The organism is Paenibacillus sp. JJ-100, from assembly GCF_948329825.1.
Lineage (GTDB): Bacteria > Bacillota > Bacilli > Paenibacillales > Paenibacillaceae > Paenibacillus.
The window spans coordinates 1,282,462-1,340,132 of record NZ_CAOJCM010000002.1 but is presented as its reverse complement, the minus strand read 5'-3'; the positions used below and the strand labels follow the sequence as shown (position 1 = coordinate 1,340,132).

Below are 57,671 nucleotides of genomic sequence, written 5' to 3'. Positions count from 1 at the left end.
TGAGCTCGAGGCGATCAAAGAGCGTACTTTACAAGAGCTTGGTGAGAAAAAAGCAGAGATTTTTGCATCCCACTTGCTTATTCTGGATGACCCGGAACTGATTGATCCGGTGAAAGCCAAAATTGCTGATGAAATGGTGAACGCAGAATATGCACTCAATGATACTGCATCGCAATTCATTTCCATGTTTGAAAACATGAAAAGTGAATATTTGCAGGAACGTGCGGCAGACATGCGTGATGTCACTAAGCGTGTGCTAAATCACTTGCTTGGCATCGACTTCATGAGTCCAGCTGAGATCAGTGAAGAAGTCATCGTGCTTGCGGAGGATCTGACGCCTTCTGACACAGCTCAATTGAACCGCAATTTTGTTAAAGGTTTTGCAACGAACATTGGTGGACGTACTTCTCACTCTGCAATTATGGCTCGTTCCCTTGAGATTCCGGCTGTGGTTGGAACGAAGGATATCTTGGCTCAAGCGAAACAAGGTGACTTGATTATCGTTGACGGTCTGGATGGACATGTTCTCGTTAATCCTACGGACGATGTTGTTGCTGAATACCGTGCCAAACAGGAACAGTATGATGCACAACGTGCGGAGTGGAGAAAATTGCGTGACGAACCAACGGTTACGTTGGATAACGTTCACGTGGAACTGGCTGCAAACATCGGTACACCGAATGATGTAACAGGTGTATTGGAGAACGGCGGCGAGGCTGTAGGCCTTTACCGTACCGAGTTCCTGTACATGGGTAGAGACAAGCTTCCTTCCGAAGAAATTCAGTACAATGCTTACAAAGCGGTACTTGAAAAAATGGAAGGCAAACCGGTAGTAGTGCGTACACTCGATATCGGTGGGGACAAAGAGCTTCCTTACCTGGATCTGCCAAAAGAAATGAATCCATTCCTCGGCTTCCGCGCAGTTCGACTGTGTCTGGACCGTCTGGATATCTTCCGTACACAATTGCGTGCATTGCTGCGTGCAAGTGTACATGGAAACTTGCGTGTCATGTTCCCGATGATCGCAACGCTGGGTGAATTCCGTGAAGCAAAAGCTGTCCTGCTCGAAGAGAAGGAAAAGCTGGTCGCTGAAGGTATTGCTGTTTCCGATAGTATTCAACTGGGGATCATGGTCGAAATTCCTTCAACAGCTGTAATGGCGGATCAATTCGCTAAAGAAGTCGACTTCTTCAGTATCGGTACGAACGATCTGATTCAGTACACGATGGCTGCTGACCGGATGAACGAGCGTGTATCTTATTTGTATCAGCCATACAACCCTGCCATTTTGCGTTTGATTAAAATGGTAATCGATGCAGCGCATCGTGAAGGTAAGTGGGTTGGTATGTGCGGTGAGATGGCAGGAGACGAAACAGCAATTCCATTGTTGCTTGGTCTTGGATTGGATGAGTTCAGCATGAGCGCAACTTCTATTCTGCCAGCACGTAGCCAAATTACTAAGCTGTCCCGTGCGGACATGCAGGAACTGGCTGCCAAAGCTCTGGAGATGCAAACCGCTGAACAAGTGGTTGAACTCGTACAAAGCATTTAAGCTTAATTTACCGGAGTTTCCTCCGGATCTAAGGTCTTTCTTTTTCTTTTTCCGATTAAAGGCTGCTTAGGTGCAGCAATATTGCCGGTGTCCACGATACAGTGGATATCGGCTCTTTTTGTTTGTTTAGGAGAGAAACGTGACGGACCACTATATGAAACATAAAAACCCCTTGTAGTATGAGAACAACCTCATCAATACACAAGGGGAGTATTTAAGGGAATCAACCCTATTCACGGTTTTTAAATGAGGAAAGGAATCTTAGCTGCAAGCACAGTTCAATACCGGTTTACGTGCTGCAGTCGTTTCATCCAAACGAGTAACTGGTGTGCCGTAAGGGGCATTCAGCACCAATTCAGGAGTTTCTTCTGCTTCCTTGGCGATCCGAATCATCGTATCTATGAACCCATCCAGCGTTTCTTTGCTCTCAGTTTCCGTTGGCTCGATCATAATGCACTCCTCGACATTCAGCGGGAAGTAGATCGTTGGCGGGTGATATCCAAAGTCCAGTAAGCGTTTGGCTACATCGAGTGTGCGCACACCGTACTGTTTCAGACCGCGGCCTGACATAACAAATTCATGTTTGCACACGCCAGGATATGGAATCTCGTAATGAGGTGCCAGACGAGCCATCATATAGTTGGCGTTCAGGACCGCACATTCAGATACACGGCGTAGACCTTCTGGTCCATAGGTGCGAATGTAGGCATAGGCACGTACCAAGATGCCAAAGTTACCATAATAGGCTTTTACCCGGCCGATGGATTGGTCTCCTTCGTAATCCAGCGCGTACACGCCCTGGTCATTTTGAACAACCATTGGTTTAGGCAGGAATGGAATCAGGCGACTCTTCACACCAACCGGACCTGCACCAGGGCCACCACCACCATGAGGCGTGCTCATCGTTTTGTGCAAGTTCAGATGCACGACATCAAAGCCCATATCACCCGGACGTGTAATACCCATAATAGCGTTGGAGTTTGCTCCGTCATAATACAGCAGCCCTCCAGCTTCGTGTACAATATTGGCAATCTCCTGAATATCCTTCTCGAATAAACCGAGGGTGTTCGGATTAGTCAGCATGAGTGCTGCCGTATCTGAACCTACCGCTGCCCGTAGAGCATCCAGATCGACCAATCCATCCGTACGAGAGGGGATCGTGACCGTTTCGAATCCGGCAACCGTTGCGCTGGCCGGGTTCGTGCCATGGGAGGAATCGGGTACGATAACCTTGGTGCGCAGCTCACCACGACTTTCATGATAAGCCCGAATCATCATTAACCCCGTCCATTCACCATGGGCACCGGCAGCAGGCTGTAGTGTTACTGCATCCATACCTGTCAGCCCTGCCAGATCATTCTGTAAGATATGGAGCAGTTCAAGAGCACCTTGAAGACTGGATTCATGCTGATACGGATGGATTTTGGCGAAACCGTTATAACGTGCAACATCCTCGTTAATCTTAGGGTTATATTTCATCGTACAGGAGCCAAGTGGATAAAACCCGTTATCAACCCCGAAGTTCCGGCGAGATAGTGCTGTATAGTGTCGGATGACATCTACTTCAAACACTTCAGGTAAGGCTGCCGCTTCGGAGCGCAGCATTTCCTGGGGAATCAACGTGCCCGCGTCTTGGCGAGGAACATCACATTCCGGGAGGGAATAGGCCACACGTCCAGGACTGCTTAGTTCGAAAATCAATGTTTGTTCAGGAGCGACGGATGACGCTGCTTGTGGACTAAACGTGGTTACTTGTGCATCGACCCCAGATTGCTGATTCAATGCCTGGTTTGTTTCAGATGTTTCTGATGAAGTACCAGCAACTGTTGCTTTTGTAGTCGTCTCATGAGTCACAACGATCCCTCCAATACACGTGCGAATTCGTCGATCTCTTCTTTGCTGCGTCGTTCAGTAACGGCGATGAGCATATGTCCGGCAAGCTCCGGATAATCACGACCAAGTTCATAACCGCCGATGAAGCCTGCATCGAGCAGTTTCAACTGCAGTGCGTCCACATCGGTTCCTTCAGGAAGCTGAATGACGAACTCGTTAAACGTAGGGGCAATGAATGTAAGATTTACACCGGGAATAGTTTTCAACGTATTTAGTGCATAGCGACTCTTCTGTAGATTTAGATCAGAGACATCGATCATACCTTGTCTTCCCATGGTAGACATATAAACAGAAGCGCTAAGTGCCAGCAATGCCTGATTGGAGCAGATGTTGGACGTCGCTTTTTCGCGGCGGATGTGCTGCTCGCGAGCTTGCAGCGTCAGGACGAAGCCACGTTTGCCGTTGCGGTCTGTCGTCTGACCAACGATCCGACCAGGAATCCGGCGCATATGAGCCTGGGACACGGCGAAGTATCCGCACGTCGGTCCGCCGAGCGAAGCGGCGATTCCGAGGGGCTGCGCATCGCCTACCACGATGTCGGCACCCAGCTTGCCTGGGGCTTCCAGCAAACCGAGCGACAGCGGGTTAGCGCTGACGACGAGCAGGCCTTTGTGCGCGTGCACAAGGTCGGCAGCCTGTTTTACATTTTCCACGGCACCAAAGAAGTTCGGGCTTTGAATCATAACCGCTGCAGTATCGTCCGAGATGGCTGCCTGCAAGGCTTCCCAATCCGTAACGCCGTCTTTGTAGCCTACCTCTACAATCTCGAGACTTAGCCCATGCGCATAGGCTTGCAAAACTTGACGAGCTTCAGGATGAACCGTGCGGGATACAATAAGCTGTTTGCGGCGTGTGGCTGCGGCGGCTAGATTACCAGCTTCTGCAAAAGCAGTTGCACCATCATACATACTGGCATTAGCTACTGCCATACCCGTCAGCTCACAGATATAAGATTGAAATTCGAAGATGGCCTGGAGCTCCCCTTGACTGATTTCAGGCTGATAAGGGGTATAGGCGGTATAGAACTCTGAACGGGAAATGACATGATTGATTACAGATGGGATGTGATGATCATAGATGCCTGCACCGAGAAAGCTGGCGTGTGTCTCAAAATTGGCATTAGCGCCAGCCTGTTTCGACATGTGGCGTGTTAGTGCGTATTCATCCAGCTTAGAGGAGACAGGTAGCTCGCCTTGATAACGGATTTCTTGCGGAATATCTTGGAACAGATCCTCAATCGTATCCACACCAATCGTGGCGAGCATTGCGCTCTGGTCTTGTTCAGTCATCGGAATGTAACGGTGCTTGCTCATGCTTGCTCAGCTCCTTGAGTAGGGGTCTTTGACGCGCGTGTCCGTTTATGAAAAGGGGTCTTAACGACCTGGGCTTTGAGCTTTTTGCCACGTATCTCAATCTCCAGTGGTGTGTCCAGTGCTGTATATTTGGTGTCAATCAGGGCGAGGCCCAGATTACGCTTCAAGGTTGGCGACTGTGTTCCGGTTGTCACTTCACCAATCTGCACGCCATCAGCATAGATCGGATAATGCGGACGCGGGATACCGCGCTCCAGCACTTCAATACCTACGAGCTTGCGGGCAGGACCGTCATTTTTTTGCTGTAACAAAGCTTCGTATCCAATAAAAGGCCCGGCATTTAACTTCACAAACATGCCCAGTCCAGCCTCAAGTGGAGAGATTGTTGGTGACAGCTCTTGACCGTACAAAGGCAGCTTTGCTTCAAATCGCAGTGTATCGCGTGCACCAAGACCTGCTGGAACCAAACCGAGGTCAGCACCCGCCTCCATCAGTTCGTTCCACACGTGAGCAGCCTGATCTGCTGCGACATACAGCTCGAAGCCATCTTCTCCGGTATATCCGGTTCGTGAGAGCAGCAGCTCTACTCCGCATACCTCGGCATTCTGTACGAAGCGGAATGTTTCGATAGAGTCTGCGTCCACTCCTGTACCCGTAACCTTAGCAAGAATCTCGACCGACAGAGGGCCCTGAAGCGCAAGCAACGCTGTTTGCTTGGAGACGTTGGTCATGTTCACGCCTGGTACCATGTGCTCCTGCAACCATGCCCAATCCTTATCGATATTAGAGGCGTTGACGACCAGCATATAGTGTTGCTCCGCCAGCTTGTAGATCAATAAATCATCCACCACACCGCCATCGGGGTAACACATGAACGTGTATTGTGCCTGACCTGGCATGATTGCCGTGACATCATTGGTAGTCATATTTTGTAAAAAAGATTCAGCCTGTTCACCCGTTACGATGAATTCGCCCATGTGAGACACATCAAATAAACCAGCGCGCTCTCGCACCGCTTCATGTTCTTTTTGAATACCACTAAACTGCACAGGTAACTCCCAGCCACCAAAATCGATGCAACGTACACCTTCATATTGTGTATATAGGGGAAATAGGGGGGTTCTTAACAAAGCGGACATCCAATCACCTCGTTATGGTCCATAATCGGGCCAAGTTATAGAAACGTGATTCTGTGAAGCTTTAATTAAACGTAATAAGTGTCATCAGATCGGAGAAGCGGACTGCAAAGCATATCATTCCAGACCCTGCCATTCATTTTTGGGGAAAATGGAAAAGGACAGGCCAAAGAACCGGCATGCCAAGTAGCACGCTGTATTCTTAGGCTCTGTCCCTTGTACCTGAGAGTTACCCCGCCGTTGATTAAGACAGGTTTCCCCTTGGGTGATCAAAAACGTCCAATAACGGACGAATAGATTCTCTCCAGAGTTGCGTCCTGTAAAAGTCCTTTTGCCTGAGAGATTCACCTCCGCTTGTCGGCAGGTTTACTCCTTCGGCGTCGCCTCATGCACAACCCAAACCGGGTTGTACGGGCAATCTCTCCCTTTACATTCATCCGCGGTTCTTACGTAGTTCAATGAACTCATGTTGCTTCTCTCATTAAAACGTGAATCCACTGCTGATGTCAAGATAGATATCCTTCAATTTACGACAAAATACGAATGTTTTATTGAAAGTTAATTGTAATGTTCGTTATTTTAACGAATAAATGATGAGCTATCTTGACATTTGAATCCGATTTATCATACGCTGTTGTCTGGGGAAAAGGGAAAGGTCAGAGAACGCATGCACTCATTAATGAAAAGCGAGGCGGATATCGATGAGCGAATTAAGAAATGATTTCTTGTACAGTGAAGAGCACGAGTGGGTGCAGACCGTTGGGGAGGATACCGTACGAATCGGTATCACCGAGTTCGCGCAACATCAGCTGGGTGACATTGTGTTTGTAGAATTGCCTGATCTCGAAGCAAGTGTAAAAGCAGAAGAAGGTATCGGAACAATTGAATCTGTGAAGACAGTGTCAGATCTGTTCTCGCCAGTCAACGGGACCATTGTTGCCATTAATGAAGCATTGCAGGACTCTCCGGAACTTGTAAACAGTTCTCCTTATGAGGAAGGCTGGATGATCGAAATTCGTATTGATGGGGATGTAACCGCTGCTTTATCTTCATTGCTAAAGGCAGAAGAATATCGTAAGCATATCGAGTAATCCCATAATCTGAGTCATTTGGTTTATTTGTACTTATTAACATATTATGTATTCATATAAATTAGAGCGTTTTATATCCAGACCTGCGTAAGCAAATGAGCTTATGCAGGTTTTTTTTGCTTTTTTTCATCCACATATGGACAAGATCAGAACGAAGATTCTATAGATTCAGGTATAAAAACAGTTGAAATAAACCAAGCTATGCTAGTCTTACAGCGCTGTGTATAAAAAATCATAGACACGGAAAAACCTTGTTGTATCAAGGGTTTACACCTTTTATTTTGATATAAAGCGATTACATAATCCAATGTTGTCATCATTGTTCATGACGAAAGTACGCTTTCATTTGATTGAACAAGATAGGTTTCTCGCTTAGGATAACAGCAGGGGATAAATGATACCCCTTTCATTACGAATAACGATTTGATTCAAGGAGGATAAATCAATGAGTAATTTGGATCAAATGTCCAATTCTAAGGGTGGGTTACGTGTTGGTGTACAGCGTTTTGGACGTTTCCTGAGCGGAATGGTCATGCCTAATATGGGCGCGTTTATTGCTTGGGGACTGATCACGGCAATGTTTATTAAAACAGGCTGGTTCCCGAATGAAACGCTAGCACAGCTTGTTGATCCCATGATTAAATATTTGCTGCCGCTGCTGATCGGTTATACCGGCGGTACGATGGTACATGGAACGCGCGGGGGTGTCGTTGGTGCGATCATGACCATCGGTGTAATTGTAGGCAGTGATATTCCGATGTTCCTCGGGGCTATGATTGCAGGGCCATTGGCTGCATGGGTGATTAAGAAATTTGACAAATCTATTGAAGGTAAGGTCAAAGCTGGTTTTGAAATGTTGGTCAACAACTTTTCGGCTGGAATCATCGGCGGTATATTGGGCATCATTGCTTTGTTAGGGATCGGGCCTGCGGTTGAAGCGCTTAGCAAAGTATTGTCTGCAGGCGTACAAGGGTTGATGAATCTTGGTGTGCTTCCACTGGTCAACCTGATCATTGAACCGGCTAAAGTGTTGTTCCTGAACAATGCTATAAACCACGGGATTTTAACACCAATTGCTACAGATCAAGCCAGAGAATTAGGACAATCTGTACTGTATATGCTTGAATCCAACCCAGGACCTGGACTGGGCATCTTGTTGGCATACTGCTTTTTCGGACGGGGGATGGCGAGATCATCCGCACCTGGTGCAGGCGTCATTCATTTCTTCGGGGGAATTCATGAGATCTACTTCCCTTACATCTTGATGAGACCAATTCTGATTCTGGCAGCCATTGCTGGTGGTGTGGCAGGTACATTAACGTTCATGCTGACAGGGGCAGGATTAGTTTCGGCACCGTCACCAGGAAGTATTATCGCTTATTTCCTGCTGACACCAAAAGGTGGATACATCCCTATGCTTGCAGGGGTTATCGTAGCAACCATTGTTTCCTTCCTAATCGCTTCTCTGCTGCTCAAAACAGGTAAGCAGAAGGAAGAAGATTTAGAGGCTGCTTCCAGCCAGATGAAAGATATGAAGAGCCAAGGTAATACCGCAAATGCAGCGATTACAGCGGATAATCGTGAAGCAGACAGAGCAGCAGATATCGCAACTTCTGCAGCTTCCAAGGCAAAATCGGATGTGAAAAAGATTGTTTTCTCATGCGATGCAGGTATGGGTTCGAGTGCGATGGGAGCTTCGATTCTGCGCAAAAAGATGAAATCTGAAGGGATCGATGTTGCTGTAACCAACACAGCGATTAGTGAAATTCCGCAAGATGCTGACGTTGTGATTACGCAAAAAACATTAACGGATCGAGCGCGTACAGTTGCACCAAATGCGGAGCATATATCCATCGACAACTTCCTAAAAAGCCCGGAATACGATGCGCTTGTTGAACGTTTGAAGTAAGTGATAAACCGTTGCGAATGAGTTTCATGAGCTTTAAATCTACGTAGAGCAGCTGTTTCCAAGAGCCGGAGGCGGAGATATGAGTATTACCAAAAGACAACGTGAAATTGTGGAATTCCTGCTGGAACATCCCCATGAAGTCACGGCTGGCGAAATCGCCTTAGAAGTGAAAGTAAGTACCCGGACTGTTCATCGCGAATTGCTGATGATTGAACAATGGCTTGAACCGCTCGGTATGCGGTTGGAAAAAAAATCGGGGACCGGCATTCGTATTGATTCCGATTCAGATGATCTTAGTGCATTACGCCAGAAGCTGGAAGGTAATGAACATGTAGAGTTTACGCCGGAAGAGCGTAAGCTCTTCATGCTTTGCATCCTGCTGGGAGAGGCTGAACCGATCAAGATGCGTGCTCTTGCCTCTGACATGAAGGTGACGGTCTCGACGGTCACCAACGATCTGGATGATCTGGAGTCACGCATTCGGCAATCCGGTTTAAAACTCGTTCGAAGGCGGGGATATGGCGTCAAAATAACGGGTAGCGAGGCAATCCTTCGCAGAGCTATTGCGGCGCTCGCCATGGAAATGCTGGATGAGTCGGATCTCTTTGGCAGACAGCCGGAGCAAGGGAGCTCCGTCGTTAATCAAAAGTTACTCAGCATGATCGGTCATAGTGATGTGGTTACTATTGAAAATGCATTATGGCAACCGGATATTGAATGGCTGGAGAAGATACCTGAACGACAGTATATGAAGCTGCTTATTCAGTTATCTGCAGCTATTGTTCGAATACGCAAAGGATTTGATATAGGGCGTGTGCCGTCAGGCACAAAAAATATGACTTCTGTTAGAGTATCAGAGTTACATGAACCACAAGTGCCCGAGTATATGGCCTCTCGGCTGTGCAATATATTATCCTCCCAGCTGGGAGTGGCTTTTTCAGAAGCGGAGCAAATGTATTTTCATCAATTGCTGACGGAAACGGAACAGCAGCTTCATACTTCACGTCTGCTCCCGATTGACAATCTGATTCTAATGGATAGAGTCCATTCACTTACGGATCAGATGCAAGATAGAACGGGTTATAGCTTTCATGAAGATCGCTTGCTTCGAGAAGGATTAATAGATCATATGGTGCCTGTAATGGAACGGCTTGAAGGGCATCAAATGATTCGAAATCCACTATTGCAGCAGATTCGCAGAGATTATGACGTTCTATTTGAACAAGTCAAAAGATCCGTGCTGCATGCATGGCCAGGGGTAGAGGTTCCAGATGAAGAGATAGGATTTCTTGTCATGCATTTTGGTGCATCTATTGAGCGGTTACGAGCGTTGAAGCAGGAGATCCGGGCGATCGTTGTGTGTAACAGTGGAATTGGATCCTCGCGCATGTTGTCCAGTCGGCTGTCTAAGGAATTTCCTGAAATTCAGATCATCGATAGCGTGTCATGGTACGAAGCTGCCCGAATGCCAGCAGAAGAGTATGATCTGGTCTTATCAACTGTCGATCTGCCCATGGAGGAAGATCAGTATTACAAAGTCAGCCCGCTGTTGACAGCAGAAGAGAGCGAGAATCTGCGCCATTTTATCAAAACGACAACGCTACAGCGACGACATCACAAACCTCGTGACATAAGGCAGGAGACACCCAACCGAACTTCTGATCCTGAAGGAATGGAAGCGACGCTGCTTGAAATCGTACGGATTATTGGCAAATTTCAAGTGCACACCTTAAATAATGTACAACTTGATTTATCTCAGAGTTTGCTTGCGATGAGTACCGTTGCACATCAATCAGGTGTATTAAAGGATCCTGAAGATGTTGCGAAGCTGCTTGAAAAGCGTGAATCGATGGGAAGTCAGAAAATTCCCGGTACTACGCTAGCTCTTTTCCATACACGGAGCGAAAGTATCTACAGTCCGTCTATCCGTCTGTTCCAGCTGAACGAACCGATGCTTCGGACAAAGGATGATCCGGAAGGAGTCAGCCATGTACTGCTCATGCTCGGTCCAAAGGAATTGTCCAAAGAAAGCTTGGAGGTTCTAAGCGAGATTAGTGCACTGCTTCTTCAAGAAGAGATGGTTATGTTACTCACACAAGGGAATAGGGATGAGATTGTTCATTATCTGTCTCAGGAACTAGTTGGATTTTATCGGAGTAAAACTGAAATTGGAGGTCAATAACATGAGTATGTTAACAACAGACAAAGTCATCATGAACGCGACGGCTCAAGACAAATACGAGGCTATTCGTATGGCAGGACAGATTCTGAAGGATGCTGGCCATATCACTGCAGAGTATATTGACAAGATGATCGAGCGTGAAGAAATTGTATCTACCTATGTGGGCAATGGACTTGCTATTCCGCATGGTACGAAAGAGTCTAAAGCGTTCATTCTCTCAACGGGGATTTCGGTGATTCAATTTCCGCAGGGGGTTGATTTTGGGGAAGAAAAGGCTTATATGGTTATTGGCATTGCAGCTCAAGGCGGAGAACATATGGAGATTTTAACAAGTATTGCGGTAATCTGTGCCGAGGAAGAAAATATGGATGCCCTGCGTCAGGCGAAAACAGCAGAGGAAGTTATTACGATTCTAGAAAGTGAAATGGAACTATGAAGGCCCTTCACTTTGGCGCAGGTAACATTGGACGTGGATTTATCGGTTTGATTCTGTCTCGTGCTGGATACGAGGTGACGTTCTCGGATGTGAATCAAGAACTTGTACATGCTCTTCGAGAGCGCGGTGAGTATACCGTGGAGCTTGCCAATGAGAGTAAAGATCAGGAGACGGTAAGTGGAGTAACCGCTATTGATGGACGGGAGTTACAAACGGTTGCTGATACTGTGGCGGAAGCTGATCTGATTACAACTGCAGTGGGTGTCGCTGTATTGAAACATATTGCGCCCGGTATTGCAGAAGGACTGGAGCGAAGAAGGCGTGCGGGTTCTGTGCAAAATCCGCTGCATATCATTGCTTGTGAGAATGCGATCGGTGGAAGCGCACAGCTGAAAGAGCATGTATATGCATTGCTGGATGAGCAGGCTCGTGCGTTCGCTGATCAATATGTGTACTTTCCAAATTCGGCAGTTGACCGGATTGTACCGATCCAGAATCATGAAGATCCCCTGCATGTTCAGGTAGAGCCCTTTTATGAGTGGGTGGTGGATCGCTCGCAGATGGCACCTGCATTCAAATCAATCGATGGTGTGGTCTATGTGGATGATCTTGAACCCTACATTGAGCGCAAATTGTTTACGGTAAATACAGGACATTGTGTTGCAGCATATATTGGCTATGTACACGGGTATGATACGATTCAGAAGGCCATTGCTGATGAAAAAGTAAAGTCCATTGTATACGGTGCATTGCAGGAGACAGGTCAGGTGTTGGTGAAACGTTTTGGCTTCGACCCGGGAGAGCATGAGCAGTATATTGTCAAAATTTTGGAGCGGTTCATTAATCCTTATCTCACCGATGAGGTAACCCGCGTAGGTCGCTCCCCGCTGCGCAAGCTCTCCCCGAACGATCGTCTTGTTCGCCCGGCGCTTCTGGCGCACGCGAACGATATGTCGGTGACCCATCTGGCTATGGGCATGGCTGCGGCCTGCAAGTTTGATGTGTCCGATGATCCCGAGGCGGTGGAACTGCAAAGCATGATCCGCGATAAAGGCATCGCGGCTGCACTGCAGCACTATACCACCATGGATATTGACCATCCCGTGTTGGTGGAGGCAGTGAAGCAGTATCATCAGATGTGATCAGCCCACGAATCCCCGGTTATAACAGCTTAATATAGTGAAAAATCTAGGGAGAATCGAGCTGAAAACAGGCGATAGCTAGAGTTGCTGAATCTGCTTTTACAGAATTATAGATATCATTAAATATTGAGCTTCTAAGAAGATTAGATCGCAAAGAAACCATTCCCCTTCCAAAGGATGATGCAGTTCCATTGGGAGAGGGAATGGTTTTTTGGTGTTCCAGGCGGACCTTTGGCACGGACACAGTAATGGATACAAGATAACCCGTTCCTGTTATTGCCGTACCTCACTTACCAGACATTGTTGACAGATGCATGATTTGCGACGATGTTCTGCGGGAATACGTTCAAACACTTCCTCAGGGAATACAGCATTATTACACCAGCATTCAGAATGAGGTTTACCTGCAGCATAGACACAATCGTTATTTTCCCCGCAGAGTGGACATCGTAGCTCATGGATTGTATTACTTTGCTTGCTGTTTTGTTTCTCCGGCTTCGGCTGTTTCTCAAGCATGTTGTACCTCTTTTCTTCATTCGTTATTCCTATGCAGACATTCGTAATCTATGGCTTCTATTATATCAAAACGAGCCCTCCAGCTAAGAAGTTTTAGTTAGTCCCTCTTGAGCACAATGGGATAGGGAATATTGTTGGCATTACATTTGTGCAGTCGCTCTGAGCTGCTTTCACTCTTCGGGAGGCAACTCGATTTGCAGTCCCTCCACATGTTTGCGCTTCATCAGATTGCGTTTCTTGCGATTTTCCTTACTCTCTAACACAATGTCCAGATCATAATTCCCCGGATATAACTCATCAGCAGAGATATGCAGGCGCAGACGTTTCTTGTGAATTTTCAGTTTACGTCCCCGAATCATGACTCCAATCTGTCCCCGATGATCCTCTTCGTCACTGACAATCCCTGCCTGATCCAAATAAGCTGCATAAACGCGGTCTCCTTTACGAAAAGCACGAACAGGTGCTTTATTGGACATAGAGTCGGAGTCGGAGTCGGAGTTGGAGCCTGGAGATACATCATTTAGATCATTTAGATTCGATTCTTTATTATTAGCATCCTCTGTAGGAGCATTATTCTCAAGAAAATTAGTATCTTCTATATGAGAACAATGCTCTAATGATTGAGCTTGCTCTACATAATCAGGCGCAGAAGTGTGTCTATCATGATGGATCTTTTGCTGTAACTCATTATGAATGATTTGATTCGCATTTCTATTCAAGGGTTCATCAGCTATGGACTTCGAACGCTCAATAATATGCTCCGGCATGCCCAGTTTAAGCGCAATAGAATAAGCATAACTTTCGCCAGCTTCCCCGATTCGCAGTCGATATAAGGGCTGGAGAGAGGCGGTGTCGAACTCCATTCGTGCATTTTCAAATCCGGATGTAGCTGCGGCAAAATATTTGATTTCCCCGAAATGCGTCGTAGCAACAACGGTTGCCCCGCATTTATGCAATTCTTCGAGCATCGCTATAGAGAGCCCAACACCTTCTCCTGGATCTGTACCTGACGCCATTTCGTCGATCAGTACGAGCGTGGAAGGATTCGCTTGTTTCAGAATCGTGATCATATTGCGAATATGTGCTGAGAATGTGCTAAGCGCCTGTTCAAGGCTTTGACCATCGCCAATATCGACAGCGATCTGCTCATATACAGCCATTTCTCCTCCCTCAGCCACGGGAACAAGTAGTCCGGATTGCATCATCAGTGTTAGCAGCCCGAGTGTCTTGAGTGCAACGGTTTTGCCGCCTGTGTTCGGGCCTGTAATGATAAGGGATGAGTAAGTGTATCCGATGGAAAAATCAAGCGGAACCATAGACGACCCCATTAGAGGGTGTCTCGCTCGACGCAGACTAATCTTACCGTGGCTGTTAACACGCACGGACCGCCCATCCATAGCCACTGCATATTTTGCTTTGGCAAACAAAAAATCCAGAATGCCCACGGTCTCTGTATTCAGTGCAATTTCCCGGCTGTAAGATTCAGCCAGAGAGGTCAGGTCGCCAAGAATCTTCATCTCTTCCCGGGATTCCTCAGCTTGCAGTAGAGTAAGTTCCATCTGCAGACCTGTCAGTTCTGCAGGCTCAATATATACGGTTTGCCCGCTACCAGATTCATCAAGTACACTGCCTTTGACGTGCTTGCGAAATTCTTTTTTAATAGGCAATACAGTTCTCCCATTCCGCTGGCTGACAACCTGTTCCTGCATAATCGAGCGGTGTCTGCCAACCAGTGAATCCAGTTTGCGTTTCATACGTTCTTCATTCACACTCATTTTTTTGCGAATTCGAATGAGTTCCTTGCTCGCTTGATCCTCAATACGCCCATTATGAATACAACGTTCTATCTCGCTTCGCAAGCTATCCATAAGCATCATAGAAGATGCATAACGACTAACGGTCGGAGCAATGCCGGATTTACCCTCCATATACTTCATAAGTTGCGCACAGCTGCGAAGGAACTGAGCGAGATGGCTGAAGTCGCGTTCGCTGAATAGATATCCGGTGCCGAGCAGGGCAATGATCGTTTCCAATCCCTCTAACGAAGGAATGGGTACACTTGCCCCGAAACGGACAAGAGCTGCTGCTTCCTCAGTCTCGTCCAGACGCATTTGAATGAGATGTGCATCGGTCATCGGTTGGAGTTCTCTGGCATAACGTTTGCCCAGATAGGAAAGGGCATAGTCTGCAATGTTTTTCTGAATATGGTGGAAGCCGAGACTGGTTAGCGTTTGTTCGTTTACATTCTTCATATTTGTATTCATGGCATTATTCGTATTGATATTGTTCACGTGGAATCTCTCCTTCAATTTGAAATGTATTAATGTGTACTTTATTGAAAAATATCCCTGTAGAAATGCGCAAAAAGGGCGCAGAATGAACAAACGTCATTCTCCGCCCTGTGCGTATGGGAAAGCAGAGTCCATATAGGGTCTATACGAAAAAATCCGCGCTGAACACAGCGCGGAAATAGACCCGGACATAGGCAATCCCGGAGGCGATGTTTGATTTCCGCTGTTCTTAACTAAGTACAGGGATCTGGCGCATCATGAAATACACGTATGCCATAACGGCAAAAGTGTCATGAAAAGCCAAAATTCCTGAATATGAAACTTGATTAGTTAAGAACGCTCACCGACATCAAAATCTCTCCTTCGACCTGAGGAATATATAAAGTAATATAAACTGCGAATGACTCAAAGTCAACGTTTCTAAATAAAGATGTGGACTTGATTAAGAATGGGTTTTAAAATAACAATAGTTATTTAATCCAATGTAAGCGATTTTATAAAAGGGAGATGCTTTGATTGCCTAAATATTTATTGCGTCTGCTCTGTTTTACGATGATTCTTGGAGCATTGCCGGTCATTGTGATTGGTTCTGTCTCGTATACGATTGCTTCACGTGATATCGAACAAAAAGTGCGCGAAAGTAATCTTCAAATACTACACCAGACCCAGATGCGAGTGGAGCAAGTATTGCGAAGTTTACAGTTGTCCTCCATTCAATATGTCAATTCACCTCTGGTGCTACGGGCCATGAAGAAGCCACTCGATAGCAGTGACTTTCAAGAAATTCGTGATTTGACTTCAGGATTCAACAATCTGCAGGCTGTGACGAGTATTCATCAGGCTTACCTTATTAATCTTGACGAGGACTGGGTCGTTACCATGCGTTCATTTGGCAAACTGGACGACTTCAGCATTCGAGATCGAATTGGAACTTATCTTACATATACCAACAGTCTGTTCTGGGTAACTCAGAATAAAAGTTCAACCAAAGAGAACGCCCCGGGATCGCCAATCATGGGTGAGGCAGTAATGGAACAGGCGCCTACCATGATCACTTCTGATAACGTGGTGAGTATGGTTTTCAAAATTCCTATGGTTCCAACAAACGTGAAACCAAAGGGATTTCTTGTCATCGATATTGCGGATGCTGAATTAAGCAGTTTTCTGAGCCGAAATCCAAATTCGGGCGATTTGTATGTTTTGGACAAGGAACAGAGGTACTTTCTGAATGATACCAATTATGGAACCAAATATGATCTGCTCAACCAAGATATTCAGAAAAGGGTCCAAACGACAGGGGAATCCCAAGGTTTTTTTAGTACTGAAGTGGAAGATAAACCCGTAGCCGTAAGCTACAGACAGTCTCCGCTCAACGGCTGGTTATACGTATCCGTCGTTTCGCTTGGACAGATTACAGCCCAGTCGCAGAAGATCGCATTAGTGACGGGGATTGCTACCTTAGTAATGTTATGTGTCACAGGTCTTGTGGCCATATACGGCAGTCGGCGAATGTATTCGCCGATCTCAAGACTGTTACAGTTTACGAAAGGTCTGGATTCACCGCTTCCGCCAGCAGGACGTCGTCAGGATGAATTCAGCTACATTGAAGAACGTTTATCGACCCTGTTCAGTTCTGAGAAAACGATGCGTGAGCAGATGAAAGGGCAGCATGTACACCTTCAGGAGTTTTTTATGACCAAGTTGCTGACAGGGAAAATATCAGAAGAGGATTTCAGATATCAAGGCGATTTGTATGACTTTCCGACGGGGTGGTCTCATCTCGGCGTGCTTATGCTTCAAATCGATACGCTTGAAGGCACGAGGTATGAAGAACAGGATCGAGATTTGCTGCTGTTTGCAGTCAATAATATGGTTGGTGAACTGCTGCCTTCTGACATTCGATTTACACCTGTCATGCTCGATGATTCGCAGGTGACCGTGCTAGCTTCTGATCTGAGCGATGAAGTGCAGTTGAAGGAGTGGATGCATACACAGGCCGATTGCATTCGTGAACGGGTTGCAACCTACTTGAATCTTCCGGTAAGTATAGGGATTAGCCGAGCATATTCAAGCATCGGGGCTACGCCAAGAGCATACCAGGAGAGTAAAGAAGCTTTACAGGGCAGAGTGAGTTTAGGAAGCCGTATTATTCTACACTATGAGGATATTCAACCAAGAGGGCAGATGGAGGCAGCGCTGTATACGCAATTGCGGATGATTGAAGATCAACTGGCTTCTGCACTCAAGCAGGGGGACGAAGAGAAGACAAATGTGTATTTCACACAATATTTAGCACTACTGGCGGACAAAAAACTTCATTTCAGTGAGTATCCGATCATAATGGTGCAACTATTATCCAGAGTGTATCAACTTGTGCAGGAGCAAGGTGGAGATGTGGCGGAAGTACTTGGAGAGAAGGCGTCCATGACCTATTTGCTCAAGCTGTCTACATTGGACGAGATGACGAATTGGTTCCGAAAGCGATTATTTCAGCCTGTGATTCGTTTCTGGAAGGAACAGGAGGAGTCCCAGTATATGAATATTGCCCACCGGATGATTCGACTGATCGAAGAACGATATGATCGTGACTTATCGCTCGAGGCCTGTTCCGAGGAATTGAACTTCCATCCCGTCTACTTAAGCCGGGTATTCAAGAAGGAAGCAGGTGTTAATTTTACCGAATATCTCGCGGAATACCGCATGGAAAAAGCCAAAATGTGGCTGCAGACAACAGATTTGAAAATATCAGAAATCGCTGAAAAATTAAATTACACCAACCCCACTGCATTTATCCGTACATTTCGTAAAATAACAGGAACAACTCCCGGTAAGTATCGGGAGCAGCATCGATAGAAAACAAGGCCTGCTCTGCCCGCTATGGCAGGCAGGCTTTTCACATTCACTTATGATGGTTCAGGGTGAACTACAGCTTCTACGCCAAAGTTAAACCAGGAATATCCAAGTTGAAAGCAGTTTATTTTGCAGTTGACCAGTAATCTCCAAAAGTTTGAAACCCTTGATACATAAGGGAAAACAAGAAGCTAAATCAGGATGATAGCCAGTCATGTAATCATCGGCCACAATGGAGACATGAATTCAGGAAGTGATGTTTTGTAATCGTTTCCAAAGTGGGGAGGAAGACACTATGAAAGCCGAAACGGCGGCTCGGACACGGCCCGCTACCCGCAGTGACAGACATCTATTGTGGAGGGACATCATTAAAAACCGGTGGCTGTATATCATGCTGATTCCGGGAGTGCTTTACTTTGTAATATTCAAATACATACCGATGTATGGCATTACGATGGCTTTTCAGGATTACACACCTTACAAAGGCATTCTGGGGAGTAATTGGGTAGGATTCAAGCACTTCCAGCGTTTCTTTGGAGAACCACAGTTCTGGACGTTATTCCGAAACACATTTTTACTAGCGATTTATAATCTGGTTTTCTTTTTTCCGCTGCCCATTGTCCTTGCACTCATGTTAAATGAGGTTCGGCGAGAGCGGTTCAAACGCTTCGTACAGACATTAGTTTATGTTCCTCACTTTGTTTCCTGGGTGGTTGTGGTTGGTGTGTTCTACATGCTCTTCACGACAGAAGGCGGTGCAATCAACGAACTGCTCTATAATTTGACGGGACAGAAGATTGCATTCTTGCTTGAACCAGGGTGGTTCCGTTCGATGATTGTAGGGCAGTCCATATGGAAAGAGGTCGGATGGGGAACTATTATTTTCCTGGCTGCACTCTCCGGTGTAGATACGCAACTCTATGAAGCTGCGCGAATTGACGGTGCAAACCGCTGGCGTCAAACCTGGCATATTACGTTGCCGGCGATCCGTAGTACAATCATCATTTTGCTTATTTTGCGTCTGGGTCATTTCCTAGATACAGGCTTTGAACAGATATTCCTGATGCTGACACCTACCAACCGTGATGTGGGCGAGGTATTCGATACCTACGTATACACCAAAGGGCTTACCCAGGCACAGTACAGTTATAGTGCTGCTGTCGGATTGTTCAAGTCGGTTGTCGGACTGGCGCTGGTGCTTGGTGCCAACACGTTAGCCAAAAAATTCGGGGAGGAAGGCGTCTATTGATGCAACGGGAGTTAGGCGCTCTTCACTAGACAGGAGTGAACATTTAGATGCAACAGGACAAAACATGGGGCAATCGAATCTTTGATTTTGTGAATCATGGTTTGCTGTTACTGATTGGAATCGTGACTGTAATTCCGTTCATTTATATTCTGGCTGTTTCCTTTACCAGCCCGCATGAAGTAGCCAAGGGAGGATTCATTCTTTTTCCTAAAGAGTTCTCCTTAGCAGCTTATCGTTACATTTTCTCCACGGATACGTTAATTCGAAGTCTCGGCGTGTCTGTCTACATTACTGTTGTAGGGACGCTGATTAACTTGTTGTTTACATCGCTGATGGCTTATCCGCTATCCAGAAAATACTTACGCGGACGTCAGCCGATCCTGCTTGGAGTATTGTTCACGATGCTGTTTAGTGGCGGTATGATACCAACGTATTTTGTCGTTAAATCCCTGCATCTTACCGATACACTCTGGTCTTTGATGTTGCCAACAGCAATCAGTGCATTCAACCTGATCGTACTCAAAAATTTCTTTCAAGCCATCCCGGATGAGCTGGAGGATGCTGCCAAAATTGATGGTTGTAATGACGTAAGCGTATTGTTCCGTATTGTGTTGCCTCTGTCGATGCCGGCAATGGCTACCTTCTCACTCTTTTACGCCGTGGCTCACTGGAACAGTTTCTTTAATGCCGTCATTTACATCAATGATAGTGAAAAGTGGCCTGTACAAGTGTGGCTACGTGAAATTGTCATTTTGGCACAGAGCCGAATCGGAGATACGAGTATTGAAGAGACCGAGATTCAGCCGCTTACCATTCGCATGGCCGTTATTGTGTTCTCTACCATTCCGATTATGTTAGTGTATCCATTCCTGCAAAAGCATTTTGCCAAGGGAGTGATGCTTGGTTCTGTAAAAGGGTAATGGGGGAGTTTCGATCGCATTCGTTTAAAACAATAGACCGATATGGAGTATCAAAGGGAGGTTTTCATGAATGAAGGGAACAAAAAAGAAAGCCGTAGCTGTTCTGAGTACACTGGCGTTGGTGACCAGTTTGCTGGCAGGATGTGGTTCAGATGAAAGTCAGGCTGGCGAAGGTGGCGTGCAGAACGTATCCATCGCTATTGCACAGGTGGGTGATGTACCAAGCAAGGGCAATGAAGTACAGAAAAAAATTGAAGAGTACACCAACACAAAGCTTGATATCCAGTGGATCCCGGCGTCCGCATACAACGACAAAATTAATGTCATGATCGCCTCAAGTGACATGCCGAAAATCGTAAAAGTGCAATATAATCCGACAGTGACCAATGCAATGCGAAATGATGTGTTCTGGGAAGTCGGACCTTTGTTGAAGGATTATAAAAACCTTGCTGCCCAAAATGAACGTTTCTTTAACAACATCAAGGTTGAGGGCAAAATTTATGGTGTACCGGTGTTCTCCGATATTGCACGGGCAACGGTGATCTACCGCAAGGATTGGTTTGATAAGTTGAATCTGAAAGTACCAACAACCCCGGATGAGTGGTATGAAACGATCAAGACGCTGTCTACTTCCGATCCGGATGGCGACGGGCAGGCAAATACCCATGGATTAATGCTGTTTAAAAAGTATAACGAGGATCAGTATTCATTTACGACACGTCTTGGTGTCAGTTTTGGCGCACCGAACAAGTGGAAGGTTGAAGATGATGGCAGCTTCACACCAGAATTCATGACACCGGAATATATGCAGGTGCTGGATCTACTGAAACGTTTGTATGAAGAGAAATTGTTGAATCAGGATTTTGCCGTGTTTGATTCAACCGAAGCGGAGAAAAAGTATGATTCCGGCGTTGTCGGCATGCGTGTTGGTGTGGCACAGAACGGTAAGAGCCAGCAAGAGCGTTTGTCCAAAAGTAACCCAGACGGCGTTGTGGATATTGCCGGCCTGCTTGGTCCAAATGGTGATCGTGTCGCTGGACAGACAGGAAACTCAGGCATTCTGGCTTTCCCGAAAGCCACAGTGAAATCAGAAGAAGAGTTGAAAAGTCTGCTTTCCTTCGTTGATAAACTGATGGACCCAGAGATGGCAACGCTGCTGATGCGTGGTGTGGAAGGTAAACATTACGCTAAAGTAGGAGACAATGAAGTGGAAATGAGTGACTTCGACGCTTTCCAACGTGAAGTAAAGCCTTATCGTGATAATTTCCCTTATATTGAAGGGTACAATGTTCCTAAACTGAAAGACACCGAGCTTGGAGAAAAAGGAACAGCACTAGCGAAGGAACTGGCAGAATATGCTGTGCCAAATCCTGCTCTGACGCTGTACTCTCCAACATACGGTGACCGCGGAGCGGATCTGGATCAGATGATTGCCGACGCACAAACCAAATATATTATGGGCAAGATTGATCAAAGCGGTTGGGAAAAGGAAATCGAGAATTGGGCTAATGCAGGTGGAACCAAAATCCGTGAAGAATACGCTGAAGATTACAAAAAACAGGCTCAATAAGGAGCGGAAACCGGAGGTTTGATCATGAAGGAAACGTTACAACATACACCTATGCGCATGGCTGACCAGTTTATGGAGAGTTATCGCAATCATGAGCTGTACGCGACCTGGCATTATGAGAACGGGTGTCTGCTAAAAGCGTTGGAAGAACTGTATGCTCGTACAGGTGAACAGAGATATTTTGACTATATTCAGGAACTAATGGATCATTTCATTCAGGAAGATGGATCAATTCGTTCCTATACGGTTGAAGAGTATAATCTAGATCAGATTAATCAGGGTAAATCACTGTTTTTCCTGCTGGAGAAAACGGGTCAGGAAAAGTACCGCAAAGCTGCTGAGCTGCTGATGACACAGTTGAAAGGGCAGCCGCGTACAAGTGAGGGCGGATTCTGGCATAAGAAGATTTACCCATTCCAGATGTGGCTGGATGGATTGTATATGGCGACCCCATATCTGACTCAATACGGAGCTGTAACTGGGGAGGTAAAATGGTTCGACAAGGCCGCTCTGCAGTTGCTGCTGGTGGAAGCGCGAACTCGTGATCCACGAAGTGGCTTGCTCTACCATGCTTGGGATGAGACTAAGGAACAGCGCTGGAGCTCTGGAGAGACGGGATGTTCTCCTCATGTCTGGAGCCGAGCTGTGGGCTGGTACGTGATGGCCGTTGTCGATACGCTGGACTATCTTCCAGTTGATCATGAGCAACGCGGACAGATTATCGGTATATTTGAGCGACTCGCGAATGCGCTTGTCCATGTACAGGATCAACAGACCGGGCTATGGCCGCATCTGCTCGATCAGCCGGGGCGTGAGCGGAATTATCTGGAGGCTTCAGGCAGCTCAATGTTTGTGTATGCGCTTGCGAAAGGGGTGCGCAAAGGATACTTGAGCGGGAAGTTCAAAGCAATTGCAGAAAAAGGGTACCAAGGCCTGCTGAATCATCTGCTGCAGACTGATCAGGAAGGTGTGTTATCCCTGACACAGTGCAACGGGGGAGCAGGTCTCGGGGGAACTCCGTATCGTGACGGATCTTACGAGTACTATGTGACTGAATCTATTCGCATTAATGATCCGAAATCGGTTGCTCCGTTTATTTTGGCAGGGGTTGAGATGGAACTGGCGTAACGCTGGTTCTTTTCTCCAGAACATTATGATAGCGCATACATTGTGAGATTGAACGCATCTATGATCAAGGAATGAGGGCAAGTTCGCTGAACAATAGGTTTATCCAAAAGGAGAGATGGTTCATGAGTCCGAAAAGTCCAAGAGGTTCCAAGAGTCCTATGTTTCGTGTAGGAAGTTTCGTTATTGTTGGTGCGATGTCTGCCGGTCTGCTAGCTGGATGTGGGGGAGAAAAAGCTCCAGCTGCCGGGGAAGGTAAACTGCCCATTTCCATTTCATTGATGCAGGTGGGGGATGTGCCCGCCAAGGAAAACGCAATTGAGAAGAAGATTGAGGAATACACCAATACTGACGTAAACGTGCAGTGGATTCCGCAGTCAGCGTTCGATGACAAGGTGAATGTCATGGTTGCATCAGGAGAGATGCCAACGATTATGCGTGTGAATTACGTGCCTACCACATTTAATGCTGCCAAGACAGGGCTGTTTTGGGAACTCGGGCCTTATTTGAAGGATTATAAAAACTTGTCTGCTCAGTCGGAGGCCCATTTTAATAACATCAAAATTGAAGGAAAAATCTATGGCATTCCAAATTTTCGAGATATCGGCCGGACGGCGATCGTATATCGGAAAGATTGGTTTGACAAGCTGAAGTTGGATATTCCAAAATCACTCGATGAGTGGTATGAAGTCATGCGTTCCATTCGCAAAGACGACCCGGACGGCAATGGCAAGGAAGATACGTACGGTGCGCTGCTATTTAAAAAGTATAACGAGGGTGTATCTTCACCGCTGACGCGGATTGCTGTAAGTATTGGCGGGGTCAACAAATGGGGAGTGGATGACGCTGGCAAATTAACACCTGAGTTCTTGACCCCTGAATATGTGGATACGATGAAACTATTCAAGCGCCTGTTCCAGGAAGGGCTCATTAATAGTGATTTCCCTGCACTCGACCCTTCAGATGCAGACAAAAAAATGGATTCAGGGCTTGTTGCCATGAAACTGAACGGTGTCGCCCAGAACGGGAAATCATCCCAGCAAAGGCTTACACCGAACGTACCGGATGGTGTCATTGATGTGGAACCTTTCCAGGGACCAGACGGTATTCGTATTGCGGGTGAACCCGGAAACTACGGTATGCTTGTCATTCCAAAAGCATCTGTAACAGATGAAGAGCAGCTCAAAAAGGTACTCACCTTTTTGGATCAATTGATGGACGAGGAACTTAGCACGCTGCAGCTACGTGGGTTGCTCGATGTGCATTATTCTAAGACCGCAGACGGTAAAACGGAGCTGAAAGACTTTGATGGTTATCAGCGTGAGGTCAAACCATATCGTGATAATCTGCTGAGTGTGGAAGGATACAACGTGCCTGAACTGGTCGATGTTCCAATTGGAATGAAAGGCACCAAAATGGCTCGCGAAAATGAGCAGTATGCCGTTGCTAATCCGGCTCTTACATTATCTTCAGAAATTTATACGGAGCGTGGTCAGGAACTGGATCAGATGATCTGGGATGCACAGACGAAGTACATTATGGGCAAGATTGATGATGCAGGCTGGGAACAGGAAATTGCCAATTGGAGGAAAGCAGGCGGTGATCAGCTGATCACGGAACTGGAGGCATCATATAAAGAGCTGAACGGGAAATAAGCAAGACTGCAAAAAAAAGGTTGATTTTGTAAAAAGAATGGGTTTATTATATAACTTAATAATTGAATTAACTTTATACACGAGACCACTCCTTAAAGCATAAGGCTATGAATCTACGGATTCATGGCCTTTTTTATGTTTTTCTGGAACAAGAGGGTCTTTAGAAGGGGGGTGCCAGCCTTGAAGTACTGGGGAGATAAGAAAATGAATACCAACAGCCTAGATTTACATGGTAGAATATTGATTATTATGTCAAATTTAGGTTTTGGTCAAAAGAAGGCGAAACTAGCAAGTAAAAAGCATCCCCATACTAAGGTACATAGGAGAGTGAACAGATTGAAGTTTAAGAAAAAAGAAAAAGTATTAGGAAGAAAAATCAGTAGAAACGTTTGCTTCATTGGATTATTGACCGTTGCTGTGTTGGCAGGAACACTTATACCTGTTGGGTCTACACCTTGGGTTACAAACGTAAAAGCCGCTTCAGTTACGGTGGATAGTGCATTAAGCAAGTTCAAGGACGTTAAAGGGCATTGGGCTCAAGAGACGATTGCCAAAGCACTGAAGAAAAATCTGATCTCCGGTTACCAGGATGGGACGTTTCGCCCCAATGGCAAAATCACTCGCGGGGAATATGCCGCTATACTTGCTCGAGCAACTGGATTAGAGAAGGCGCAAGGACAGGCTCAAAATGTTTTTTCTGATCTTACAGGGCACTGGTCCGAGTCGGCAGTTCATCAACTGGTGGCACAAGGTTTCATTGATGTTAATGATTATGTAAATGGCTTTAAGCCTAATACGGAGCTTACACGTTATGAAATGATGAAGTGGATTGCAAGCGGATTGGTCAAATCAGAGAGCAGCTTCGGAGATGCTTTTAACGATACGAAAAATACGTTACTACCTACACCCGAAGTGAATCGCGGAACAATTCGTCCTGAACAGATTCCATATCTTGCTCTTGTGCGTGGGACAGGTGTTGTTGGTGGATTTGAGGATGGCACACTAAAACCGGCTGATCCAACGACTCGTGCTGAAGTTGCCGCTATCTTACTGCGGTATATGGAGGTAGAGGGAACGGACGCCTCTAAGTACAGCGATCTGAATGAGTTGCGAGAGGTAGGCACGACAGGTACGAATTTAACGACAATTAGTAATTATTTTTATACTAAAAATTCGGTCAAAGTGAGTGACATATCTGATGAGGATATTTACTTGTCAAACAACTCAGGAGTGTTAAATCTTCATAGATTTATAGTGGTAAAGGTTCAAGGTGGGAAGCCTGAAGGGGTTTACAATAAACTTTTCGTTGAGCCGAATGTACCGCTTGGAAACTATTATTTAACATTTGCGGATATGTCTTTCACTTCAAAAACAGATAAGACAGATTTAATTACTTACAGTGGTGGATTAGATAGTGGATTATTAAAATTTAGACGATTAGAATTAGAGTTTTCTAAAAAAAATGGATTTACTACAATACCTGATAATCCTAAAGACCTTATCACAAAAGGGAAAAAGGTTAGGTTTTGGACTAGATCAACGTTAGATTTTAAAAATGGAAGTTATCATATTAAAACTGAAAAGTTAGGAGAATTGAAAATACAAAATATGTACTACTAGTAAGGTGGTTTTGTATTTATGAGGGAAAGAATACGATTTCCTGTATTCAAGTATCCAAAAATAATATTAATATTATTTTTTATTTATGTTTTAACTGGACAATTAGTTGATTCAAATGTGAATGCTTTAGATTTCTCATATGGACCAAAATCAATGAAAAGTCCAATATTAAAATCTGTACAAGCTGCTAAGAGGATTGCCAATCCAGGTGTGTATTGGTATCAAATGGATGATGGACGTTTTAGAGCTGATCATAGTGGAGGCCCAACATACGCTCCTAATGCTGGAAGTTGTTCAGCCCCCTTTCCTGCTATGAAAGAGGTGCCTGATAGTGTTGATTTTTCTATGTGGCCTGCACTTTCCTGGCCTCAATATAATGGAATAGATTTAACGTCTGCTAGTTTTAAAAACATAAAGATTAAAGCAGTAGAATATCAAACTCCACCTGAGCAAACGTCCTATACTGGCCTTGGAGGAGCTCGAATTAATCCTTCGAGTACAATTGTTGGAATTAGGACTTTAACTGGTGGAAGTCATGAATGGACTACCAATGGTCCATTTGAAAATGGAGGCAGGACTGATGCCGGCTGTCCCAAACATAGCGTCGTCTATTACACACCTATGGATATCATATGGGAAGGCGATTTAGAGGAAGAAAAGGAAATCGACGTAACTCCGGATGCGACGCTGACAATTGGCCAGAACAAGCAGATGGTAGCCAAAGTGAAGACTAAGGCCTACGGTTCTACAACGTGGAATGAAGGTGTTGATGTATCTGGTAGAGAAACAGAGATTAAATGGTTTTCTTCAGATGCGACGGTAGCAAGCATTGAACTAAAGACAGGGATGTTAAAAGCGGAAAGCCCAGGAACGGTTACGGTACGTGCAATATGGAACAATGGTACATACCTTATCTCGGATACAGCAATCGTTACCGTAACATCTGAGCCGGGACTGGTAGTGAATCTGCCCAATGCCTGCAAATCTACGACAACACTCCTGCAAGCAGAAGCAGTTCTTACGAAATCGGATCGAAGTGTTCACAAACTGACAGCACATCCCAAATTAACATGGAGCAGTTCGAATCCTACTGTTGCCACAGTTAGTGCAGAAGGCAAAATTACGATCAAGGGGATTGTAGGCACCTCGATCATCAAGGCCCGTTTTCTTGATCCCACGCAGCGAATGGATGAGCAAGGGACAGAAGAGCTTGTAGTGAGGGATTGTACTAATAGTGACAACGGAGATCCGGGTGGTGGAGGCCCTGGAAGTGATCCTGTGAATGCTTGTACGGTTACGATCAGCCCGCCTAGTAGAGGTAGTGTGGTGGAAGCTTCAATCATGGATCCCTCTGTTAGTGGTGTGTTGAAGGCTGATGAACGAGGTGCTGAGAAGTTTGATGTAACTCGTGGTATTCCCACTTCGGAGGATCTTTACGCGAGTGTTTTGGCCAAAGGCTATCTATTTCAACATCGTTGGGTCAACATGACGGGTACTGTGACGTATCACGTCAAAGTGAAGAAAGTGTATAACAAAAGGTGGACAATTCCAGGGCGGCCTTCTAGTGGGGAAGGAGACCCGGGAACACAAGCAGAGCCCAAAGAACGGGATGTGCCAGGAGATAAGACTATGCTAGTCACAAGGGACTACAGCTACTGGCAAATTGAAAACCTGGAGGTCTACAAACTACATGAGGCCAAAGTTTCTAACTATGCGTTGGGAGGTTACGGGGATACCGTCACTCTTACACCGAACACATATACACCTCCAACACTTCAATCCACGGCGGACGCTGAGGTGCAGGCTCATGTCAAACCCGCGCCATGCCAGGATGTAGATTTGGGTATGCAAACTGTTTCAGGTGGCTCAGTCGAGCCCCCTACACCAGACGAAACAGCACTTTTTCAAACGAAAGCCGAAGGGGCAGTTCGGGAAAACACCGTTAACAATGACAAGGTGATTTTTAATGGTATAACCATTATGAATTCTTCTCCAGTGGAAAAAGCAGCTCCCAGACCTGGGACGATTCCACAACCGAGTATGATTGGAGATCAAGTACTCTACAAGAATCGACTAACGATCAAGAATACACTGATCAATAAAGCCGATCAACCGACAACAGGGGAAATCACCTATAGTCTACTCCCTGGTAATGTTAACGGAGGACAGGAACAGCGCTTTTCAATTTCGGGGATTAATCCAGTTACAGTCCATACTCCTGTGGTGAACTATGCATGGGTTTCGGATGACCAGCCTCATAATCAGAAAACGAAGCCGGATGCCAGCCGAGCTGCAATGATTCTGGAGCGTCCTTTCCTTGTACGAATACCGACCTCAGGTCAGCATCTGAATGTAGCGAATTATCCGGGGTACGGGGATCGGGACTATGCCAAGTATTTTCGCAAAAAACAGGTTCGTTTCCCTTTTGATGTCTATACAGATGCTCAAAGACAATTCATTCCAGCCATGACCTGGATCGACATCCCTGTGAATCAACTTGACACCCCATTTTTCCTTCCTGTTTGGGTAGATGAGGGGAACTATGAAATAGAGTTCCGGAATATTGCAGAGAATGCACCTGCGAATTTTACGGAACAACAAGATGCGAATACTCAACTTGTTCATCATACAGCTTCCGATACTGTCGCTGTAGAGGTCATCGGACGATTATATGATTTTCATATCACCGATATCTCAGACTACAACTGGGAAAAGGTATTCCGCAAACAACCAGGCAACCCGGAACCATCGGGTGTAAGCTACTGGACCGGAACGAACCAGATTGATGGGGATGCACGCGGTAACCTGGCTCCTTATGTATTGCCTATCCGACCAGGCAGTCATCCTGTGCAGGGATTTGGCAATGTAGCTGTTAAAACGGGTTACCATTTCAAATTCGATCTGAAAACCAAGGGCAATATGTTTGGCAAACAGGACGGTATTCGAATAACTCCGACGTTCTTCTATTTAAGTAAGGATGGTACGATAAGGCAAGAAGTGGAGTTGTATTATCATCGGGGACAAGAACGTCTCATTCGTATTGGCTCTGCACAGGATCAGGAGAAACGACATGTTGTACTCAACGCACGTTTGCGAAACGTACCAGGAACGGAACTTGCAGATGCGGCACGTTATCAGTACATGAATGAATGGACAGCCCAAGAGCGGGACAAATATACATTGGAACAATCCATGGTTCGTTTCGTAGATCAGATTTCTCATCATAAGACTTGGGTCGGACGTTACAACTGGATGATTCTCCCTTCACAGATTCGTACGCTCATTGGTCCCAAAACAGGCATACCCTCCAGTGTTAATGCAGACCGAGCGAATGCCGCTATTCAGCGCTGGTATGGGGAGTATAGCTTACCAGCGGACGTATATGCAGTTCCCGCAGGTACCAGTCTGGAGCGTTTTGCCCGAGAGAACGAGTTGTATGATAAGGCGGATATCTTTTTGAGAGATGGCTATATCGTTGTTAATTTCAATATCGAAACATTAAAGAACGGCAATATAAGTGATCCCCACCTACAATACATTCATGCTCCGTTAATGAATCAATGGCAGATGGAGGGGTACAACAATAGTCCGGTAGACGCTCAAGGGAAAACCTGGGCCATGAAAGATGGTGATGTTTTACTCTATCACGCTGATCAATCCAGCCGTCTTGATTTCCAATCCCAAGCACCGCATTAATAAGAAATGGACTACTGATTATCAACTATAAACCAAGGCAGAGTGGATGTGAGTTAACATCTTTCTGCTTTTTTTTGCATGAAAATATTATGTTCGACCTAGAGAACGGGTATAAAGGGTAAAGAGCATCATCTCTTATACGACATTACGCTCAAGCGAGAGGGGAACAGCATAATGATTGACGACACCCAGAATGGACCGGGAAAGAAAAAGATAATACATATGAAGGGAAAGATTTAGGTATTATGATTAGACCGAATTCATGCATGTTCAAAGTATGGTCTCCGAAAGCTGTTCAAATGCAACTAGTTCTCTATCCCCCTTTAACAGGAGGTGCAGTAGACGAAACGTTAAATCAATTGAATCAAAATAGACTATTTATGCAATCCAACGACGATGGGGTGTGGTCTCTAGAATTGGAGGGAGACCTCAGGGGCTATCGTTATATGTATATGCCTACATTTGAAGATGGGTCATCAACAGAAGCCGTAGATCCATACGCACGAGCGGTGACCATGAATGGGGAGATGGGGGTTATCGTGAATATGGAGGAGACTGACCCCGAAGGGTGGGAGCAGGATGTTCGTCCACACTTATCTCATCCTACCGATGCTATCCTGTATGAACTACACATTCGTGATTTCTCCATCCATCCATCTTCAGGTATCGTTCACAAAGGGAAGTATTTGGCGTTCACGGAGACTGGGCTGCGTGATCGTGAAGGTAACACATTGGGTATAGATCATTTGGTTGAGCTGGGCATTACCCATGTGCATCTGCTACCTGTGTTTGATTTTGCCACGGTAGATGAATCGAAGGTGGATGATAATCCAAACGATGTATCCAACTATAACTGGGGTTACGACCCGCTTCACTACAATGTGCCCGAGGGCTCGTATGCCACGCGTGCAGATGATCCAGAGGCAAGGATTCGTGAACTCAAATCTATGATCCTTTCACTCCATCGTAAAGGTATAGGCGTTATTATGGATGTGGTGTACAACCATACGTATAATACAGCGGGCAGTTCATTTGAAAAACTGGTTCCGGGGTATTATTATCGCCAGCATGCGGATGGAACATATAGTAATGGTTCTGGAACGGGCAATGAAGTGGCTACAGAACGAGCGATGGTTCGCCAGTTTATTATAGATTCGGTCCGTTTTTGGGCAGAAGAGTATCATGTGGATGGCTTTCGATTTGACCTGATGGGCTTGATTGATATTGACACGATGAAAGAACTGGCCAACGAGCTTCATTCAGAAGTTTCATCTTCCATTCTGTTATATGGTGAGCCTTGGGGAGCGATGGAGTCACCTCTAGGAGATGAAATGACACTAAAAGGAGCACAGCGTGGAGCAGGGTTTGCCGTGTTTAATGATAATTTCCGCAGCGTCATTAAAGGAGATAGTGATGGAGATGGCAAAGGTTTTGCCACAGGTGAGGTTGGTAAGGAAGTAGAGTTATGGACAGGCGTGCGAGGAGCTATTCATGATTTTACAGAAGGCCCCTCCGAGACGATTAATTATGTGACCGTACATGATAATCTCAACCTGTGGGACAAAGTGGTTCGAACGCAAGGACTACAAGATCAGTTGGGCTTTCTGACGTATAACGAGGATGGAAGTATTCGAGGGTTTGCAAACGTGGAAGAAGCTGTCCGAGAGGCTGATCCTTATCTTCATATTCATCCAGATCATGTGCTCGAGAATGAAACCGTGAGACGCTGCCTGCTTGCGAATGGAATTGTACTCACCTCCCAGGGGATTCCACTGATTGCAGCCGGGGATGAGCTGCTACGTAGCAAGTACGGGGATATGAACAGTCATGAGAGTGGAGATATCGTTAACGCGATACACTGGGACCAGAAGCAGCGATTCAAACCGGTGTTTGACTATTATCGCGGACTTATTCAACTTCGACGGGAACATCCTGTTTTCCGACTACGTACACGTGATGCAATCAAGAAGTACGTTCGTCTTCTGGAAAAGGATCATGCCTTACTCGCATTTGAACTGCATGGTGCGGCTGTCCATGATACATGGAACCGGATTGTAGTCATCTACAACGCATCAATCGAAACCCGGACCGTCTCCTTATCCCCAGGCATATGGAATGTCGTGACGGAGAAGGGGCAAGCGGGCGTTGATTCACTACGCACCATTAATGGTCATCAGGTGCAGGTTCAAGGAATTTCGATGACTGTGTTGTATTCCATGTCCTGAAGAGATCTAAAACCAGAATAGGAGTACCTTTTCGTCAACATAAATTTTTGAAAAAAGGTAATTCCGCAAAGCACTTTCCTTCATCTTGAAGGAGAGTGCTTTTTTCTGATGCCGAAGGTACAGATGCCTGTCAACCCAAACACATGGTTACATATGATAGATATGAAAGCGATTGCTTATGGAAAAGCCCGATTATACCGATATGTGGAGTACAGACACCACAGGTTGACAAATAGCGTCCCACTTCGTAACATCGGGACATTACGAAATTAAAGGATATAAAGGCGGTGGTAAGATGCCAGAGTGGACTTCTTTTCGTTTTGAAGGCAATGATCTTGGCTTAACTTATACCCGTGATGCAAGTGCTTTTAAATTATGGGCACCAACAGCAGTGCGGGTTGATATATTGATTTTTGAAGACGAGGGTGAATATAACGAGCTAGGTAATGTAGTCCAGCATGATAACGGTCAGTCGTATGCGATGACAAGAGATGCAGATGGCATATGGCATCTACAACTTACAGGTGACTGGGCTGGATATTATTATATGTATCGCATCGTTCATGATCATGAACACGTGGAATGCGTAGTTGATCCATATGCCAAAGCGGTGACGGCGAATGGGCAACGAACGGCTATTATTGACCTGAAGTCTACGAATCCACCAGGCTGGGATGATGATGTGAAACCTGCTTTTTTGCATCCAGTAGATGCCGTGATCTATGAATTGCATGTGCGTGATTTCTCTTCTGATCCTTATGCAGAGCTTCCTTACAAGGGCAAATATCTCGCCTTCACAGCTACAGGTCTTACGGATGCAATGGGGAACCGCATGGGTATAGATCATCTGGCGGAATTAGGGATTACTCATGTACATCTGCTTCCTGTAGCTGATTATCAGACAGTAAACGAACTTGCAGCGGCGCAAGCAGATTCTAATGCGAAAGCTCCTTATAACTGGGGGTATGATCCTCAGCATTATAACGTTCCTGAAGGTTCTTATGCGACAGATCCAAGAGACCCTGCAGTTCGCATCAAGGAATTCAAATCGATGATCCATTCGCTGCACCAGCAAGGCATCCGGGTTGTTCTTGATGTTGTTTACAACCATACGTACAGTGTGGAGGAAGGCCCTTTTGAACGGATAGTACCGGGCTATTTTTATCGTGCTTATGCGGATGGTACGCGAAGCAATGGTTCGGGTGTAGGCAATGAGCTAGCGACAGAGCGCCCTATGGTACGAAAATATATACTGGACTCCTTACGCTACTGGGCTGAAGAATATCATATCGATGGATTCAGATTTGATCTGATGGCATTGATTGATCAGGACACAATGAGTGAACTCACCCGAGAATTAAGAGAGAAATTTGATTCAGCCTTCCTGATCTATGGAGAGCCGTGGACGGGAGGACATTCCCCGCTAGAACGTCAAACACTCAAAGGAACGCAGCAGGAGCAGGGTTTTGCTGTATTCAATGATCATTTTCGAAGTGCAATTAAAGGGGATAATGACGGTGATGGTAGAGGCTTTATCACAGGAGCAGATGGCTTGGAATACGAAATATCCAAAGGCGTAGCAGGAGCATTAGATGATTTCACATCTTCTCCGTCGGAAACCGTAAATTATGTGACGGCTCATGATAATCTGAATTTATGGGATAAAATTGCAACCTCTCTTAACGTCCGTCATGAACTGGGCTTTCCCGTGTGGCAAGATGGGCAGCCCATGGAAGGGGGCAGCGCGGAGTCGGCGGTGAAGGCTGCAGACCCGTATCGAAATATCGTTGAGGAACATGTGCTGGACAATGAAATGGTCCGCCGGTCGTTGCTCTCATCAGGAATATTGCTCACATCACAAGGGATACCGTTCCTACATGCTGGAGATGAGATGTTAAGATCCAAGGTGGGAGACCATAACAGCTATCGAAGTGGTGATGCGGTGAATACGATGATTTGGGCGAATAAAGCTCGCTTCAGACCCGTATTTGACTATTATCGAGGGCTGATCCAATTGCGGCGCACGCATCCCGCATTTCGTATGATTAATGCGGAACAGGTTCGCCGTCATCTCCGGTTCATTCGAATGGACGGAAGGGTTGTTGCCTATGTGCTTGAACATGGAGCGAATGAAGATTCATGGAACCGAATTATGGTGATCTATAACGGTTCAGATGAGTCGCAGACGATACATCTGGAAGAGGGCAATTGGAACGTTGTCGTGAATCATCATACGGCAGGGACAGAAGTCATCGAGACCGTGAGTAGAGAGGTTCAGTTGGAACGATGGTCGCTCATGGTGCTATATGATAGCGAGCGTGCTGTGGAGGTAGAACCGGCTACACTGCATATTACTGCTCCGCGGCGGGTGTTCGCTCCTCAGGAGAGTTCCCGATTACGAGCCACCGTGAGAGACGGGATAGGCAATGTTTTGGAAGATGTAGAAGTACTGTGGAGATCTTCTGATCCGGATGTTGTCCGAATAGAAGAGGATGGTACTTTCTATACCTTGAGCCGAGGTACCGCATTAATTACTGCGCATATCGGTCAGATCACCTCGTCTTGCAACGTTGAGGTCGATGTACGCTATGCTGATCGAATCGAAATTGTAGGTGAACCTGTATTGTATACGACTCGAATATGTCGTTTTCGTGCGCTGGTACTGGATCAATACGGCCAGCCACTCACAAATGCTCATATCCGCTGGAGTTCCTCTCATTCAGATGTAGCAGCTGTAAGTCATACTGGGATCGTTAGGGCGCTGACCTCTGGGAAATCACTGATTATTGCTGAAACTGGGGGGATTCGTGCAGCATATGCCATCACAGTTCATAAATACCTTTCTCGAACTGTAACCATCCGCTACGAGCGAGAAGACCATTGGTACGATGGATGGGATGTTTGGGTATGGGGTACGGGGATGGTGGACGGAGCTGTTCGCTTGGAGCGGTCAGACAACGTCGCAGAAGCCCGATTTCGTGTAGCTCCGGGGCTGCATCATGTGGGATTTATCATAAGGCTGAATGAGTGGGAGGCTAAAGATACTTGCGGGGACCGTTACGTTGATATCTTACCTGAGGATGGAGATGTACAGATTATCGTACGAAGCGGAGCAGACGAAATGCAAGTTGTGCGAGTAAATGCCAAGGTTGATGATCTGAATAGCGCTTGAATTGAAACGAAGCAGACAGCCGGAAGCCATTCCGGCTGTTTTTAGTCTGCATCTAAACAACATGATGATGGAAAAAAAAGTATGAATTTCGGATTTATGTTTTAGATACTGGATCATTGGGGTAAATATAGATATGACCCAATTTATGGTCACAACATAAGACCTTCTGGTCTAAGAGAGAAGCTGCAGAGCTTGCCGACAAATATACAGTAAGGATCCCTTGAAGGAGGATGTTCAATCATGAAATCCAACGGAAAAATGGCTCAACTTACAGCAACGCCAAGAACGGAAAAGAAAGGTGCTGCTTTGCGCCTGTTAAGACAAGGTGGACGAGTTCCCGCCGTGGTATACGGACTAGGACTTGAAGGTGCCGCCATACATGTGGATGAAAAGGAAATGTTGAAAGTAGCGCGCACAGGCCGCTCCGAGATGTTTAATCTTAATGTAGAGGGCGGTAAAACTATACCTGTCCTGATTAAAGATCAGCAAGAACGCAATGGACGTCTACTGCACGTTGACTTTTTGCAAATTTCTAAAAATAAGCCTATCAGCGTTAGTGTCGCTATCGATTTCCAAGGTACCGCTGTTGGTTCCAAAGCAGGCGGTGTATTCCAAACACAGGAAACACAGTTGGAAGTCGAAGGATTGCCTGGTGATCTGCCGACATCCATTGAAGTGGACGTCAGCGAACTAGAGATCGGTGATCGTCTAACAGCAGGTGACATTAAACTGGATAAAGGTTTAACGTTAGTTACCTCACCTGACACCATTGTGGCCTCGGTAATGCCTCCACAAGCTGTCGAAGAGGAAGTTCCTGCATCTTCAGATGAAGCAGGCGCGGAAGCGGCAGAAGGCTCATCTAAAGAATAATAGGTATACTGGAAATACAACTTTCTGGTAAAACCCAAACAGATCAAGGCTCAGTTCACTTTTGTGGACTGGGCCTTTCGTGGCTTAAGCAAGCCTTTTAGTAAATTGGAATAAAAACTTCATTTGTGATACAACGTGAAGACATAGAAAAAGAATAGAAGAGAAAGCAGGTTACTGTAATGTTTGATCCTACCGTATACGATAATCTAAAAGTGGCCATCGAAAATTATCTTTATGATCTGGACAATCTGGATGAACACATTCATATTACCCATCGAAGAGATCAATTGGAGATGGCGAGTATGTCGAGAGAGTTTACCTTGCAATTCTGTCTGAGAGACCATCCCTCCGTTACTGCTGAAGTGGTTTTGAAAAGTTCACTAGAAGCCATTGCTGCGGAGATTCTGGAGACTCCAGGCAGTGAGCCGGGATGCGATTTGGAACTGCGCTTTTCACTAGTGACGAAGAATGCGGAGGTGCATTGTCATGACATCCAGACGATCATGCAGGAAAATTGGCCTGAACAACGGATTGAACAGCACATAAGTTATATTTATGGAGAGACTCCTGTTTCGTTTGATGTTACTGTCAATGTGTATTTCATACGTCATTTGAACGAGGATCAAATGCATGATATTCCGATGTTATGTGATCATACACTTCATGTATTGAATCAAATCTTGCTTACGACAGAAAAAATATAGAACTTTTAGAAGCCTTATCTCGTTTGGAGATTGAGGCTTTTTTCATATTTTTTATCTAATTTTATAGGCTCTCAGGCTTAGTTCGGTCAGGTTCTTGGTTAATAATTTACGCAAGCAAGTAACAAATTGTATATTTAGATGAGGCGAGGAAGTTCAATTGAACTATTTTTTAATGGTGAAATTGCGAAAATGATTTAGGACTATAGATTTATATATGAACTAAAGGAACTAGTTTTCCTTGCCGATAAAATATCGAAGGGGAGAAACTACATGACAGAGAAATTAATTCGTCTGCTACGTATACTTCAGGCTATACAAGCTAATCCTGGAATCTCAGCGAAGGAATTGGCGCTGAAATGTGGTACTACTGTACGCACAATATACCGTGATCTCCGAATTTTAGACAGAGTTGCCCCTATAATGAACGAAGGATATGGAAAAGGCTATCGATTCATAGGCGACTTTTCAATATATCCGTTAGACTTTACCCAACAAGAGGCTATGCTATTTAGTATGCTCCCGGCCCTGATCGATAAATCTAAATTGCCTGCTGAATTCGACTCAGCTTTTGATAAGGTCATATCAGCACACACTAAATTAAATACAAAAAACAGTGAAATTGTAGAAAGAATCGCAGGGATCATTCGGATGGGGATTCCTGCTTATCGTGAAGAAGGAAAGGATCGGAATTTATTAATCCCTATAATTGAAGCCATATTAGAGGGGCAGACCATCCAGGCTCAATATCATACGCTTACTAATAATGAGATTACACTTCGAAGGATAGACCCTTATTATCTTGTACCGCGTGATCAACGTTTTTATCTGATTGGTTACTGTCATCTGCAGCAAAAAGTTCGATTGTTTCGTATTAGCCGCTTTCTGGATGTGAAACGAACGAGCAGTGGATTTGACATGGGAAACTTTAATATAACGCAATACATGAAGAATACATGGTCTGTTGACCGAGGTGACGATCATATTCATTTTAAAGTGAAGTTCTCTGATAAAGTTGCCCCCTACATAAGAGAAGAAGAGATGTTCGTACGTCCACGAATGACAAATCTGGTGGATGGAGGGTTGTTATTTGAGGTTACTCTGAATAGCAGCCGTGAATTTTTACAATGGTTATATCAATTTGGTGCAGAAGCTGAAGTGCTTGAACCTCCCGAATATCGCAGACAGATTCGAAAACAACTCTTGGCATGGCTGGAGCACTATGATGAAGAAGCATTATAGCCGAAGACTTAGTATATTTCATAAAGGAGTATGGAGATGAGCATCAAAATTTTTGCCGCCATGATGGGCATGGATAATGACTATGGAGCACAAGCTCTGCAAGTAGGAGATACATTATTTCTCGTAAAAGACCCCAATAATCGACTGGATGAGCAAGCCATTAAAGTGGTGATTCCCCCCATCGGGAAAGTCGGATACATCGTGAACGATGTGGATAAGGTACCTCAAGGTTGCTGGAATGGAGCTGGATTCTATGACGCTTTTCATCAACAAACCTGTGCAAAAGTTAGATTTATACTGAAAGATATCGTGATCATTGAATTAATTGAAATCACGTATATACCTAATTCACAGATCGATTCTATTCGAGGCTGGCAGTTCCGTTAGAAAAGAGTGACATGGAAAACAGGCTCATGGACGAATGAGCCTTGTGTAAGTTGCTTCTAAATGCAAGGCTGTCTTTGCCCAGCTGAATTGTGCAGTTGCTGTTTCACGGCCATTTTCGCCCATAGACTGTACAAGCTCAGGATGGGTTGCCAGTTCATGTAAGGATGAGGCAAACTGTCGAGGTTTTGTATAACCTGAGATCAAGTATCCATTTTTTCCTGAACGAATAATCTCGCGAATACCACCGTTGTCTGAGGCTATAACAGGAATACCCGAAGCCATAGCTTCCACATTGACTAGGCCAAAGGCTTCGTGGATCTGTGAAGGACAGACGAGGCAGTCAACGCTGCGGTATAGTTGATCAATCTGATCATGATTCATCTGACCTAAGAAGTTTGTATTCACATGAAGTTTCTTTGTTAGTCTACGTAGTGAGCGTACATAGCGTGGAGGGCCCTTGCCTGCAATGATTAGTTGAATAGGCACTTGCTTTTGGGCAAGAGCAACAGCTCTAATGAGAACATCTACTCCTTTGCCAGGAATGACTCTACCCGCATATAGGACAGCGAAACAATCTGTAATTCCGAATTTTTCACGTACAGTGAACCGTTCCTCAAGGCTCGTCACAGGCCGAAATCGATCGAGATCTGTTCCGAGCGGAACAACATCCATAAGCTTCTTTACAGCTGGGAATCGGCGAGAGAGTCTGCGCTTTAAAGAATGACTGTTCAACGCAATACAATCGGCTTTCTTCAGCAAAGCCATTTTTCCCGGTCCTGCTTGAGCGAATGTGAGTGAATGAAGATAGAGAAGAACGGGAGTCTGTGGAAAAGCCGCTTTAATTGCTGCCATGCTGAAAGGTCTGTTATCAACTTGAATGATATCAACGTGAAGTGTACGTAGTAAACGAATGGCTGAACGAGTATACCCTGAGACGCTCGATGCTGGAATCCGTCTTATAATGATTTGATCGATCTGTTCAAGTGCCGGTAGCTCTGGTACTGAACGGCTTATGATCGTTACCTGATGACGACGGGCAAGTTCGCGCGCGATTCCTAATATACAGATTTCCACTGAACCATTTCCAGGTAGAGGTAATTTTTCTGGTGCAATCAGGACAATCTTCATCAATCTGCTCCTCCTTGTCCGACATCCATACCGTCCTCTTGTCATGCATTGTATGTGTGAAAAGAAGTTTTGGCTCCTGTGGAACGTTATGCTTAATTTGTCGTATGAAATATGGAATATTCTGAAGATGGGTCAGATATCAGGTTGGTAATTGTATTTGTGTTATACTGTACAGGATAAAATATGCGTTATAGCATTTGAGGCAGGAGGAAGATGATGTTAAGTTCAATGCTGGGTCGTTTCCGGCTGATGTTATGGTTGCAGGGGATTTCATATGTATTACTGTTATTCGTTGCATTTCCCCTTCGGAATGCGGGAATTATGCCTCAAGCGGTCACTTGGTTCGGTAACCTTTACGGTTTCCTGTTCCTGATGTACCTCTTGTTTATGGTATCTTTATATACAACTGAAAAATGGCGGCTGCGGCGCCCGATTGCCCTGTTCTTTATTTCCTTTATACCGCTGGGAAACATGATATATGATTTTTTTGTTTTTCGAAAAAAGGCCCGCAACGCTCGAAATAAAGCTTGACTTTATTTTACGTTATGAAATATGATGTATTCAGGTTATTCACGGGTTCCAACTAAAAACTACATATTCCTGTTAAAGGGGAGTAGCTTTTACAGTAAAGTCGTCAATTCGGGATTTCATCTCCGGCTTTATTGGCAGCAATTTGTTGTTAGCGAGACCTTTACCAAGTTTTCATGCTCGGTAAAGGTCTCTTTTTGTGGATAAAAAAGGATCTTGCCAGTAATGGTAAAGGTCCTTTTTTTTGTACATCATAAGCACAAGCAAATAAGGAGGAGTTCATGTTGGATCCAGCACTATTATTAGAATACGGGTGGGTACTTTTAGTCCTAGTAGTCCTTGAAGGATTACTTGCGGCAGATAACGCATTGGTACTCGCAATTATGGTTAAGCATTTGCCTGATGAAAAGCGCAAAAAAGCATTGTTTTATGGTTTGGTGGGGGCATTTATATTCCGTTTAGGATCCTTGTTCCTGATATCCTTCCTGGTAGATGTATGGCAGGTCCAAGCGATCGGCGCATTATATCTTCTATATATTTCGATTAATCATATCGTCAAAAAGATTATGAGTGGTCGAAATAAAACAGATGAGGCAGCGGAGGATACACCAAAAAAACCGAAGAAACAGTCCGGTTTCTGGATGACTGTGTTTAAAGTTGAAGTGGCGGATATCGCATTTGCGGTAGACTCCATTTTAGCAGCCGTAGCTTTGGCGGTCGCATTGCCACCAAGTGGTTTGCCACCAATCGGTGGATTGGATGGAGGACAATTTATTGTCATCTTCCTCGGTGGTTTTATCGGGCTTGTCATTATGCGTTTTGCAGCTTCGTTCTTCGTGAAATTGCTTCATTCCCGTCCGGGTCTTGAAGTAGCCGCTTTTGTAATTGTAGGTTGGGTAGGCGTTAAACTATCCGTCATTACGCTGGCGCATCCTTCTGTGGGCATTCTGGATGAGCATTTCCCGGAAAATAAAATATGGAAAATTGGTTTTTATATTGTATTAATCACCATTGCTGTATGCGGATGGTTTCTTTCATCCAAAGTTCCTGCCAAGGAAGACGAGAATCCTGTAGAAGAGCTTGAGGAGCAGGCTAAGAGCTAAAGATTTAAAGCTAAAGATCTAAGGATCTAAGGGTCTTGAACACTGTTTTATACGAATGAAAAATCACAGCGATAAGTCATGTAACAAACCCAAAAGGAGGTTGTCCTAGGACAGCCTTCTTTTTGTCTTTATTGTTAAGAGAAGGTTGTCTGTATTCTTTTTCCAAGGAAAGGGTTGACATACGAAAAGATATACGCTTAATATATACATATCAATTATGAAGGGAGGCCGAGAGACATGACGTTAGGTTATGATTTGATTCCAGGACACAAACGTAGTAACTCAATCGCATATCTGGCTCATCGTCTTTTTGGCCTCATACGGTCGACATAAAAGAATGGGCATATTGTTTATCTTTTCAAGAATTCGATAAGCAATATGTGTTCTTCGCGATATCTAGCGATGGATGACATACACAGATTCAGTGTGTCCTGTTGTTTATTATTGTCATGTAGTATAAAGCCATGGACGGTTAGTCCATGGCTTTTTTATGTTTTTTTGCACAGAAATAACACACAGCGAAAAGAATTAGTTGAAAATATAGGAAGGAATTATACAGATCTATGAATACAGAGATGAATCATTTAGTTCGTTTTAACGAAAGTACAGAAGGATATAGACATCAAATTAAGTTACCCGCAGGAGAGCTCACGGTATATGCAGCACAGCAGCTTTTTTCTTCCTTGGACTACAAGGTGTTTGAAATGGCTAACAATAACCTGCAAATTCCAGGTATTTCATATATGGGCTACACGCCCGACGTGCATGTTGGTGTAGGAACATGCATTGGAACGACAGCGGTGTGGGAGGCGCAGGACGGATATGTGTCCCCCTCCATCGTGGGCAGCGACATCGGTTGTGGCATGCGAGTTCATATGACCAATCTGCATAAGGATGATCTAAAAGAGGTAAAGCTTCGCCGCAAATTAGTCAAAGCGATCGAAAAGGTGTTGCCGATGGAAGCTAATCAGAGAGGTCATTACTCGGATATTCGACTGGAGCACATTGTACGCAAAGGGCTTCATGGATTACCGAAAAAATATATTCCAGATAGCTACACACCTAAAAAATCAACCTCGCTAACGCATGTGGAGAGTAGCAAATTTACGTATGATGAGAATGTGTTAGATCTTGTTCCGGATATGACTTGGCATCGGTCGCACCGCCAACTTGGAACACTAGGCGGCGGGAATCACTTCGCAGAGATTCAGGCTATCGAAATTGCCGAGGAGAATCGTGAAGTGGCCGAAGCTTGGGGGTTGTACGATGGACAGATCGTCGTTATGATTCACTCCGGTTCACGAGCTTGGGGAGGGCATGTGAGTCAGACAAGTTCTGCGGCGATCGCCAAAGTGATGCAACGGCTGGGGCTTGGAACTTCCGATCCCAGACTGGTATTTGCTCCATTGGATCATGCAGAAGGTCGTCATTATGTAAACATGATGTATTCCGCTTTGAATTATGCAGTAGTGAACCGACACCTCATTGCGTATGCCATTCGAGAGGCATTTCGAGATGTGTTTGGAACCAAATGTGAATTCCGTACACTGTACGATCTGATGCATAATTATGCTTGGGAGGAATCACATGCAGAACGAGGCTCTGTTTTTGTACATCGAAAAGGAGCAACTCGCGCGCTGCCTGCGGGTCATCAGGATAATCCAAAGCCTTATATGACAACAGGCCATCCGGCACTGATTCCTGGCTCGATGGGCACTGCCTCGTATATTATGGTGGGGCAGCCTGAAGGAGCAGACAACTATTATTCTATATGTCATGGTGCGGGCCGTGTTCGGTCACGTACAGCAACGAAACGTCTGGTAACCGTAGAAGATTTTGCTTCGGCTCTTGGTGTGGGAACGGAAGACGAAATTGTTGTGAACCAGCGTTCGCTGGAATCGATTATTGATGAGTCACCTCAAGCATATAAAAACGTTGATGAAATTATAGATAGTGTTACCGGTGCCGGTCTGGCTCAAGTGGTAGCCAAATGCAAACCGCTTGCTGCGGTAAAGGGAGCGAAATGATGAAAGATAACGTAAAACAGAACAATCAGATCCATCAGACAAAGGCAATATATACCTACGACGAGGAGCTTGATACTCGTACACGGGTTGAAGGGTATGCGGTCTATTCCAGACTCATTCGCGGTATTAGCGAGGAGCTTCTGAAGCGGTACGGCGTGGAATACAAGCTATACTCTAGCTCAGACCCGAACAACGAGTATTGGGAACTATTGCGAGAAGATTTGCAGAATGGAAGTGAAGAGGTTGAGCTTGTAGCACGCATATTTGAGGACCTTGAGCTTCAGACTCTGCATTATGACGATGATGGAGATGTGCCAACATACGGGGTGCATTATTCCATTCGCAACAACGTATTTGCTTATCCAAAGTGGGGTGTTGCTTTGGTAAGGGTACCTTTTTTCCGAGAAAATGGAATCTACAGTGAGGATTTCGTATTTGCTGTAGGTGATGAAGAGATGAAGCAGTTTCTGGGAAGTGTCCGGGAACGAGAACGTCAGCAAAATATGAAAAAGGTAACGGTATATACCGATGCCCGCAACGGTAGTGATCGTCATGTGGAGTCCATCACACGATCAGTAAGCAGGGAAGATGTAGTTCTCTCTGCGCAGATCAAGCAGGATATTTTCCGGTCGCTGGATCAATTCTTTGAAGCGGATCGTTCCTTTTATCGGGATTATGACATCCCTTATAAACGCGGCATTCTGCTCTACGGACACCCGGGGAACGGAAAAACGACACTTGTAAAATCGATAGCAGGGAGTATACCCGGACCGGCTGCATACTGGCAAATTACTGAATACACCAACAGTGAGTCTGTACGTGAAGTGTTTGATGCAGCGAAACGCTTGGCACCGATGGTACTGATTATCGAAGATATCGATTCGATGCCAGATGAAGTTCGTTCGTTTTTCCTGAATACGCTGGATGGTGCGACGTCCAAAGAAGGTATTTTCTTGATTGGTACGACAAACTATCCGGAAAAAATTGATCCAGGTCTAATGAACCGGGCCGGACGCTTTGACCGGGCTTATGAGATTCCACTGCCTGATGAAGCTCTGCGTCTTCAATATTTACGGCAGCGTGGATTTAGTGTGTTTGCTGGAGAAGAAGGAACGAAAGAAGCCGCTCGCCTCACTGATACGTTCTCACTTGCACAATTAGGCGAATTGTATGTGAGTGCTGCACTAGAGTGGCATCAAAATGGGCAAACGGACATTGTTGAGGTCATTAAGTCGATGCGAGGAGAGCTGGACAAGAGTCACAAACATACCTGGTTAGCACAGCCTGGCAAGGAACGGGCCGGATTTTATTAATCACATGTAATGACCTGATCCACGATATCGTTCTGAAAATAAAATAAATTCACCTCAACTGGATATACTAACCTTGTCTCTGATTACATACAATGACTTTCGGGAGGTACATATTGCAGCCATGGGCTGATGAGATGCCGGAACTGACACGGCCTGTAACCAAGCCTCGCGGAACACTTGTTAACAGAGAAGGAAGCATTCTGGACACAGATCATATTCAACAATTTTTATGCTAATTGTTTAAATGCCTCCGGAGCGGTTAAATAGTAGTCAGACGCAACAAAAACTTAAATAGAGGTGAATGATATGGGTTGGTTATGGTCATTAATTATCGGTGGTATCATTGGTTGGCTCGCAGGTCTGATTGTTGGTCGTGACATCCCAGGCGGTATTATCGGTAACATCGTTGCCGGATTTATCGGTGGATGGTTAGGCGGAGTGATTCTGGGAGACATGGGTCCTGAGATGGGCGGATTCTACATTGTACCTGCACTTATTGGTGCTATTGTGCTTGTAGCAATCGTAAGCTTGATTTTCCGTTCGATGGGACGCAGCCGCGGTTAAACTATAACAAGCTACGTGTCCTATGAGCTATCGTGCGACATTAGGCTGTACAAAGGCTAAGTACGAGATGCTTTTGAGTGAAGTAGAATGAAGAGGTTGATGAAAGGCTGTTGCGACGGCTTTTCATCAACCTCTTGTTGTTTTACAATAGAAACAAGAAGGTATGTTTGAGCTTGTGCTCTCAATATATTGTTTTAACCAGAGGAGATGGGAGAATTGGAGAAGGCGACATTTGCCGGCGGTTGTTTCTGGTGCATGGTGACTCCGTTTGAGGAGCAACCAGGTATCCACGGAATTGTATCCGGTTATATGGGTGGTTCAGTGGAGAATCCAACTTATGAGCAGGTGAAGACTGGAGAAACGGGGCATGTCGAAGTAGTAGAAATCACATTTGATCCGGCTGTATTCCCTTACGAGCATTTATTAGAGCTGTATTGGCCTCAGATTGACCCGACGGATGATGGGGGACAGTTTCAGGACCGGGGATCACAGTATCGTACAGCCATTTTTGTATACAATGAACGTCAGCGGCAGCTTGCGGAGCAATCCAAACAGGATCTGGCAACCAGTGGCCGGTTTCAACAGCCTATTGTGACCGAAATACGAGACGCTGTAACCTTCTATCCTGCGGAGGATTATCATCAGGATTATCATAAAAAAAATGAGAAACATTATAAAGAAGACCGGGCACTGTCCGGAAGGGATGAATTCATTAACGAGAATTGGAAATAAAAGAAGCCGGAACGGCTCCATAAGGAGCTTTCCGGCTTTTGCTTTTTTGCTAGAGCAGTATCTAGGCTTCTGTTATTTAGATGAGGATGATTTGAGCACTAATTTGGACAAAGCTTCACCTTTGATCGAATAGAAGACATCGTCCATATAGGTAGACACACCATCTAATGAAGGAACAGCCGAACTAACGGTATACACATGGATGTCTTCTAATGTTTTCGGATCAAGGATATAACCTGTTTTCGCAAAATCAAGCTTGTATTGCCCGTCCTGCGTTCGATAGACCTGCATAAGCGCAGGTTGGGTGTCTTGGAATGAACGCTCGGTTACTTTGCCTTTCATCGTATACAGCTCCAGCTTCGGTCCAGTCAGAACGGTATATCCGTTACCAGCCGTCTGAATGTATGCATTGCCTGCAATGGCACGACCCCATGCGAGTTTGCCATCCGTACCGAATCCCATCAGACGATTCCCTTTGTTCTCAAAGTTAGCTCGCATCAGAACAGAACCATCGTCCAGAATGGCGAGAGATTCACCGCCGCCATCTCCTAGTGAGTTGGCGTCTGCCGGGAATTGATAGTAGGATAGACGAGTTAACGATGAATCGTAAATTTCAATTTTGGGGTTGGCTATTGGCAGCCAAAAGCTACCTGACTTCACCCGTTTGCTCGCATCGACAACAATACGGCCGTGTCCAGCTTGAAGCACAGTGCCTGTGATCACTTTCTCTGCCAGCAGTTTGCCTTTTTTGTCATACATAGAAAGTGTTGAACGCACGGAGCCATTCGCTTGTGCCCCCTGACTTGCAGCCACCAGCAGATTATCGTTATCCATAAGGGAGATCGTTGCGGATGAATTTACAGTTTTTACCCAATTGGTTTTACCTGAAGTATTGTAAGAATATAATTTTTTGGTTTTATCCGAATATTCCATGTATACGTAAGCCGTACCATTGCTCGTAAATAACGAATTGGAGTAGGTTGTGTAAGGTCCACTTTTTTCATGGAAAATGGTACTCCATTTTAGCTGTCCTGTTTTCGCATCGAGCGCTTGAAGGGAATCCAGCTGCCAATCCAGCGTTGTTTTACTGCTTGTTTTAGTAACGGGCTGGGAAGTATGCACATACACCAGATTTTTGGAAGGTACGGCGTGAATACCCTTGATCATAACGTCCTTTTCTGTATTTGCCTCGTTTAACATCAGGGAAGAAGAAGTCCAAGCCGGTTTAGGAAGAGATTCTGTCGCTTCTGCGGCGTATCCGGTTGTGCTCAAGTTCAATAAAATCATGCCGCTGAGCAGAATAATTGCCCACTTTGTAGACTTATGTCTATGATTTTTACGCGTATGCAAGTGATATACCACCTTTCGTCTTCGGTAAAAATAAAAACCGATTGTAGAATTCTACCATTGATTTCTAGTGGAATCAACCGAACAGGATGTAACCTTTATAGGCTCATCATGCGATAGTTCAAAGTTAAGTGAAGTGGAACAGTTACATTGATTTCATCTTCTTTAGATGTACAGAAAAGTTTGATATATTTAGTGCTGTGACATGGGATATGCGGGAGCAATCAAGACAAGGAGAACTGACATGAATTCGAGTGAACATCTAATCTTATTGGCAATCGCATGTATCGTCCTCTTATTACTGCTGACCTGGATGATTCGGCGAATCATTTATCGCGGACAGCGGATACGAAGTGAAGCCAATCCTCAAAAAATTACGATTAAAGATATCGATAAAATGGAAGACGGCTCGGAGTTTGAATTATATCTCTACAATCTGTTCGAGCAGTTAGGCTATGACGAGGTTCACAAAACGACGAGCAGTCGGGATTTTGGTGCAGACCTCGTTTTTGTGGATAGACTAGGCAGAAGGAGTGTCGTGCAAGCGAAACGATACGGAGCCAATCATCCGGTTGGTCTTCATGCGGTGCAGGAAATCTATACTTCAATGCGTTATTATGAGGCGGACCGTTCCATTGTACTGACGTCTGCCCGTTATACGGATGCATGCCGAACGCTAGCTGCGGTCAATGGGGTAAAGCTACTTGACCGGGAAGACCTGATGGACCTGATCCTCTTGTTCAAATCGCGCAGGCTGGACGAAGCTATGGAACTGATTGAAGAAGAAGATCACGAACCCATTGAGACGTGGCAGTCTCGGCGCAAGCGTACTTAAATATCAGTGGGCGTGCTTAACACAGGATTGAACGATCCTTCCTTTTACTCGAATATATAACAATGTATCCTGGGCTAGCTACGGCTTCACTTGTATCGCCACACGTGATATATTGAAAACAGTTCAATTAAAGGAGTGTGTATACTGATATGGCACGTACACAGACACAAAAAGCATTGCGCAAAGCAGCGCGGTCCGGACAATGGTGTCCCGAGCAAAGCCGTAGAGTCAACGGAGATTATGGAGCGTTATCTCAGCATGTTCGCTTGACGCCAAGCAAGCAGGAAAAATTACAGAAGGTCAAACACAAGAAGCAGATCATCCAGGATGGTAGTGCTTCTTTTTATTTTGCTTCGGGGCCGTTGGTTACAAGAAGACTGGTTTCATGAATGCGGCGACAAAATACAAAAAGGAGAAGCTATGGAGCTCCTCCGAAATGCAAAACAAAATGAAATATTATGACTGAACGAGATGGGGTACTTCCACGTTAGGATCAACATCGGCCTCGTAATCGACGCCATCGGTTTCAAAACCGAACAGTTGGAAAAACTCGCGGCGGTAGCCTTCCAGATCGGAAAGATCGTAGATGTTTTCCGTTGTCAGCTCGTTCCAGATCTTTGCAACTTCCTCCTGAACGTCTGCTCTCATCTCCCAATCATCGATACGAATGCGTCCTTGCTCGTCTGTTGGCACATCGCCGCCCGCATACAGGCGATCTGCAAACAGCCGCTGCAGCTGTTCGATACACCCTTCATGTAGTCCTTTTTCTTTCATTACTTTGTACAATGCCGAAATATACAGCGGCACGACTGGAATCGCAGAGCTAGACTGCGTTACGAGGGCTTTAGCTACCGTAACATAGGCACGTCCGCCTTTTGCGCTCAACTGCTCATTCATCTTACGTGCTGTTGCTTCCAGATGATCCTTCGCTTGGCCGATGGAGCCTTCACGATAGATCGCATGGGTCAGTTCAGGTCCGATATAAGAGAAGGCAATTGTAGTAACATCGTCTGCAAGTACACCGCCTTGTTGCAAAGCATCCATCCATAGCTCCCAGTCTTCGCCGCCCATCACGTTAACGGTCTGACGAATCTCTTCTTCCGTAGCAGGTTCTAGCGTAACCGAACTGATCTCGCCCGTGTGGAAATTGACCGTTTTATTCGTATAGGACTGCCCGATTGGCTTCAGTACCGAGTTGAACACTTCACCTGTATTCGGATCCGTGCGGCGTGCCGAAGCAACACTATAAACGACCAGATCTACCTGACCGAATTCGCTACGAATCAGTTCAACAGCTCTTTCCCGGGTTTCGTTAGCAAAAGCATCACCAGTGATGCTATATGATTTCAGGCCTGCGGCATCAGCCGCTTTTTCGAATGCTGCGGAATTATACCATCCTGCGGAAGCTGTCCGCTTGTCCGTAGAGCTGGACGGGCGATAGATCCCGATCGTATTCGCTCCAGCTCCAAAAGCGGAAACGATACGCGAAGCCAGTCCATAACCTGTAGATGCACCAATGACAAGCACATTGCGAGGTCCTTGAATGGCAGGTTGAGATTTTACATAATCAATCTGTTCCTGGACTTGTGCCGCGCAGCCAACAGGATGAGAAGTTGTACAGATAAAACCACGTGTTCTTGGTTTAATGATCATTATTGTGGCACCCTTTCGTGTTCAATTCATGTTTCATTCATGTTTAGTTTTCATTGTTTTTGTGTTACTTCAAGTGGTATATTGCTCTTGATTTTTCTTGTACATATCTTGTGCATCTCTTGTACATCTTCCCTATTGTAAAACAATTATGTTCGAAACGGAAACCGTTTTGATCAATTTTGCTGGAAGACTGGCAATTCTGCTCTGATTTTGGGAAGATAGGCAAGGAGATAATTTCAGTGGACGACGGTGTTAAGCGAAATGATTGACCTCTCACAACGAAAGGATAGACCTGTAATGTTAAAAGAACGGATCGAGTTTTTGAGCAAACGAAAATCAATCTCACGTAAAGACCTTGTTGAAGGTCTGGTTACACAAGCCCATTTTGCTAATATTCTGGCAGAACGTTACCCGCTTCCAGAAGATCTGGCCGAAGGCATCGCAGAGCGGCTGGGAGTAAGTGCTTCATATCTGTTGCAGGCGGCTGCCCAGGATGAGCATACGCTCGGGCGGGCAGAAGACATTTTTGCTCAGCTTTCGGTGCCAGCTTCGCTAATCCCGGAGGACACGGTACATGCGTTCAAGGATCGGGATGATTCTCTTACGGTCGAGCTCACAACAGCCTTCATGAAGGCGGTATATTACCAGCAATTAAATGACGCCGCAGCGCATGAATATATTCATACCTCGTATCTGAATTTTTATCTGGAGAAGTATGGTCGCCCGGACGATGTAGAACTGCCGCGACCGCTCAAGAAAGCTTTACTATTTTATAAAATCCAATACTACCGATCCAAAATGGCTTTTGTGGATGTGCTTACTCATGTGACAAGACTTAGTAGCTTGACGGAGCCAGGTAGCGAACTATGGCTGTCGATTCAGAATATCCTAATGGAAGCCTACATACAAACCCGGCAGTACGAAGAGGCAAAGAGTACATTTGAACAGACGATGAAACATGTGTATGATCAGCGGTTGTTCCATCGTTTGTCTGGTCTATACGTCGCATACAGTGGTTATTGCTTCACGATGGGCTTGGTGCAGGAGGCTCTTTCGGCTCTGTCCATGGCTGAGGCGAATCTGGTGTATGCCGGGAATCAGGGAGACTTGGTAACGGCAATTGCAAATAATCGAATTGTGATGTTGACGATGTCAGGGGAGTTGGATCAGGCACAGGCCGAGATTGAGCGTTTCGAAAGCTTGCTGCATGCTGAAACGGAGGAGACGCAGCAGGCCATGAAACCGCTACTCTGTGTATATCGGTGCGAGGTTGCATCCGTTCGTAAAAGCTGGGGGGAACTTGCTCAAAATGTTGATCACCTATTAAGTTGTGCTGTGACCCAGGATCAGCAGATGAACGCCCTTTTTTATCAAAGTCAATTGGCTCTGGCACACGGAGAACATGATCTGTTTTTGTCTCAGGCTCAGGCCTGTCTACCTTACTTCGAGTCCGTTCAGCAATCCGTGCGTCTGGAATCATTATATGAAGGATTAGCTGTCGTGAGCGAAGATCAGCGACGGTACAAGGAAGCTGCAGCTTATTATCGTAAACTGGTGTATTTGCTGCGTAGGTCTCCATAAAGGCTACGAACATGATGGGGTAAGACGATCATTCAGGATATGTGTGTAATATTTGGCTTGATATGCATCGAAATGTGGGCTTTTGGTTGATCTGAACATCTGTTTTTAGAGGCTATGTTGCAAAAATTAAGGGATAAAAGCTCAAGGAGTCAGGGGAGATCCTCATTTTTATTGGGGAGAGCAAGGTTAGTGACAAATAATTCGAGAAAGGTAGGAGTTAAAAAGCTCATATCCTCATATTTTTTGTATGTGTCCAGATGTGTATTCAGAGACTTTGTGTTGTGTTTATAATAAATCATACCAAAAAAAACAAATGAGGTGTTTCATATGATGGGATGGTTTACACGCAAAAACAAACCGGAAGATGCAGTTGCCAAAGCAGATCGCATGATGAATAAAGGGCTAACGGGCATGATGATGAAGGGGCTTGTGCCCAAGGAGCATAGAGAGGCTATTAACCAGAGTCTGGATACGGCTAAACAGGCACAGCTAGCTTCAAGCGGTTCATTGCCCTTGACGGCCACTGCAACTGTGCTTAGCGTAACAGATACCGGTAAGTTGATTAATTTTGATCCGATTGTGGTACTTGTGCTTGAAGTGAAGGAAACGGGGGGCCACACCTATCAGCGTACCATGGAAACACTCGTATCCAAGTTGCAAATTCCACGTGCCGGTGATCATGTCGGTCTGGGGAAGAATCCAGCAAATCCTTCTGAACTGATCTATATGGGACTGCTGTACGTGTAGGCAGAAGGGATTGTTAGGACGGTCTGGGAACGTGGATTTATTAAGGAGACCCATAAGTGAATTTGGAGGAAATATACGGTAATATTAGTATATGGATTACATGTAACAACGATAAATAGATATAGATAGGATGATGGAGATGAGTCGTTTTTTTGGAGTAGTTGGTTTACTTATGGTTTTCGGGACGGGGCTATCCCCAGCGATAGCCCAGTGGCTATGGGATGATCCGTTTATGGCGATGCAGGCATGGTGGTTTAAACCTATGATTTTTACCGGAATTGGACTGATGATCCTATCGTCTATATTCGGTACGAGTCTGGGGCAACGCAAGATCAAAACGGGTATGCCCGCAGTGGGTGTAGTTCAGAGTATACAGCAGACAGGCACTTATATTAATGAACAGCCGGAAGTTCGCATGGCGTTGAAAGTGTCTCGCCAGGGCCGGGATACGTATGATACAGAACTAAGAACCATCATTCCTCTGACCTCTTTATCCCAGTTCCAACCAGGAGCGATCATTCCACTTGTGGTTTCGGAGAAAGATGAGCGAAAAGTCGGACTGGATCAGAATGGCATGGTGTCGCAAGAGTATATGCAGCAGCTGTTGAATGAAAAAATGACGCAACAGGGAATCGCACCTGAGATGGTGGATATTGCACGCACGGGGGAGAAAGCACTGGCTAAAGTTCTGGATGTTACCCCGATGGGTAGTGGACACAATGGCAACATCAAACTGCAGCTTAAATTGAGCATTACGAAGCCAAATGGTGAGACTTTTGAGGTAACCACGCAAAAAGAGATCTTGCCCTCTGCGCTGCCACAAGTTCAGCAGGGACATATCATTAATGTATTTTATTCTAAGCAGGACCCGTCCAAGGTGGCGCTTGCCCTTCAAGTTCAAGAGGAGCAGCTGAACCAGCTTTTCTCTTCCTGAGAGCAGCTCTAGCCCAATATAGAAGCCAAGAATGGCCACAGTATAACTGCCCCGCATCAGTAACATGTAGCGAGGCAGTTTTATTTTACTTACACCAGCATTTCCCGGAAGGAAGGAAAAAGTGGCTGAGCGTATTGTTCAAGTTTCTCACGGGTGAGTTGTTCCTCGTCTGTTAATTGATCGTGATCGAACCATACTACAGCATAATCCTCTTCTTGATTAGGCTTGTTCTTATCCCAGCACACAGGTCCTGCACCATCTTCATAGGAGGCGAACGGAATATATCCCGCTTCAATTAACAATCTCCACGACGACCAAAGCTCTTGCACCCCACGCAGAGGGAAGTCCGAAGGCAGACTCGGTAATTCAATGGTGAAATCATCGTAGCGGAGATAGATGTTCAGAACATACTGGCTACTTAGATAAGCGATGTACAGCGGTGGCAAGGAAAAAGTGGTGTTCAAGGAGTCAGGTTTAACAAACTTCTCGACCAAGTCGTTAATCTGTTTCTCTGTAACTGCCGAGTCCAGCATTCTCCAGCGAACCCAACCTTCCTCATCTACTTCACCATCATGCATTTCAGCAGGAACTCCATAATCCTCTTCTTCAGTTTTGGCTGGATGAGACATCAGTATATCTCGGTGGGGAGAGTCAAAATATGTTTCAAGCCATCTCTTCATGTAGAGCCTATCCCTCTCCAAAATACGTACATCACTCAAAGCGCTCACTGCCTTCCTGTAAGTTACTTAAACGATACCCATTCGCATGCGATAGGAGAACAATACTTCTTTTGATTTCCCTGAAAAAACAAGCTCGGCTTGACGTCTGAAATCGTCTGCCATCTCATTCAATTCTGTTGCACCCAGCTTCAAAGCGGTCTGGAGTCCACCTTGACTGAGAGCCAAATTGGCATAGCGGTCGGCGGTGAAACGCTCGTAATGATGGAATACAACCTCCCGGCTATACCGAAACAGGCCAGATTGCTGGATCTGTTTCATGTGGCCTTCTTTGCTCCATTTGTGAGCTCGCTGCTGTACACTTGATAGATCGGCAGCAAGTTGATCCGCTGTGCTCACCAGTTGCTGATATGCCGCTTCAAGTTGCCAGTCCAGTACAGGCGGCCAGTCACAGTCGTAGGCAGCGAAAATACCACCGGGGCGCAGTACTCGCGCGAATTCCCTTAATGTAGTTTTCGGTTCCATCCAGTGGAACGACTGGGAGCAGGTCAGAATATCTACGCTATCGTCAGGCAGGCCGAGGTCATGAGACATACCTGATGCAAAACGAAGTTGATCAGGTTTGCCTGCAGCTTCCCATTTTTCGATGCCTACATATCGCATATCCTCACTGGGTTCTACGCCGATGATCCGCTCTGCATGATCCAGCCAGATCCAGGTCGATAAACCTGTGCCACAACCGACATCTGCGACGAAGCGCGGTTTCTTGCCCAGATAACGAGTCAGAATCTCGACCACTTCGAAGGGAGCGGCGGGTCTGTTTTGATCATACAGTGTACCAAATCCTTTAAAACGTTCTACGTTATTATTCCTGATCTGTTGATTCACGTATGTGCCTCCCAACATCGTTCAATTTCTGTTGATCCTGTACCTCGATGATATAGATGCATGCTATATTGTACCATCATGCTCCATTTTGTGCCCATCATCTTCCAGTAAAAGTACGACGGCCTCTTGATGTCTGCGAAGCAGCTCTTTACGCACCGCCAAAGGTGCAATCACTTTTATTTTTGAGCCAAAGGACATTAGAAAAGAGTACAACCGCTCACCTCCATCGATCTGAAGAGAGACTCGCAATTTTCCATCAGGCTCCTGCTGAATGATAGCGGGATCAAGCATGTCATAGACACGGTACGCAATCGATTTTTCAAAGAGCAATTCGAGTTCAAGTTGTTCCTCCGGCTGCCCCTCTATATCGTTGTTTTGTCCAGTAGACAATCTCTCGTTAATATCTTCTTTTTTTAGCGTTAATGAAACGGCACCCTCGTAAGAACCTGATACAAAACGAAGTTCCGTAATCCGCTTGATTTTGTATGTGACACGAGAGCGGGAATGATGTTGAGTCTGCTTAAAACCCTGGAAATACCATGTATTATTTTTAAAAACCAGCTTTATCGGCAGTGCGATCTCTTCGCTTGCTTCTCCGTTGGAGTCCACATAATGAAACGCGAGCAGCTGACTGGCGAATATCGCCTGTTTCACCTGATTAAACAGCTCCATCTCCTGCTCGGGAATACTGCCCCACGGAGAATACTCAAATTCAATCCAGTCCAGTTTATGATCAAAAAGGGTCGTTAACCTGCCCAGCATCCGGGCACTGTTCAGATGAGGAATGGCGCTGACGCTGTACAATCCCAGCAAAATTTCATTTTGTTCATCCTCGCTCAGCAGCGATTTGTCCATGACGTAGTGATCCATGAGATGAATACCGCCGTGCTTGCCCGTTGTTGTATAGACGGGAATTCCTGCTGCACTCAAGCGGTCAATGTCCCGATATACGGTGCGAACCGAGATTTCGAACAGGCGCGCAAGCTCCGGAGCGGTCGTTTTCTTTTTTTCCAGCAACAGCAACAACATTCGGAATAATCGGTTATGTTCCATGACCAAATTATATCATGACAACCCTTGTCAGGGTATGGGTGCTACACTTGGACTATAACGTTATAGTTTATTTCATTGGATTGAACATCACAGACTTGTTCTAGCAGCGGTCAACATTAGAGGAGGAAACGCATCATGAAAATGAAGGACGGATTTTTTTGGGGCGGCGCAACGGCTGCCAATCAGTTTGAAGGCGGATGGAATCGGGACGGCAAAGGGCCGAGCACATCGGATATGATGACAGGTGGAACACATACCGTTCCGCGCCGAATCACACCTGTACTTGAAGAGGGTACCTATTATCCAAGCCATGAAGCGGTTGATTTTTATGGACATTATAAAGAAGATATTGCCATGATGGCCGAGATGGGCTTTAAAATGTTCCGCATGTCGATCAACTGGTCCCGCATCTACCCGAACGGTGACGATCTGGAGCCGAACGAAGAAGGTTTGAAATTCTATGATAACGTCTTTGCCGAGTTGAAAAAACATAACATTGAGCCTTTGGTGACGATCTCTCACTACGAGACACCTTTTGGCCTGACACAAAAATACAACGGTTGGGCTTCCCGCGAAGTGATCGAGTTTTACATCCGTTATTGTACAACCTTGTTCAATCGTTATAAAGATCAGGTGAAATACTGGCTGACTTTTAATGAAATCAACTGTTTGACGATGCCACTTGGTGCCTATATGGCAGGTGGGTTGTTGTTCGAAGGTAAGGAAACATTGACAGATGGAGTAGATCAACCACAGACTCGTTTCCAGGCGCTGCACCATCAATTCGTAGCCAGTGCCAAAGCGGTAAAGCTAGGGCATGAGATCAACCCGGATTTCAAAATCGGTTGTATGGTAGCTTTCATGACCACATATCCGAACACGTGCAACCCGGATGATATTTTGCTTGCACAGAAGAAAGACCAGCTGTCCAACATGATCTGTGGAGACGTGCAGGTTCGGGGGGCATACCCAGGATTCGCAAAACGTTTCTTCGCAGAAGAAGGGATCGAGATTCAAATGCAACCGGAAGATGAGCAGACGCTGCGCGAAGGTTGTGTAGATTTCTACTCCTTCAGTTATTACATGTCTCTCGTAGAAAGTGCAGATGCATCGCTGGATAGAACGGAAGGGAATCTGCTGGGCGGTATCAAAAATCCATATCTTGAAGCTTCCGACTGGGGCTGGCAGATCGATCCGAAAGGACTGCGCTACACGCTGAATCACCTGTATGACCGTTATCAAATTCCGTTGATGGTCGTGGAAAATGGTCTCGGTGCTGTCGATGTCGTGGAAGAAGATGGTTCCATCCAGGATGACTACCGGATTGATTATCTGAAAGGTCACATTGAGCAGATGAAAGAAGCGGTTGCGGACGGCGTTGACCTCATTGCATATACGATGTGGGGATGTATTGACCTTGTAAGTGCATCGACAGGAGAGATGAAGAAACGTTATGGTTTCATTCACGTCAACAAAGATAATGATGGCAACGGTGACTTGAGCCGTACACCGAAGAAAAGCTTCTACTGGTACAAAGATGTGATTGCTTCCAATGGAGAGAAATTGTAAGAAGAAGGATCACAAAACCCCAACGATCTTGACATCGTTGGGGTTTTTGCGCTGCAGCGTACTGGTTGCGACTAGGCAAAGCTTTTGGCATGTAGCTGAGACAGCCGCTGCAAATATCGTCTGTAGAACCAGATGCAGGTGAACAACCAGCTCCCGCTGAGAAAGTAACCCCCAACGATGTCACTAGGGTAATGCACGCCTAGATAGATCCGGCTAATGCCGATCATCAGAATAAAGGCAGCACTGGCT

The 57,671-nt window shown here is 45.5% G+C and carries 45 protein-coding genes, 1 pseudogene and 2 riboswitches (2 of these 48 only partly in view); of the genes and pseudogenes, 34 read left to right on the top strand and 12 right to left on the bottom strand.

Features of this window, described 5'->3' with window-relative positions; translation table 11 throughout:
* On the top strand, window positions 1-1,552 hold the 3' portion of the coding sequence (ptsP, locus tag PQG66_RS12705) for a phosphoenolpyruvate--protein phosphotransferase (protein WP_272038163.1). 155 nt of this gene lie to the left of the window's left edge; the window shows 1,552 of its 1,707 coding nt (coding positions 156-1,707); the start codon falls outside the window, past its left edge; the stop codon is at window positions 1,550-1,552.
* A 261-nt stretch (window positions 1,553-1,813) separates the two neighbouring features.
* Here the strand turns inward: ptsP and gcvPB are convergent, their stop codons facing one another.
* From gcvPB to gcvT, 3 genes are all read right to left on the bottom strand, one after another.
* On the bottom strand, window positions 1,814-3,253 hold the full coding sequence (gene gcvPB / locus PQG66_RS12700; RefSeq protein WP_272038162.1) for an aminomethyl-transferring glycine dehydrogenase subunit GcvPB: 1,440 nt from the start codon (window positions 3,251-3,253) through the stop codon (window positions 1,814-1,816).
* 149 nt (window positions 3,254-3,402) lie between these two features.
* Complete coding sequence (gcvPA, locus tag PQG66_RS12695; protein ID WP_272038024.1) at window positions 3,403-4,758, bottom strand: aminomethyl-transferring glycine dehydrogenase subunit GcvPA; 1,356 nt, start codon at window positions 4,756-4,758, stop codon at window positions 3,403-3,405.
* Window positions 4,755-5,897, bottom strand: a complete 1,143-nt coding sequence (gene gcvT, locus PQG66_RS12690; protein WP_272038023.1) for a glycine cleavage system aminomethyltransferase GcvT — start codon at window positions 5,895-5,897, stop codon at window positions 4,755-4,757. The genes gcvPA and gcvT overlap by 4 nt, the downstream gene beginning before the upstream one ends.
* Before the next feature lie 204 nt (window positions 5,898-6,101).
* Window positions 6,102-6,204, bottom strand: a riboswitch (glycine riboswitch).
* Between the two features lie 3 nt (window positions 6,205-6,207).
* A riboswitch (glycine riboswitch) is annotated at window positions 6,208-6,331 on the bottom strand.
* 264 nt (window positions 6,332-6,595) lie between these two features.
* On the opposite strand from gcvT, the gene gcvH reads away from it, so the two are divergent.
* The 5 genes from gcvH to PQG66_RS12665 all read left to right on the top strand — a co-directional run bounded on the left by gcvH (window position 6,596) and on the right by PQG66_RS12665 (window position 12,654).
* Window positions 6,596-6,985 (top strand): glycine cleavage system protein GcvH, encoded by a 390-nt coding sequence (gene gcvH, locus PQG66_RS12685; RefSeq protein WP_272038022.1) that lies wholly within the window; start codon window positions 6,596-6,598, stop codon window positions 6,983-6,985.
* 445 nt (window positions 6,986-7,430) lie between these two features.
* Window positions 7,431-8,894: a PTS mannitol transporter subunit IICB gene (locus tag PQG66_RS12680; RefSeq protein WP_272038021.1), complete on the top strand. Its 1,464-nt coding sequence runs from the start codon at window positions 7,431-7,433 to the stop codon at window positions 8,892-8,894.
* A 79-nt stretch (window positions 8,895-8,973) separates the two neighbouring features.
* The gene (locus tag PQG66_RS12675; protein WP_272038020.1) at window positions 8,974-11,076 is read left to right on the top strand and encodes a BglG family transcription antiterminator; all 2,103 of its coding nucleotides are present in this window, start codon (window positions 8,974-8,976) and stop codon (window positions 11,074-11,076) included.
* A gap of 1 nt (window position 11,077) precedes the next feature.
* Complete coding sequence (locus tag PQG66_RS12670) at window positions 11,078-11,512, top strand: PTS sugar transporter subunit IIA (protein ID WP_272038019.1); 435 nt, start codon at window positions 11,078-11,080, stop codon at window positions 11,510-11,512.
* Entirely contained in the window at window positions 11,509-12,654 is a 1,146-nt protein-coding gene (locus PQG66_RS12665) for a mannitol-1-phosphate 5-dehydrogenase (protein ID WP_272038018.1), read from the top strand. Before PQG66_RS12670 ends, PQG66_RS12665 begins: the two co-directional genes overlap by 4 nt.
* A 273-nt stretch (window positions 12,655-12,927) precedes the next feature.
* Here the strand turns inward: PQG66_RS12665 and PQG66_RS12660 are convergent, their stop codons facing one another.
* The gene (locus PQG66_RS12660) at window positions 12,928-13,170 is read right to left on the bottom strand and encodes a cysteine-rich CWC family protein (protein WP_272038017.1); all 243 of its coding nucleotides are present in this window, start codon (window positions 13,168-13,170) and stop codon (window positions 12,928-12,930) included.
* Window positions 13,171-13,340: 170 nt separating this feature from the next.
* Entirely contained in the window at window positions 13,341-15,422 is a 2,082-nt protein-coding gene (locus PQG66_RS12655) for an endonuclease MutS2 (protein WP_272038161.1), read from the bottom strand.
* Between the two features lie 555 nt (window positions 15,423-15,977).
* Between PQG66_RS12655 and PQG66_RS12650 the strand changes: the two genes are divergently transcribed.
* The 15 genes and pseudogenes from PQG66_RS12650 to PQG66_RS12585 all read left to right on the top strand — a co-directional run bounded on the left by PQG66_RS12650 (window position 15,978) and on the right by PQG66_RS12585 (window position 38,743).
* The gene (locus tag PQG66_RS12650) at window positions 15,978-18,314 is read left to right on the top strand and encodes a helix-turn-helix domain-containing protein (protein WP_272038016.1); all 2,337 of its coding nucleotides are present in this window, start codon (window positions 15,978-15,980) and stop codon (window positions 18,312-18,314) included.
* A 292-nt stretch (window positions 18,315-18,606) separates the two neighbouring features.
* Entirely contained in the window at window positions 18,607-19,560 is a 954-nt protein-coding gene (locus PQG66_RS12645) for an ABC transporter permease (RefSeq protein ID WP_272038015.1), read from the top strand.
* A gap of 47 nt (window positions 19,561-19,607) precedes the next feature.
* Entirely contained in the window at window positions 19,608-20,480 is an 873-nt protein-coding gene (locus PQG66_RS12640) for a carbohydrate ABC transporter permease (protein ID WP_272038014.1), read from the top strand.
* Between the two features lie 70 nt (window positions 20,481-20,550).
* A complete protein-coding gene (locus PQG66_RS12635; RefSeq protein WP_272038013.1) occupies window positions 20,551-22,050 on the top strand; it encodes an extracellular solute-binding protein in 1,500 nt (499 codons plus the stop codon).
* Between the two features lie 24 nt (window positions 22,051-22,074).
* Window positions 22,075-23,178, top strand: a complete 1,104-nt coding sequence (locus PQG66_RS12630; protein WP_272038012.1) for a glycoside hydrolase family 88/105 protein — start codon at window positions 22,075-22,077, stop codon at window positions 23,176-23,178.
* Window positions 23,179-23,300: 122 nt separating this feature from the next.
* Complete coding sequence (locus PQG66_RS12625; protein ID WP_272038011.1) at window positions 23,301-24,830, top strand: extracellular solute-binding protein; 1,530 nt, start codon at window positions 23,301-23,303, stop codon at window positions 24,828-24,830.
* A 204-nt stretch (window positions 24,831-25,034) separates the two neighbouring features.
* Window positions 25,035-26,450, top strand: coding sequence for an S-layer homology domain-containing protein (locus PQG66_RS12620; protein ID WP_272038010.1), 1,416 nt, complete (start codon window positions 25,035-25,037; stop codon window positions 26,448-26,450).
* 621 nt (window positions 26,451-27,071) lie between these two features.
* Window positions 27,072-30,146 (top strand): DUF5704 domain-containing protein, encoded by a 3,075-nt coding sequence (locus PQG66_RS12615; protein ID WP_272038009.1) that lies wholly within the window; start codon window positions 27,072-27,074, stop codon window positions 30,144-30,146.
* Between the two features lie 224 nt (window positions 30,147-30,370).
* A pseudogene (gene pulA / locus PQG66_RS12610) lies at window positions 30,371-31,714 on the top strand (type I pullulanase); the annotation flags it as partial.
* A gap of 249 nt (window positions 31,715-31,963) precedes the next feature.
* Complete coding sequence (locus PQG66_RS25325) at window positions 31,964-32,371, top strand: alpha-1,6-glucosidase domain-containing protein (protein ID WP_334220777.1); 408 nt, start codon at window positions 31,964-31,966, stop codon at window positions 32,369-32,371.
* 295 nt (window positions 32,372-32,666) lie between these two features.
* Complete coding sequence (gene pulA / locus PQG66_RS12605) at window positions 32,667-35,543, top strand: type I pullulanase (protein ID WP_272038008.1); 2,877 nt, start codon at window positions 32,667-32,669, stop codon at window positions 35,541-35,543.
* Window positions 35,544-35,783: 240 nt separating this feature from the next.
* The gene (locus PQG66_RS12600) at window positions 35,784-36,413 is read left to right on the top strand and encodes a 50S ribosomal protein L25 (protein WP_272038007.1); all 630 of its coding nucleotides are present in this window, start codon (window positions 35,784-35,786) and stop codon (window positions 36,411-36,413) included.
* 179 nt (window positions 36,414-36,592) lie between these two features.
* Entirely contained in the window at window positions 36,593-37,117 is a 525-nt protein-coding gene (locus tag PQG66_RS12595; RefSeq protein ID WP_272038006.1) for a hypothetical protein, read from the top strand.
* A 270-nt stretch (window positions 37,118-37,387) separates the two neighbouring features.
* A complete protein-coding gene (locus tag PQG66_RS12590) occupies window positions 37,388-38,356 on the top strand; it encodes a helix-turn-helix transcriptional regulator (protein ID WP_272038005.1) in 969 nt (322 codons plus the stop codon).
* A gap of 36 nt (window positions 38,357-38,392) precedes the next feature.
* Window positions 38,393-38,743 (top strand): HIRAN domain-containing protein, encoded by a 351-nt coding sequence (locus PQG66_RS12585; RefSeq protein WP_272038004.1) that lies wholly within the window; start codon window positions 38,393-38,395, stop codon window positions 38,741-38,743.
* A gap of 24 nt (window positions 38,744-38,767) precedes the next feature.
* Here PQG66_RS12585 and PQG66_RS12580 read toward each other — a convergent pair whose 3' ends face one another.
* A complete protein-coding gene (locus PQG66_RS12580) occupies window positions 38,768-39,871 on the bottom strand; it encodes a glycosyltransferase family 4 protein (protein WP_272038160.1) in 1,104 nt (367 codons plus the stop codon).
* Between the two features lie 213 nt (window positions 39,872-40,084).
* Between PQG66_RS12580 and PQG66_RS12575 the strand changes: the two genes are divergently transcribed.
* From PQG66_RS12575 to msrA, 7 genes are all read left to right on the top strand, one after another.
* Window positions 40,085-40,402: a DUF3817 domain-containing protein gene (locus PQG66_RS12575; protein ID WP_272038003.1), complete on the top strand. Its 318-nt coding sequence runs from the start codon at window positions 40,085-40,087 to the stop codon at window positions 40,400-40,402.
* Window positions 40,403-40,683: 281 nt separating this feature from the next.
* Window positions 40,684-41,502, top strand: coding sequence for a TerC family protein (locus PQG66_RS12570; RefSeq protein ID WP_272038159.1), 819 nt, complete (start codon window positions 40,684-40,686; stop codon window positions 41,500-41,502).
* A 575-nt stretch (window positions 41,503-42,077) separates the two neighbouring features.
* Complete coding sequence (locus PQG66_RS12565) at window positions 42,078-43,529, top strand: RtcB family protein (RefSeq protein WP_272038002.1); 1,452 nt, start codon at window positions 42,078-42,080, stop codon at window positions 43,527-43,529.
* Window positions 43,526-44,842, top strand: coding sequence for an AAA family ATPase (locus PQG66_RS12560; protein ID WP_272038001.1), 1,317 nt, complete (start codon window positions 43,526-43,528; stop codon window positions 44,840-44,842). Before PQG66_RS12565 ends, PQG66_RS12560 begins: the two co-directional genes overlap by 4 nt.
* A 113-nt stretch (window positions 44,843-44,955) precedes the next feature.
* The gene (locus PQG66_RS12555) at window positions 44,956-45,078 is read left to right on the top strand and encodes a hypothetical protein (protein ID WP_272038000.1); all 123 of its coding nucleotides are present in this window, start codon (window positions 44,956-44,958) and stop codon (window positions 45,076-45,078) included.
* Between the two features lie 70 nt (window positions 45,079-45,148).
* Window positions 45,149-45,406: a GlsB/YeaQ/YmgE family stress response membrane protein gene (locus PQG66_RS12550; protein ID WP_272037999.1), complete on the top strand. Its 258-nt coding sequence runs from the start codon at window positions 45,149-45,151 to the stop codon at window positions 45,404-45,406.
* Window positions 45,407-45,622: 216 nt separating this feature from the next.
* Window positions 45,623-46,138, top strand: coding sequence for a peptide-methionine (S)-S-oxide reductase MsrA (gene msrA / locus PQG66_RS12545; RefSeq protein ID WP_272037998.1), 516 nt, complete (start codon window positions 45,623-45,625; stop codon window positions 46,136-46,138).
* A 72-nt stretch (window positions 46,139-46,210) separates the two neighbouring features.
* On the opposite strand, the gene PQG66_RS12540 is transcribed toward msrA, so the two are convergent.
* Complete coding sequence (locus PQG66_RS12540; protein WP_272037997.1) at window positions 46,211-47,488, bottom strand: PQQ-binding-like beta-propeller repeat protein; 1,278 nt, start codon at window positions 47,486-47,488, stop codon at window positions 46,211-46,213.
* Window positions 47,489-47,729: 241 nt separating this feature from the next.
* Between PQG66_RS12540 and PQG66_RS12535 the strand changes: the two genes are divergently transcribed.
* Together PQG66_RS12535 and PQG66_RS12530 are read left to right on the top strand one after the other, a co-directional pair.
* The gene (locus PQG66_RS12535) at window positions 47,730-48,320 is read left to right on the top strand and encodes a restriction endonuclease (protein WP_272037996.1); all 591 of its coding nucleotides are present in this window, start codon (window positions 47,730-47,732) and stop codon (window positions 48,318-48,320) included.
* Window positions 48,321-48,469: 149 nt separating this feature from the next.
* Window positions 48,470-48,709 carry a hypothetical protein gene (locus tag PQG66_RS12530; protein ID WP_272037995.1) on the top strand — a complete coding sequence of 80 codons (240 nt, stop codon included), beginning with the start codon at window positions 48,470-48,472 and terminating at the stop codon, window positions 48,707-48,709.
* A gap of 67 nt (window positions 48,710-48,776) precedes the next feature.
* On the opposite strand, the gene fabV is transcribed toward PQG66_RS12530, so the two are convergent.
* Window positions 48,777-49,973, bottom strand: coding sequence for an enoyl-ACP reductase FabV (gene fabV, locus PQG66_RS12525; RefSeq protein ID WP_272037994.1), 1,197 nt, complete (start codon window positions 49,971-49,973; stop codon window positions 48,777-48,779).
* 297 nt (window positions 49,974-50,270) lie between these two features.
* Between fabV and PQG66_RS12520 the strand changes: the two genes are divergently transcribed.
* From PQG66_RS12520 to PQG66_RS12510, 3 genes are all read left to right on the top strand, one after another.
* Window positions 50,271-51,554 carry an XRE family transcriptional regulator gene (locus PQG66_RS12520; protein ID WP_272037993.1) on the top strand — a complete coding sequence of 428 codons (1,284 nt, stop codon included), beginning with the start codon at window positions 50,271-50,273 and terminating at the stop codon, window positions 51,552-51,554.
* Window positions 51,555-51,881: 327 nt separating this feature from the next.
* Window positions 51,882-52,301: a hypothetical protein gene (locus PQG66_RS12515; RefSeq protein ID WP_272037992.1), complete on the top strand. Its 420-nt coding sequence runs from the start codon at window positions 51,882-51,884 to the stop codon at window positions 52,299-52,301.
* A gap of 139 nt (window positions 52,302-52,440) precedes the next feature.
* Window positions 52,441-53,235, top strand: a complete 795-nt coding sequence (locus PQG66_RS12510; protein WP_272037991.1) for a hypothetical protein — start codon at window positions 52,441-52,443, stop codon at window positions 53,233-53,235.
* Window positions 53,236-53,324: 89 nt separating this feature from the next.
* Here PQG66_RS12510 and PQG66_RS12505 read toward each other — a convergent pair whose 3' ends face one another.
* The 3 genes from PQG66_RS12505 to PQG66_RS12495 form a co-directional block, all read right to left on the bottom strand.
* Entirely contained in the window at window positions 53,325-53,915 is a 591-nt protein-coding gene (locus PQG66_RS12505; protein ID WP_272037990.1) for a hypothetical protein, read from the bottom strand.
* 66 nt (window positions 53,916-53,981) lie between these two features.
* Window positions 53,982-54,800, bottom strand: coding sequence for a class I SAM-dependent methyltransferase (locus PQG66_RS12500; RefSeq protein WP_272037989.1), 819 nt, complete (start codon window positions 54,798-54,800; stop codon window positions 53,982-53,984).
* Between the two features lie 63 nt (window positions 54,801-54,863).
* Window positions 54,864-55,853 (bottom strand): helix-turn-helix transcriptional regulator, encoded by a 990-nt coding sequence (locus tag PQG66_RS12495; RefSeq protein WP_272037988.1) that lies wholly within the window; start codon window positions 55,851-55,853, stop codon window positions 54,864-54,866.
* A 135-nt stretch (window positions 55,854-55,988) separates the two neighbouring features.
* Here PQG66_RS12495 and PQG66_RS12490 point away from each other — a divergent pair, with 135 nt between their 5' ends.
* Window positions 55,989-57,422, top strand: coding sequence for a glycoside hydrolase family 1 protein (locus PQG66_RS12490; protein WP_272037987.1), 1,434 nt, complete (start codon window positions 55,989-55,991; stop codon window positions 57,420-57,422).
* A 71-nt stretch (window positions 57,423-57,493) separates the two neighbouring features.
* On the opposite strand, the gene PQG66_RS12485 is transcribed toward PQG66_RS12490, so the two are convergent.
* Window positions 57,494-57,671, bottom strand: partial view of a phosphatase PAP2 family protein gene (locus tag PQG66_RS12485; RefSeq protein WP_272037986.1) — the 3' portion only. 491 nt of this gene lie beyond the right edge of the window; only the last 178 of its 669 coding nucleotides appear in the window; its start codon lies off the right edge, out of view; it ends in the stop codon at window positions 57,494-57,496.

Coding starts and splice junctions, on each gene's coding strand:
- gcvPA (WP_272038024.1), bottom strand. CDS start 4,758: ATGAGCAAGCACCGTTACATTCCGATGACTGAACAAGACCAGAGCGCA.
- gcvT (WP_272038023.1), bottom strand. CDS start 5,897: ATGTCCGCTTTGTTAAGAACCCCCCTATTTCCCCTATATACACAATAT.
- gcvH (WP_272038022.1), top strand. CDS start 6,596: ATGAGCGAATTAAGAAATGATTTCTTGTACAGTGAAGAGCACGAGTGG.
- PQG66_RS12680 (WP_272038021.1), top strand. CDS start 7,431: ATGAGTAATTTGGATCAAATGTCCAATTCTAAGGGTGGGTTACGTGTT.
- PQG66_RS12675 (WP_272038020.1), top strand. CDS start 8,974: ATGAGTATTACCAAAAGACAACGTGAAATTGTGGAATTCCTGCTGGAA.
- PQG66_RS12670 (WP_272038019.1), top strand. CDS start 11,078: ATGAGTATGTTAACAACAGACAAAGTCATCATGAACGCGACGGCTCAA.
- PQG66_RS12665 (WP_272038018.1), top strand. CDS start 11,509: ATGAAGGCCCTTCACTTTGGCGCAGGTAACATTGGACGTGGATTTATC.
- PQG66_RS12660 (WP_272038017.1), bottom strand. CDS start 13,170: ATGCTTGAGAAACAGCCGAAGCCGGAGAAACAAAACAGCAAGCAAAGT.
- PQG66_RS12655 (WP_272038161.1), bottom strand. CDS start 15,422: ATGAAGAATGTAAACGAACAAACGCTAACCAGTCTCGGCTTCCACCAT.
- PQG66_RS12645 (WP_272038015.1), top strand. CDS start 18,607: ATGAAAGCCGAAACGGCGGCTCGGACACGGCCCGCTACCCGCAGTGAC.
- PQG66_RS12640 (WP_272038014.1), top strand. CDS start 19,608: ATGCAACAGGACAAAACATGGGGCAATCGAATCTTTGATTTTGTGAAT.
- PQG66_RS12635 (WP_272038013.1), top strand. CDS start 20,551: ATGAAGGGAACAAAAAAGAAAGCCGTAGCTGTTCTGAGTACACTGGCG.
- PQG66_RS12630 (WP_272038012.1), top strand. CDS start 22,075: ATGAAGGAAACGTTACAACATACACCTATGCGCATGGCTGACCAGTTT.
- PQG66_RS12625 (WP_272038011.1), top strand. CDS start 23,301: ATGAGTCCGAAAAGTCCAAGAGGTTCCAAGAGTCCTATGTTTCGTGTA.
- PQG66_RS12620 (WP_272038010.1), top strand. CDS start 25,035: ATGAATACCAACAGCCTAGATTTACATGGTAGAATATTGATTATTATG.
- PQG66_RS12615 (WP_272038009.1), top strand. CDS start 27,072: ATGGATATCATATGGGAAGGCGATTTAGAGGAAGAAAAGGAAATCGAC.
- PQG66_RS25325 (WP_334220777.1), top strand. CDS start 31,964: ATGAACAGTCATGAGAGTGGAGATATCGTTAACGCGATACACTGGGAC.
- pulA (WP_272038008.1), top strand. CDS start 32,667: ATGCCAGAGTGGACTTCTTTTCGTTTTGAAGGCAATGATCTTGGCTTA.
- PQG66_RS12600 (WP_272038007.1), top strand. CDS start 35,784: ATGAAATCCAACGGAAAAATGGCTCAACTTACAGCAACGCCAAGAACG.
- PQG66_RS12595 (WP_272038006.1), top strand. CDS start 36,593: ATGTTTGATCCTACCGTATACGATAATCTAAAAGTGGCCATCGAAAAT.
- PQG66_RS12590 (WP_272038005.1), top strand. CDS start 37,388: ATGACAGAGAAATTAATTCGTCTGCTACGTATACTTCAGGCTATACAA.
- PQG66_RS12585 (WP_272038004.1), top strand. CDS start 38,393: ATGAGCATCAAAATTTTTGCCGCCATGATGGGCATGGATAATGACTAT.
- PQG66_RS12580 (WP_272038160.1), bottom strand. CDS start 39,871: ATGAAGATTGTCCTGATTGCACCAGAAAAATTACCTCTACCTGGAAAT.
- PQG66_RS12575 (WP_272038003.1), top strand. CDS start 40,085: ATGATGTTAAGTTCAATGCTGGGTCGTTTCCGGCTGATGTTATGGTTG.
- PQG66_RS12565 (WP_272038002.1), top strand. CDS start 42,078: ATGAATCATTTAGTTCGTTTTAACGAAAGTACAGAAGGATATAGACAT.
- PQG66_RS12560 (WP_272038001.1), top strand. CDS start 43,526: ATGATGAAAGATAACGTAAAACAGAACAATCAGATCCATCAGACAAAG.
- PQG66_RS12550 (WP_272037999.1), top strand. CDS start 45,149: ATGGGTTGGTTATGGTCATTAATTATCGGTGGTATCATTGGTTGGCTC.
- PQG66_RS12535 (WP_272037996.1), top strand. CDS start 47,730: ATGAATTCGAGTGAACATCTAATCTTATTGGCAATCGCATGTATCGTC.
- PQG66_RS12530 (WP_272037995.1), top strand. CDS start 48,470: ATGGCACGTACACAGACACAAAAAGCATTGCGCAAAGCAGCGCGGTCC.
- fabV (WP_272037994.1), bottom strand. CDS start 49,973: ATGATCATTAAACCAAGAACACGTGGTTTTATCTGTACAACTTCTCAT.
- PQG66_RS12520 (WP_272037993.1), top strand. CDS start 50,271: ATGTTAAAAGAACGGATCGAGTTTTTGAGCAAACGAAAATCAATCTCA.
- PQG66_RS12515 (WP_272037992.1), top strand. CDS start 51,882: ATGATGGGATGGTTTACACGCAAAAACAAACCGGAAGATGCAGTTGCC.
- PQG66_RS12510 (WP_272037991.1), top strand. CDS start 52,441: ATGAGTCGTTTTTTTGGAGTAGTTGGTTTACTTATGGTTTTCGGGACG.
- PQG66_RS12505 (WP_272037990.1), bottom strand. CDS start 53,915: ATGAAGAGATGGCTTGAAACATATTTTGACTCTCCCCACCGAGATATA.
- PQG66_RS12495 (WP_272037988.1), bottom strand. CDS start 55,853: ATGGAACATAACCGATTATTCCGAATGTTGTTGCTGTTGCTGGAAAAA.
- PQG66_RS12490 (WP_272037987.1), top strand. CDS start 55,989: ATGAAAATGAAGGACGGATTTTTTTGGGGCGGCGCAACGGCTGCCAAT.